Raw genomic sequence first — 57,671 nt, forward strand, 5'->3', positions numbered from 1 at the left:
AATACTATTAACACATAAGTATAAAAGATTGGGTACGCATATTGGATAAGGGTGAAGTAAAAATCACTTCACCCCAACATTTGACGTAGAACCAATATTTAAAGCAATAATCTTTACTTAATGAGTAAAATAAAAAACAGCCCTCTTCTAACATCAAAGTTAGAAAAGGGCTGTCCTGCTTTTTATTTATTATAGTACGCTTGCGTGTCCAGTGTAGATTGTTCCTCTAGAGGAATCCACTGTGATTTCCTGGCCATCTTTCAGAATGGAGGTTGCACCGTCCACCCCAACAATGACAGGGATGCCAAGGCTTAATCCTACCACTGCTGCATGGCTTGTCAATCCGCCTTCTTCTGTGATGAGGGCAGATGCTTTTTCAAGTGCTGGCATCATGTCTTTATCCGTACCATTTGTAACAAAGATTGCACCATGGGTCATTTTGGATTGAGCTTCTTCCGCTGTTTTCGCAACAACCACTTTACCGTAAGCAGACTTTCTTCCGATTCCTTGTCCACTCGCAAGAACGTCGCCAACCACATGGATTTTCATCAGGTTTGTTGTTCCTTTTTCGCCAACCGGTACACCTGCAGTGATTACAATCAAATCACCATGAGAAACAATACCTGTGTTGATGGATTCTTCCACCGCTATATCCAGCATTTCATCCGTTGTCGTAGCTTGACGGCCGATTCGAGGGTAAACGCCCCATACTAAAGCAAGCTTGCGGGACACAGCTTCACAAGAAGTTACAGCAACGATTGGCGCTTTAGGACGGTATTTGGAAATCATGCGTGCAGTATGCCCGCTTTCCGTCGGAGTTACAATCGCGGACACATCCAGGTTGATCGCTGTGTAAGCGACAGATTGTCCAATAGAATCCGTTACAGATGCTCGTGATTGCTTGCTCCTCTTGCTTAATAGCTCTTCATAGGATAAAGCCATTTCAGCACGGGATGCGATATTGTGCATCGTTTGCACCGCTTCGGCTGGATAGCTTCCTGCAGCTGTTTCACCGGAAAGCATGATAGCGTCCGTACCATCAAAGATAGCATTCGCTACGTCACTTGCCTCCGCACGTGTCGGACGAGGATTACGTTGCATGGAATCCAGCATTTGTGTTGCCGTGATGACCGGTTTTCCAACCAGGTTGCATTTCTTGATCAGTTCCTTTTGAACAAGAGGCACTTCTTCAGCAGGAATTTCCACACCAAGGTCTCCACGTGCAACCATCAAGCCATCAGATACCTCAAGGATTTCATCGATGTTATCAACACCCTCTTGATTCTCTATTTTTGGAATGATTTGGATATCTCCTGCATGATGGGCTTCCAATAACTCACGAATCTCCAATACATCAGATGCACGGCGAACGAAAGAAGCTGCAATAAAGTCCACGCCCTGTTCGATACCAAAACGGATGTCGTTTGCATCCTTTTCTGTCATACCAGGAAGCTTCACTTTCACCCCAGGAACGTTAACACCTTTTTTGTTCTTCAATGTACCGCTGTTCAGGATTTTTGTATGGATTTCATTGGTACCGAAACCGATAACCTCAAGGCCGATTAAGCCATCATCCAAAAGGATTCTAGATCCTACTTCCACATCATCCATAAGTCCTGGATATGAAATAGAGAACTTTTCCGTCGTTCCGATTACTTCTTCCATACTGAGTGTGATTTCATTCCCTTGCACAAGCTCAATAGCTCCGTCCTGCATCGTATGTGTACGAATTTCCGGACCTTTTGTATCCAATAGGATTGCCACATATTTACCTGTACGCTCCGAAGCTTCACGGATATTGCGGATTCGTGCACCATGTTCCTCGAAATCTCCATGGGAGAAGTTAAGTCTTGAAACATTCATTCCTGCATCAATAAGCTGGATTAACTTTTCGACACTTTCACTTGCCGGTCCTATCGTACAAACAATCTTGGTTTTTCTCATGTAAAATTTCCTCCTATAAATTACCCGTTCTATTTTACGTATACCTTATTATAAGCCAACCCTGCCAAAATTAACATTCTCAGGGTATAACCTAGTTATGAAAACGATTCCAAAAACTCCACATCATTAAATGGAAAGTTCTTTTGAAAGGTCATACATTTTGCGATCAAGGGTATGAGTTCTGGATAAAGCTTCAATAATATCATGGTCCACTAATTCATTACTTTGAATACCAACACATCTACCGCCCTTGCCATCAAGTAAAAGTTCTACTGCACGAGCACCGAGACGACTTGCAAGTACACGATCATGGGCTGTCGGCGAACCGCCACGCTGAATATGACCCAATACGCTGACACGAGTTTCAAATTTTGTTTCTTCCTGGATTTTCTTACCGAATTCCACACCGCTGCCTACGCCTTCAGCAACAATAATAATACTGTGCTTTTTACCGCGATCTGATCCACGTTTTAGCCTTGCAATAACCTCATCCATATCATCTTCCGCTTCGGGAATAAGAATGGTCTCCGCTCCTCCAGCAAGTCCTGCCCATAATGCAATATCACCAGCATGTCTACCCATTACTTCAATTACATATGTACGTTCATGGGAAGTTGCCGTATCGCGTATTTTATCTATTGCATCAATAACAGTATTCAAAGCTGTATCGAACCCAATGGTAAAGTCCGTACCTGGAATGTCATTATCAATGGTTCCCGGAACACCGATACATGGGAAACCGTGCTCTGTCAATTTCTTCGCACCCTGGTAGGAACCGTCTCCACCAATAACAACCAATGCTTCAATTCCATGTTTTTTCAGGTTTTCAATTCCTTTAAGCTGGCCTTCCAATGTTTTGAATTCCTCACAACGTGCAGAGTAAAGCATAGTACCGCCACGATGAATAATATCTCCAACTGACCCTACTTCCAGCCTCTTAATATCCCCATCTATCAATCCAGCGTATCCGCGATAAATCCCGTATACCTCCATATTGTGAAAAATAGCTTTCCTAACAACCGCTCGTACCGCAGCATTCATACCTGGTGCATCTCCACCACTCGTCAGTACGCCAATTCGTTTCATATCTCAATCACCTCTTAGGCATTTTTGCTTATTAACTTTCATCCAAACATATATTTTATTAGAAATCTGCTTAGATTGCAAAGCTGTTTTATTAAAAATTAACACGAAGGTATGTCGAAAACAATAGAAAACAGTCGAATAATTGTTGCAAAACCAGAAACTTTCCCTATCATATACAAATATAAATATCCGCAATTTACCATTATTTTCTGCCTGTAAAATTAAAAAAGAGGAAGAGTTGTATCTAACTCAGCCTCTTTTTGAGTTGCTATTGTTTGATTTTCTCCAGGTTTTCCTTAAAAGAAAATTCCCCAATACGCTTATATTTCGCATAGCGATGCTCGATAAGCTCCTCAGGTGTCAATGGCATTAAATCCTGAAGAGATTCCTTGATGATCTCCCTGATTCCTTTTGCCTGGAAATCCACATTCTTGTGGGCTCCACCCTTGGCTTCCGGAATGATTTTATCAATGATGCCAAGTTCAAATAGATCCGGAGCTGTGATCCTCATGGATTCAGCCGCTTTTTTGGCAAGTGATGCATCCTTCCAAAGAATAGCAGCCGCCCCTTCTGGTGAGATAACAGAGTACGTGGAATTCTCAAGCATATGCAAGTGATTCCCCACTCCTAATGCCAGAGCTCCCCCGCTGCCGCCTTCCCCGATTACAATACAGATGACCGGAACCTTTAAGCCAGCCATTTCAAAAAGGTTCTTTGCGATTGCTTCACTCTGGCCACGCTCTTCGGCAGCCTTACCAGGGTAGGCACCCTTCGTATCGATGAAGCAGATGATCGGACGATTAAATTTCTCGGCCTGATACATGAGACGCAGGGCTTTTCTATATCCCTCAGGATGGGGCATTCCGAAGTTGCGGCGGATATTCTCTTTCGTATCCTTCCCGCGCTGATGTCCAATGACTGTTACCGGTATCCCTTCAAACTTGCCGATTCCACCAACAATCGCCTCATCATCACCAAAGTATCTGTCACCATGGCATTCCAAAAAGTTAGTGATGACTCTTTCTATATAATCCAACGTGGTAGGCCTTTCCGGGTGTCTGGCAATCTGCACACGATCCCACGGATTCAGGTTACCATATATATCGCTTTCCAGCTTTTCCAATCTTACCTCAAGCTTTTCAATCTCGTTGGAAAGATCCATATCACTGTTTTTCGTAAATTCTCTCAGTTCACCGATTTTTTTTCGCAATTCCACAACCGGTTTTTCAAATTCCAGTTCCCCTACCATTTGGTATCACCTCCAGGAGCGTGAATATCTAATACGTTGGATAAGGTTTCCTTTAAGTCCAGGCGGGAGATTACTGCGTCCAACTGACCGCACTTCAGTAGAAACTCTGCTGTCTGGAAATCATCCGGAAGCTCTTCCCTGATCGTCTGCTCGATGATTCTTCGGCCAGCAAATCCGATAAGTGCTTTAGGTTCAGCAAAATTATAGTCTCCTAGAGAAGCAAAGCTAGCTGAAACCCCACCAGTAGTAGGATGGGTCATAATGGAAACAATTAAACCTCCGCTTTCGCTATGGAGTTTTAGCGCACTGCTCGTTTTTGCCATTTGCATCAGACTTAGAACACCCTCCTGCATTCTCGCACCGCCTGATGCGGTGAAAATGATGAATGGCACTCCTTTTTCCTTTGCTTTTTCAATGGCTCTGGTAATTTTTTCCCCAACTACAGATCCCATGCTTCCCATACGGAATGTGGAATCCATGACTGCAATGACGAGAGGGAAATTGTTCAATGTCCCTTCCCCGGTAACAACCGCTTCATTGATGCCTGTTTTCTTTCTGTCGCCTTCCAATTTCTCCAGATAGTTTGGAAACTGTAGGGGATTTTCAGAAATCATGTCTGCATCATAAGCAACAAAGCTCCCTTTATCGAGCAGACTGTGAATTCTTTCCTTTGCATTCATTGGATGATGATGGTTACAATGCAGGCAAACTTTCAGGTTTTTCATCAATTCTTTTGTATACATGATCTTTTTACAGCTTGGACATTTCGTCATGATCCCTTCTGGAACATCTTGATTCGCTACTTCAGATGGTATAGAAGCGTATTTCTTCTTTTTCGTAAATAAATCCTTTAACAAAACAACAGAACCTCCCTTATCTACTTGCATTCTTATCTCCCCATACCTCACTCGGAGCCAGAAGCTGAAAAATAACATTTCTACTAGTTTACGTACACTTTTATAAGTGTCCCAATCCTTTATCATCTGCCATTGGGATTTGGTCCTAATAATAGGTGTAAATATAGGCAAGCAAGGCTGTTAAAGTTATAGTAATAAACAAAATCCTTTACTTACCAATATTCTTGTACTATTAATGTAACGGAAATGCGTTGAATGATGTTGTAGAAATTTGTCTACTTGCTCGCGACAATTTGTGCAAAATGTTTTTCATATAGTAATATTGCCTCATTGGAATTTTTCGCTTCTAGCATTTGTATAAGAGATTTGAACAAGTCACTCTCTATTCTATTATCTTTGGTGATAATTAGTGCATAACTATTGACAATATTCCATATTCTCAGCATAAGACTATTATCTATAAGTGTAACCATCTGTTTAAAAAAATTGGTTCTTGAAAATTCGGAGGACTCTATCAACTCTTTTAAAAGAGTAAATTCCTTCGCACCTGCTTTTTTAGCAAAAAGTTGGATACAGGTTTTTTCGATTTCCATTTTTGTTTCAAGAAGATCTGTCTTCGTCTTATCCTGCTCGAGTATAAACGTTCCAAGTAGCTCAACAAGATGATGTTCCTTGAAATCCTTGATGAATGTCCCTTCTCCGCGTCTCGTTTCAATGAGACCAAGAAGCTCCAATGCACGGAGCGCTTCACGAACAGAAGATCGCCCGACATTCAGCCTGTCGGACAGCTCCCGTTCTGAAGGGATTTTATCCCCGCTGCTTAATCCATCCTCAACGATAATGGAACGGATTTTTTTGACGATTTCCAAATACATTTTTGTAGGTGTTGTTGTCATGAACTATTCACTTTTTCCGATAATCGCAGCTTTTCTGGTTTTTTCAGCTACTTCTTCGGGGTCCACCTGAATCCTCGCAACTCCCGTTTCCATTGCAGCTTTGGCAACGGCTGCTGCCACCGCTGGCGCTACTCTTGGATCGAAAGGAGCAGGAATGACATAATCTGCACTTAATTCGTCTGTATCCACAAGACTGGCAATCGCTTCAACAGCCGCTATCTTCATCTGCTCATTGATATGTGTCGCCCTGACATCCAATGCCCCGCGGAAGATCCCTGGAAATGCAAGGACATTATTGACCTGGTTAGGAAAGTCGGAGCGTCCTGTTCCAATGACACTCGCACCGGCCATCTTCGCCTCTGCAGGCATGATTTCCGGATTCGGGTTTGCCATTGCAAAGATGATGGACTTTTCGTTCATGCTTTCTACCATTGCCTGTGTAAGGGCGCCTTCAACGGAAACCCCGATAAAGACATCTGCACCCTGCATCACATCAGCAAGCGTACCTTCCACCCTATTACGGTTGGTGTATTTTGCCACTTCCGCCTTCACACTGTTCATTCCAAAAGGACGCCCTTCATAGATGGCACCCTTGGAATCACACATGGTGATATCACGTACACCATAGCGGTATAAAAGCTTGATGATGGCAATCCCTGCAGCACCTGCACCATTGGCAACCACTTTGATTTCCCCGATATTTTTCCCTACAAGCTTCAATGCATTGACAAGTCCAGCGACTGTTACAATTGCCGTTCCATGTTGGTCGTCATGGAAAATAGGGATATTCGTTTCCTTTTTCAAGCGCTCTTCAATCACAAAACAGTTAGGTGCTGCGATGTCCTCAAGGTTCACTCCACCGAATGTCGGCTCCAACAGCTTGACCGTTTCCACGATTTTATCAACATCCGTCGTGTTCAAGCAGATCGGGAACGCATCCACCCCTGCAAAGCTCTTGAATAATACAGCTTTCCCTTCCATAACCGGCAGTGCCGCTTCCGGTCCGATGTTTCCAAGCCCCAATACCGCTGTACCATCTGATACGACCGCTACCATATTGCCCTTCATTGTATAGTCATACACTTTATTTTTATCATCATAAATCGCTTTACAAGGCTCAGCTACACCAGGTGAATATGCCAGACTCAGATCTTTCGCATTTCTGACAGGTACTTTTGACTTTGACTCCAACTTCCCTTGGTGAATCTTGTGCATATGTAACGCTTCTTCTTTTAGTGACACTTTTTGGTCCCCCTTGATTGAATGGCTTGCGCACCATGATAAGTGCTATTACTAGAAAATATTATAATGATAGTCCGTCTATACTCGATAGGAGATATCATTCTCATATGCTTTTATTTTACTAGGAGTAGAAGAAAAGCGGAAGTATTAAACTGAATCAGGAAAGTGGTCAGACCACCTTCCTGTTAACTATAGCATAATATTAATTATTGTAAAGATTTTTTGAAGACCACATTCGCCTCACCCAGCAATTCCTTCAGTGCATCCAAACAGGGATCTGTTGGCATTACATGATAAGAAGGCTGAAGTCTGATCGTTTTTTTCTCTTTGATATAGTGAAGGTATACAGGCGATGGGCCGTGATGCTGTTTTAGCACCTGCTGTACCTTTTGCAGGACATCTCCCCCATGCAGATGCTCTTCAATCTGCAAATAGATGTTTCCGACCAAATGATCATAAGTTTCTTTTAAGGTATCTATGCTCATCACGTTTTTCAGAATCAGCTGCTCCTTGCCGTCCCTGAGCTCCAGGTTCCCTTCAGCAAGAACCGTTTGACCGGTTTTCAGGACCGGGGAGAACTTTCTATATAAATCCGGGAAGGCAACCGCCTCTAGATCTCCCGTCTGGTCGGACAAAGTCAGAAAGGCCATCAGATCACCTTTCTTTGTACGAATAACACGCTCGGCTGTTACGAATACCCCAACCTTGGCCCTTTTCGCATCTCCCCCAAGGATATCCTGGATAAAGGACGCCCCTCCAAGTTGGAAATAGGCTGCAAAAGGTTCTGTAGGATGCTTGGATAAATAGAATCCCAGCGCTTCTTTTTCAAGTTGAAGCTGTTCTGTCATTTGAAGAGGCTCCACCTTCACATATTTAGGTTTCAGGGAAAATTCCTCTTCTATGAAAAAGTCGATTTGATCATCGTTTCCAGGCATCATCAATTCTGCATGCTGAAGCGCTACATCCAGGGTGGCGAGCAGGGTGGCCCGATCTTCCTTGAATTCGTCAAGTGCTCCGCCATAGATAAGGGTTTCCATTGCTTTTCTGCTAACCTTATTGGAAAGCCGTGTGCAAAAATCAAAGAGGTCCTCAAATTCTTTTTTCCTTCTCTCTTCCACGATGGCTTTGATGATTTGACCGCCCACACCTTTCAAACTGAGCAGGCTGAACCTGATCTTATTATTCTCCACCTGGAAGTAATAGCCGCTCTTGTTGACCGAAGGAGGCAATACGGTGATCCCCTTCCTTTTTGCCTCACTGATGTATTGGGCCACCTTCTGTTCACTGCCTACCGCACCACTCATCAAAGTTGCCATGAAAATGGTAGGATGATTTGCTTTAAGGTAAGCCAATTCATAGGAAATCATACTGTATGCCACGGCATGGCTTCTGTTGAATCCGTAATCAGCAAAGCGCACGATCAAATCATACACCTGATTGGCGGTAGTCTCGTCATAGCCCTTTTTCAAGCAGCCGCTTACGAAATGGTTACGCTCTTCTGCCAGCACTTCTTTCTTCTTCTTCCCCACTGCTCGTCTTAGTAGATCCGCTTCTCCAAGCGAAAAGCCAGCCATAACAGCCGCTATCTGCATGATCTGTTCCTGATATACGATGACACCATACGTATTTTTCAGAATCGGCTCCAGGACAGGATGAAGGTATTCCACTTTCTTCTTCCCGTGCTTTCTGTCAATAAAGAGTGGAATCTGTTCCATTGGGCCAGGACGATAGAGGGCATTGACAGCAACAATGTCTTCGAGGGACGTCGGCTTCAGTCTTGTTAACACCTTTTTCATTCCTGGAGACTCCAATTGGAAGATGCCTGATGTGTCCCCATCACTAAGCAGTTTAAAGGTGGAAATATCGTCAGCTGGCATTTCTTCCATGCTTTTGTAGGACTGCATTGTCTTTTTTAATTGATTTTGTATGTTCTGGATCATGGTCAAGTTGCGCAGACCGAGAAAATCCATCTTTAAAAGTCCTAGTTCCTCGAGCGTCTCCATTGTAAACTGGGTAAGGTAGATATCCTCGTGACCTGACTGGATTGGAATGATTTCCGTTAAAGGCTTGTGGCTGATGATCACGCCTGCAGCATGAGTAGAGCTGTGTCTTGGAAGACCTTCTATTTTCTTCGCAGCGGCAAATGCCCGTTTCCGCTCTTCTGATTCATTGATTGCTCTTCTTAACTGCTCATTTTCCTGATAAGCCGCATCAAGGGTGATGCCTGGTCTCGATGGGATCATTTTGGATATCAACTCAATCTCTTTACCTGACAGGTTCAGCACCTTGCTGACGTCCCTCCAGGCAGCCTTGGCAGCAAGGGTCCCAAAGGTGATGATCTGGGCAACATGCAGTTCCCCGTACTTCTGTGCTACATAATGAATGACCTCGTCACGCCTATTGTCCTGAAAATCGATATCTATATCAGGCATCGTTATCCTCTCGGGGTTCAGGAATCGCTCAAATAGAAGCTGATGCTCGATCGGATCGACATTCGTAATATAAAGACTGTAGGCTACAAGTGAACCGGCAGCTGAACCACGCCCCGGTCCGGTGAGAATGCCTTCTTTTCTGGCAAAATACATAAAGTCCCAAACGATCAGGAAATAATCGCTGAACTTCATGCCCTTTATCACTTTCAATTCATAACGAAGCCGTTCTTTATAGGTTTCGTCCACTTCACCCAAGCGTTCATTGAGCCCGATCCAGCACCGTTCTTCAAGATACTCATCAGCGGAAAGACCATCTTCAACAGGATAGCTCGGCAATGCATTCTGATTAAACTGTATGTCTACTTGGCATCTTTGGCTGATGAGATAGGTATTTTCCAGCGCTTCCGGGATATCCTGAAACAGCTCCACCATCTCGTTGACATTTCGCAAATAGTGGGGAGCGGTTTTCGGGAGGGATTCAAGCTTCACTCCCTCTTTGATCGAACGGAGGCATTCATAGACAAAAGCATCCTCCTGCACCATGTAGTGGACTTTACTTAATGCTACGATAGGCAATGTCAGGGTTTTACGGAGAGCTTCCGATTGTTCATAAGCTTCTTTGGTGTTTCGATCGATACCGAGAAATACATGCTGCTTGCCATACATTCCTGTATACTGCTTGACGATGCCCTCGAGTGCTTCCGATTCTTCCATCCAAGCCAATTCCGATTCTGTTGCAGAGAGTATCGCAGTCAAACCCGCAGCATAGTGCTTGAGCCATTTTTTCGGGACACCTTGAAGTGACTTTGTTTGAACAATGCTCGAGAGCTTCATCAGATTTGTGTAGCCTTGCATGTTTTCTGCAAGCAATACAATCGAACTGCTTTTTGCATCCTCCTCGGCATTCAAAACAGATAGTTTCAGTCCGATAATCGGCTTGATATCCGCTTTTTTGCATGCTTTATAAAAATCAACCGCCCCATACATCACATTTTCATCCGTTAATGCAAGAGAGGTTAATCCAAGTTGTTTTGCTCTGTCAATCAGCTGGCTGAACCGTACCGAACTGTTCAACAAACTGAATGAGCTCATTATATGTAAATGTACGACACTCATTATCATCACACCTTACTGACTAATCCTGAATTTATTATAAATTTTCCTTTTATGAAAAAACAATCCTGATAACCTAAGTCTAACACATCATACTTCCTACTCCCTGTCCATATATATAAATAATGACAGAAAGGATGATGGGTATGGATGTAAAGGATCCATTTGTAGCAACGATGCTATTCAGCTTCTTTATAGCGATCGGAGTCATTATTGGCGGGGCCATCATAGGTGGTATTGCCGCCTTTTTAGTGGGGGATGCACCATTGACAAGGATTTTCCGGCTTGCAAACAGTTTGAAGATATGGGCCATTGTGGCGGCCATCGGTGGAACATTTGATACTTTTTACAATCTTGAAAAAGGACTGTTTAACGGGGAGACTAAATTCCTTGTCAAACAGCTCCTCCTGATCATTTCCGCAACAGGCGGCGCTCAGACAGGTGCTTTGATCATCAGCTGGCTGACACAGGAAGACCTTTGAGATGCGGGTGCCCCCTTATCATAAAGAGCCAAGCTGGCAGCTGTTTTTTTCAGGAGTCGTGCTTGGTGCAGTCATTGGTTGGGTAGTGTTCTTGATATTGTATGGTGCGATGCAGGAAAGGCAGGTAGGAGAACTAGTAAAATACAAAAAACAGTTGGAGCTGTATGAAGATAGGTATCATATCTTAACTGAAGACAATGAAAAGCTGAAAGAGGAAAAAGAAACGCTGAAGGTACAGGATATTGAAATTACCATTATCAATCATGATAAATATGAGTTGAGCTCCCTGACTCGCTTCTCCATTATAGACGGCATCAAAAAGGATTTGAATCATCTCATTGCCAAGGAAGTCAAAGGAATCAAGGACAATAAGGAGCTCTTGAAAAAAACGATAGAAAACAAAAGCTACGAATTGGATGAAACGAAGTACTATTTTCATGTGGAAGACCTTTATATTGATACGACCATTGAAATCGGTCTTATGATCGTAAAGGTGGAGTGATGGGAGGCTGGAGTCGGTTGACGTCAGCCTCTATCTTTTATTCTCCCTGCAATTGCGCTCTGCACGTTTCAATCAAATCACTCAGCACATTCTCCGCATCGTCCCACTGGTAGATGGAAGCTCCGGATGCCAGAGGATGCCCCCCGCCGTTATAGCGCTTTGCCACCTGGTTTACTATCGGACCTTTGGAACGGAGTCTTACTCTGATCTGATCAGTTTCTTCGATAAAGAATACCCACGCCTTTATTCCTTCAAGATTGCCGAGCATTCCAACCAGTTGAGACGCTTCAGAAGGCAATGCGTTATAACGCTGAAGAATCTCTTTTGTGATCCTCATGGAAGCGACCCCCTCTTCATGCAGGTTGAAGTTTTCCAGCACATAGCCACTCAGCTTTGCAACATGAAGCTTCATTTTATAAAGCTCATTATAAAGGTCGGTCATGGAGAAACCATAGCTTAATAGCTCGCCTGCATACTGAAAGGTTTTGGTGTTGGTGCTTTGGAAAAGGAATCGTCCTGTATCCCCGATAATCCCTGCATAGATCAGTCTTGCCGCTTCTTTTGTCATTCGGTATCCCTGATGCTCCCCAGCAAGATAAAGTTCATAGATCATCTCGCTTGTCGAGCTTGCATCCGTATCCACCCAGATCAGGTCTCCATATTTGTCATCGTTCGGATGATGGTCGATTTTTATCAGCTTGCTTGCCAGCTTATAGCGCTCATCACAGATTCGTTCCGCATTGGCCGTATCACAGACAATGACGAGTGCCCCTTCATAGCTTGAGTCAGGTATTTCATCCAATCTGCTTAGAAACCGCAATGATTCCTCTTCCAATCCGACTCTGTATACCATTTTCTCAGGGTAAGACTCTTTGATAATTTCAGCCAGTCCACATTGGGATCCATATGCATCTGGGTCCGGGCGAACATGGCGGTGAACAATAATCGTGTCATGGGCTTTGATTTCATCTATTATTTGCTGCTTCATACTATCCCTCATTTATCTGTTTCATTACTTTCATTTAATCATAGTTTCTCTCATTATCAAAGTAATATAGAGGGTTCCGCTGCATTCATCTTGGAGCAAAAGTAGAATTTCTGTCACGAACACGTTACAATAAGGAGGCAATCTTTTGTTAAAATGAAACTAGTTCACATATAAGGAGTGTTCCTGCGTGCCTATTTTTGTATTTTTGATCATTTTCTCGTTCATTTTCTATTTGTTCTATAAAGTAAAATATTTCCGTACCCAACTGCCTGCAGAAAAGAAATGGCTAAGCGCAAAATCCAGTATGGCTCTTGGCAGCTTCGTCTTATTCTTTGGTTTGAATACAATTATCAATCCGTTGTCGACTGTGGCAATCGTGGTCGGAGTCGTACTGATCCTGGTGGGTGCAGCCAGCTTTTGGGCCGGACTTAAGTCATACCGTTTCTACCTTCCATATGCAATCAAGGAAGCGGAATACGTAAAAGAACAGGAAATGAAAGAAAAGACGGTTACGAATTGATAGATAACGGAAGTTAGAAGGCAGCCTTTTGTGAGGTTGCTTTTTTTGGTTGATACGAACTGATTGTCTCAGCTTATAGCTGATGGGTGCAGGGTGAATTTTACCATAGAGAGGGTTTTGTGCATAAATCTTATTTTTTGTGCAAATGCCCTAGATTTTTGTGCACAAATTAAATTTTTTACGCATAAACGTTTTGTTTTTGAGCGCAAATCTATTTTTTGTGCATAAACGGTATTTCACTTCCCTCCTAAAGCCAAAAGAACCGGGTTCCCACTAGCAGGGAACCCGGTTCTTATTTATTATTGCATCAACTGCACCATCATCATCGCTTTACCGACAACGGCGCCGTCATGGTAGACTTCTACGTCCACTTTTCCGAACTTACGCCCGACCTCGAGTATCTTCGGTTTAATCTCGATCATGCTATCAATTTGGACAGGCTTGATAAAGTAGATGGTGATATTCTCCACAACCATATCACCCTTTTTCAGGTTGCGGATTGCCCGCTTTGCCGCTTCCGTGACGATTGTTGTAAATACTCCATAGGAAATGGTCCCAACAGAGTTCGTCATCTGAGGAGTCACTTCGCTTTGGTAGTGTTCCTCCCCTTTTGTCTCTGTTACATCCACAAATTGATTGGTCACAATATCGTCCAGCGTTTCCCCGACCTGTGGCTGCCTTTGGATCATCTGCAGCGCCTTCAGCACATCCTGACGGCTGATAATGCCAAGCAGACGATGGTTTGGATCGACGACCGGCAGCATCTCAATGCCTTCCCACACCATGATATGTGCTGCGGATGCAACAGACGTTTTTCCGTTAACAGTAATCGGATTTTTCGTCATCACTTTTTCAATCAGAAGACCATTATCTTTTCCGAGTACGTCTTTGGAGGTGACAACACCCTGGACTTTCAGGTTCTTATCTATAATCGGAAAACGGCTATGCTTGATTTCCTCGTTATATTTATACCAGTCCTTGATTGTATCCTCTGTTGTCAGATAGGTCGTCGCTTCAATAGGAGTCAAAATGTCCTCTACCAGTACAATTTCTTTTTTGATGAGCTGGTCATAGATGGCTCGGTTTATCAGCGTTGCCACTGTAAATGTATCATAGCTGCTGGAAATGATCGGAAGCTTCATTTCGTCCGCGAGCTTTTTTACATGCTCATCTGTATCAAATCCTCCTGTGATAAGCACAGCGGCACCTGCTTCAATTGCAAGCTGATGGGCATTCGTCCGGTTACCGACAATCAATAGGTTGCCCGCTTCCGTATAACGCATCATCGCTTCAAGCTTCATGGCGCCGATGACGAATTTATTCAAGGTTTTATGTAACCCTTCTTTTCCGCCCAACACTTGTCCATCCACGATATTGACAACCTCGGCAAAGGTCAGCTTTTCGATGTTCTCTTTCTTTTTTCGTTCGATACGGATCGTACCTACACGTTCAATGGTACTGACGTAGCCTTTGTTTTCCGCATCCTTGATCGCCCGATATGCTGTCCCTTCACTCACAGTCAGCTCTTTCGCGATCTGACGAACAGAAATCTTCTCCCCGATTGGCAGTTCTTCAATAAAATGGATAATTTGTTCATGCTTTGTCACACTCTTCACCCGTCCAACTAATTATTTATCCCTTTATTATACGGTGGAAAGGTGGTGGATTCAATGAGTTTACTAATATTGGCGCAAACGCACCCTTTTTTCCTGCTCGAATTTCACTTTACTTGTGATCCGCTTTCTTTTTGGAAGATACATAAGTGCTGCAATATTCCCCCCGACGGCCATCAAACAAACCACAAGCCACGCAAGCGCAAACCAACCGGCAAGCCCATCTTCTCCCATCGGAAGCCTTGGCACTGCCACATACAACAATGCCCCTATACAAAGCAAACTTAGCAGAATTCTATTCTTCATCAACAGTCCCTCCCACTCTATAAACAGCTTGTTTAATATATATTCAACAGGCAAAAAAAAAGAAGCAGGGAATTCTGCTTCTCATTACCTTACAAATCTATTGTGTCCCCAACCATCATCACAAGCCCGGTCCTCTTCGGCAGTCTTGCAACAAATTCGTCCGGATTCTGTTCGATTACCGGGAAAGTATTGTAATGGATAGGAACCACCCGCTTGGCATCCAGCCATTTTGCAGCCTTCAAGGCATCCTCAGGTCCCATTGTATAATTGTCCCCAATCGGCAGGAAGGCCAGCTCAATATCGTTGTGTTCCCCGATCATTTTCATGTCCGAGAATAGACCCGTATCACCAGCGTGATAAATCGTTTTGTCCTCTATCGTCAGCAAGATTCCGCTTGGCATACCAGTATAGACGATTGTTTTTGTTTCATAATCTGTATAGCTTGAGCTGTGAAAAGCCTGGGTCAGCTTCACCGTACCAAATTCAAAAGTATAAGAACCGCCGATGCTCATCCCGTGTGTTCGCAAGCCTTGCCATTCCAGGTATTCTGCAAGCTCAAATGGCGCAATGACCAGTGCATCATTTTTCAGTGCAAGATCTACCGTATCTCCTACATGGTCATTGTGCCCATGTGTGAGGAGGATAACGTCCACTTTTACATCCTCCACCTTTAGATCTGTACTGCCGTTTCCTGTAATGAATGGGTCAAACAAAATCGTTTTCCCCTTCGCTTCCACTTTCACAACAGAGTGACCATGAAATGAAACCTTCATAACTATCCTCTCCTATCGATAGATTTCTACCATAGCTTCTCTTTCAAAAGGGAGAAATCCTCCTTTTAATTTTACAGATGTATGATTCCCTGCTAATCTAAATGTAAAACACACCTACTTTGTAAGTGGAATGATCTAGAAGGAGTGATAGAAATGAAAGAACAACGACTCGAACAGCTCGTAAATTGGGTAAAAGAAGAAAACCTTTCCGCATGTTTTTTAACTTCCACACCGAACGTTTTTTACCTCACAGGATTCTACACAGATCCACATGAGCGTTTATTGGGCCTTCTCGTTTTTCCTGACAGCGAGCCTGCAATCGTCTGCCCGAATATGGAAAGGGAGCAGGTGAAGAATAGCGGATGGACATATGGAATCATTGGCTATGACGACACGGACGATCCATGGGAAAAAGTGAAGGAAGATGTAGAAAAGCGTAACGTTACAATCGAAAAGCTTGCGATTGAACAGGAGCATATGACGGTTTCACGTTTCCAAAAGCTTCAGGAGATTTTCCCTCAAGCTGCATTTACTTCTGCGGAAGTGAAGATGTATGAGCTTCGTTTGACCAAGGACGAGGATGAGATTTCCATTTTGCGTGAGGCGGCAAAGCTTGCTGACTTCGGAGTGGAAGTAGGCGTACATAACATTAAAAAAGGGCGTACCGAGCAGGAGCTTGTGGCCATTATTGAATACGAGTTAAAGAAAAAGGGAATCAGCCAGATGTCCTTCTCCACGATGGCACTTGCCGGGGAAAAGACAGCGTCACCACACGGTAAACCTGGCCTCGAGACTATTCAGCATGGAGACCTTGTATTATTCGACCTCGGTGTTGTGCTGAACGGATATTGCTCGGACATCACCAGAACGGTCGCATTCGGGGATGTAGGCGAAAAGCAGCAGGATATTTACGAAACAGTTCTGAAAGCCCAAACCTCGACACTTGAGATTTGTAAGCCTGGCGTTGAGATTGGACTGATTGACCGTACTGCCCGCTCCATCATCACTGAAAAAGGATATGGCGAGTATTTCACGCATCGCATCGGTCATGGTCTCGGCATCGAGGTTCATGAATATCCGTCCATGAATGCAACAAACACAATGAAGCTTCAAAAAGGGATGGCCTTCACGGTCGAGCCTGGCATCTACAAGCCGTCAGTTGGTGGCGTAAGAATCGAGGATGACATCCTGGTGACCGAAAGCGGAATTGAGATCCTGACAAGCTATCCGAAAGACTTGCAGATTATCAAAGCATAATAGATAAAATGGTCAGAGTTTTTTGTTTAAACTCTGACCATTTTTAATATCTATTTATATCTTTTCCTTCTCATCCACTGTGTTGCTGCCCACTTTTCACCTTTGATAATTGGAGAACCACCATGCAAAGTCAGCTCGTTCAAATCATGATTATCATAGAAATATTCGAAATACACTGCCATCCCCTTTTTGGGAGCAACTGAAAAATTCAGTTTAGGAAAATACGTTTCCCCACCCTCCTCCACGTCATTCAAGTACATGACCAGAGTGCTTACCCTCGGATTGTTTACCGGTCTACTTGCTGATGAGAAAAAATCGAAATGAGCTTTATACTCTTGTCCCTTTTTATAGTTAAGAACTTGAAGGCCTTCTCCATGTTCAACGGGAATGTTCATAATCTGTGAGGTTCTTTTTTCAATTCTGGCAATAATGTCATTCTCACCTTCTTGAAAAAACATACTGCTGCTTGTTCTGAGTTCATCGACTTCACGCGCATTACCGATTTTCGAACGCTGCATCCTATCTCTTGACTGTTTAATCAGTTCGTCGCATTCATCATCACTTAATACATTACCCAAGACTACTATTAATGGTTCTTCGTATCTAGCAATTATGTTGATTTCTCGATCTTCTGTAATTATTTTATTTCCCGTGTGATGAAAAATTGTTTGTTCTTTAATAGTTATATCTTGTGTCAAATTCATCGACCTCTTTAACAGTTTTAATATTCTGATTTTTTATACAACAGGAGTAATGAACTATTCGGCTCCTTTAAAGACCGCAGTTGATTTCCGCAATAGGCGCAGCGACCCAAGGGGCGGTGCTGGAGCCTCCTCGGGCTTTGACCTGCGGGTTCTCCAGCCTACCGCTATCTCCCGCAGTAGTCTTCGCCTATTGCTCCAATCATCTGCTAGTATACTTTGAAAATTTGTTATTTTTAATAATATTACACCTTGATTTGTGGAATATCTATCATTTTTTTTCTCAAAAAAGGAAGCACCCTAATTGGAGTGCTTCCGTGTTTTTAATTATACTTTAAATCTCGAAATTGATTGTTGCAGGCTTACTGTAAGTTCTTTCAGTTCAAGGACCTTTTCACTTAGGTTGGTGAATGCGTGGACTTGTTCTGTGGTGGCGGCGCTGATTTCTTCGCTGCCTGCTGCCGTTTCTTCTACCACTGCGCTGATATTATCGACGTTCGAGAGGACGTGTTCGCCGAGTTCCTTTGACTTGGAAACACCTTGGACAAGGTTGGAGATTTGCGCGTCCATCAACTCCATGCTCTCCTGTATCACATGAAAAGACTTGGAAGTGAGCGTCATGGTCTCTTTTTGTTCTAGGGACATCGTCACACCATGCCCAACAGAAACCACTACTTCCTCAAGCCCCAATTTCAATTCTCCTATAACCGAGAACACTTCTGTCATCAGGTTCTTGGATTCATCAGCAAGCTTTCTCACCTCTGTTGCTACAACCGCAAAGCCTTTTCCAGCTTCACCTGCTCTTGCCGCTTCTATCGCGGCATTTAATGCCAACAGGTTGGTATGCTCTGAAATGGACGATACAGCTGCTGCAACATCTTCAATTTTCTCGGCGTAAGTTTGGAACTGTTTGGTAGCCCGTTCAATGGATTGTGTCGCAAGCTGTGTTTCCTCCACATTTTTTTCTTGGGACTGAAGCGTCTCCAAGCCGGTATCCACCGCAGCCTTTGCCTTTTGGGCAAGCTCCTTGCTCTCTTTCGTAATCACAACATTGGAGGAGAAATGCTCATCCATATCAGAAATCATATGCACAGAGTCCTGGAGCTCGCTTGAAATGGACTGGGCTCCTGCAGACAGTTCATCTGTAGAGACCGCAATCTGCTTTGTAATTTCACTCAATGTGGCATTTTCCGCTTCCACCTGTGATGCGAAGCTGTTAACCTGATCACTTGCCACTTGAACTTCTTTTATCAAGTGATGCAGCTGTTCGGTCATTTGCTGGAATGAATGATTCAATTGGCCAAGCTCATCTTTTTTATTATAGACAAACGGCTCCACCTGAAGGTTTCCGTCAGCAATTTCCCTTGCCTGCTCGGCAATGCGATCCAACGGTCGGGTAATGGCATATGTCACCCTTAAGGAAGAAGCGATGGAAAAGATGATGAGTATTACTGCTCCGATAATGGCAGATACGACTATGGACTTTACCTGTTTTTCCAGATTGGTCTGCACTTGATCGTAATATTCTGTTACATACATATTGAGCATGTAGATATCATTGGAAATACCATCTACACGGACAGACTGGCGTTTAAGCTCCGCGTTGTCATTGGCATTCAATGCCGAAACGGTCGAATTGTTCAACAGTTCCAGCTTCATTGCAGCGTTTTCCAAGTATCCTCTGCTCTCTTTGTCGAATAACGTTTCCTCCAGCTTCTTGAACCAGGAGAGTGTGTGATCCCTCGCAACCTTGACCTCATGCTTACTTGCGTCATTGTTTAAAATCGATGCATTATTCAGGCTCTGTTTCAATGTCAGCGTACTTGATTCCAGTTTTTGAACATTCACAAGAACATCTACAACATCGCGGTTACTAGTCTGCATGGAAATCATCTGAAAAATAATAGTCGCGACCATGATGAGCGCAACGATAAGAACCGCAGTGGAATTGAGTATTAGTTTTCTTTTGATCGTCATCTTATTCTCCTCACTTTACGGTAACCGTTCCGTCCATGATATTTTCTTTCCATTCCTCCAACTCTTCCTGATCGATAGTGGAGTATGGGATGACCCTGATCGGCGCAAGACCTACTCCACCTTCCACCAAGCCTAATTCAATGGTTCCTGAAGGTATCTCCGAGCTTTTCGTATATTCTTCTATGACATTGTATAATGCGATGTCCACATTCTTCATCATGGAGGATATAACGGCCTTTTCAGCAAAAAAGAACTGATCGCTGTCCACTCCAATAGCAAGCTTACCTTGGCTTTGGGCTTCTTGTAGGACACCTACACCGGTTAAGCCAGCAGCTGCATAGAGAACGTCCACATTTTCATCCATTAACTTTTTTGCAAGCTGTGACCCTAATTCGCTATTACCGAAATCATTGGCAAAATGGGCTACTACTTCAATACTAGGGTCGATTGCTTTCGCCCCTTGCTCGAATCCGGAAAGGAATTTTCGGATTAGCGGTACATCTGCTCCCCCAACGAAGCCCAATCTCTTGGAGGAGGTAGTTTGGGCAGCCAAAACACCAGCCAGAAAGCTTCCTTCATTTTCTTTGAATGTTATGGATGTGATATTTGGTAGCTCGGAAACTGAATCAACCAATAGAAATTTCTGTTTTGGATAATCAGAGGCGACCTTTTCCAGATCTTCCTGTACCATGAACCCTAAACCAACAATCAGGTCATGATCTTCTTCCACCAATTCCCGAAGTCCTTTTTCATATGAGCCTGTTTCCGAAAGCTCCTTATAGGAAAAAACAATCCCCAATTCATCCCTGGAACGGACTAGTCCCGTAAACGCTGCATCACTGAAGGACTGATCTCCCAATCCCACATCTGACAGCATGATTCCGACACTGACCGTATCCTTCATATCAACAGTAATCTCAGGCTTGGAGCATCCTCCCAATAATAGTAATATAGTAATCAAAAGAATAAAAAAACGGCTATTTTTCATAAAAAAACTCCTTCAACTAGTGTACCTAACTTATATCGGTCACTTAATGAAGGAGGTTAATATATTTTATAATGATCCACTATTATAACTATTCTAACTATTTTAGAAAAACAGTCCATCTGGAAGATAACGGTATTTTTTCAAATCGATTCTGTTATTTTCATCAATCACGACTTTCTCCATTTCCAATCTTCTTTTCTGTTCAAACAGCTGTCCCTCATCCTTGAATCCAATCTCACCCTTTGCATTGATGACACGATGCCAAGGAATATCATATTTCCTGCTCATGGAGTGAAGAATCCGCACAATCTGGCGAGCGCCTCTTGGGCTTCCCGCCAAAGCCGCAACCTGCCCATAGCTCATCACCTTACCAGCAGGAATCTGTTTCATAATCATAATAGCTCGTTCCGTAAAAAGGTTCATTTTTTTCATCCTTGCTTTATAAAATAGGCTCTTTTCGCATTTATAGTTGCTATTTAGATAAAATGTAAGCATCAAATGTAGCCCGTTGATTGCAGCGAGGTACACAAGATTCCCCGGTGACGGATGGGAGCCTTAGGATAAGCGAACGCCTGGAACGGAGACCAACAGGGAGTTTAATGTTGACACCTTATCTTTAGCCCAGCCCTATACTTAAAACAACAATCTTTACGAAAAGAGCCATAAAATAAGACCGAACAAGTGGGGTTCCACCGTGTCCGGTCTTCCTTATCAAGCTTTTGATAATAATGTGCTTGCGCTCTCGTAAGCTAAACCATGAGAATCGGCAACAGCGGCATAGGTTACAAAACCATTCAAGGTATTGATACCTTTTAATAGCGCCTCGTTGTCCAAGCATGCCTGCTTGTAGCCTTTGTTGGCGATTTGCACGGCATACGGCACTGTTACGTTGGTCAATGCAATAGTCGACGTACGTGGAACTGCTCCAGGCATGTTCGCTACTGCATAATGCACAACATCATGCTTCACATAAGTTGGATCATCATGCGTTGTAATGCGATCCGTTGTCTCAAAGATCCCGCCCTGGTCGATAGCGATATCGACTACAACGGAACCGGCACCCATAGATTGAATCATTTCTTCTGATACAAGCTTTGGTGCTTTAGCTCCTGGAATAAGAACGGCACCGATAACTAGATCGGATTCCTTTACTGCTATTTCCAGGTTCAAAGGGTTACTCATTAAAGTCTGAATGTCTTTTCCAAAGATATCATCCAACTGACGAAGACGGTCCGGGTTCAAATCAAGGATCGTGACATCCGCTCCAAGACCGATAGCCATTTTTGCAGCATTTGTACCGGCAACTCCACCACCGATGATGGTTACTTTACCGCGGCGCACACCTGGAACACCTCCAAGAAGGATTCCTTTACCGCCTTTGATTTTCTCAAGGAACTGTGCTCCGATCTGCGTTGCCATGCGTCCTGCAACCTCACTCATTGGAGTCAATAGCGGCAGGGAACCGTTTGGAAGCTGAACCGTTTCATACGCAATCCCGACCACTTTGTTGTCGATAAGCGCTTTTGTCAATTCAGGTTCTGGAGCCAGATGCAGATAAGTGAAAAGAATCAATCCTTCACGGAAATAACCGTATTCGGAAGGAAGCGGCTCCTTTACTTTCATGACCATATCCATGGACCACGCTTCTTCAGCTGTATCAACTATTTTAGCTCCAGCCTGCACGTACTGCTCGTCCATAAAACCCGAGCCCATACCTGCTTCTTTTTCTATGTATACTTCGTGTCCAAATCCAACAAGGTTCACAACACCTGCTGGAGTCATGGCTACACGGTTTTCATTATTCTTTATTTCTCTAGGCACTCCAATACGCATGAATCAAATACCTCCTTCATATAATCACAAAGACGTAATTAATATAACATTAAAAAAGAAAATGTAAAACCATTTTCTGCAACTTCATGTAAGCGCTTTACTAATCTCCGAATTATTCTAATTGACAAATAATTCGGACAAGCGAGTGGTGTAATCGGAGGCACTCTAGCGGTACCGATTGATGACATCCACTCCCCCTGTAACTTCCATTACTGCCCCTGTGATCATATCTGAATCATCGTCACATAAGAAAAGAATGGCCCGTGCAATATCTTCCCCGGTTCCCGAACGTCCCACTGGGGTTTGGTCATCTGCAATGCCTCGTGAATACGCGATATCCGCCTCTTTCATTTCCCCTACAATATTTCCTGGACATATCATATTAGCGGTTATTCCATTCTCTGCCTCTTCAATGGCGATGGATTTTGTCAGGGACACCAATCCCACCTTCGAAGCTGCAAAAGCGGAACGATAGATCCAACCTGGTGAGGATTCCGCTCCTTGAAACCCGTAAGTAACAATTCTCCCAAACTTCTGCTCTCTCATGATCGGAATGGCATGGCGAAATAAATGAAATACCGAACTCAAGTTGCCTTCTAGCATCTCATACCATTCATCTTCGGTATAATCTGCGAGCTTTTTCCGTTCAAAAATATAAGGTCCTGCATTATTTATCAAGTAATCGATGCGACCGAATCTATGGACAGCTTCTGTAACAAATCGTTCCATGTCCTTTTTTTTCGTCACATCCCCTTGAAAGAAATGAAGTCGGTCTTCTCCATAATGAGCCCATTTCTCTTTTAGTTTTTCAACCGCGTCCATGTCACTTCGGAAATTGATGGAAACAGTACAGCCTTTTTCTAAAAGCATTTCAGATACTTTCTTTCCTAGTCCTTTGGAACCAGCTGTTATCAAAGCATGACGCAAAACAGGATTCCCCCTTAAACTGAAGTCTCTCTCTATTTTCATGCAGAATAAAAAAATTTACAACATTTAAGCTGTCAACATGCGATAAAATGAAACTAACATCATTTAAGCGGGAAGAAGGGAACACCGTCGTGGCAAATTTAGAAAACACCGTACCTCTTCGTCACACAAGAGTTGAAAAATTCGGACTGGAAGCAGTGCCCCAGGATCTAAGAAAAACCAAATGGTATGAGTATATGATCATTCAAATAGCATTTTCCGTTAATGCAGGAAACTTTCTCGTCCCGGCATTGGCGGTCATTGAGGGCGGCTTGAGCTTTAAGGCTGCATTTCTGTCCACGATTGTCGGGGCCGCACTTGCTTTCCTATTTGTGTCCTTCCTATCATTGCCTGGAGCGGAACGTGGCATACCTTCACAGTTTGCGATCAGATCGATTATCGGCGTAAAAGGTGCACGATTTGTCTCTTCCCCATTAAGAACGATCACATCGCTTTACTGGTTTTCGGTACAAACCATTGGAGGCGCATTGGTGGTGCAATTCCTATTGGAACGGTTCCTTAAGGCTTCCATTCCCTTTGCTGTCATTGCCATGTTCCTCGCATCCATTATGACGCTGTTGGCACTTGTCGGGTTCGAAGCAGTGAAGAAAGCGACGAAATACTTCATGCCATTATTGCTGACAGGACAGATTCTAATGTTCTTTCTATTAATAAGAGAACTGTCTGACAAACCTATTCTGGCTGCCAGTGAGGGGTCATGGGATCTGTCGATGATGGTTTTCTTTGCAAGCCTTGCTTTTGTACAGTACGTTTCTGGTGTATCTGCCTCTTCGGATATGACCAGATATGCCATCACTGCTAAACAAGGTTTCTGGGGACTCTATGCCGGTAATGTTTCAGGATTTATCCTCACGGCGTTTTTCGGGGCATTTACAGCGAGTCTGAACGGCTCTTTGAACCCCTTTATCGCTACAAGCGAAATGACCGGTTCTGCTGTATATGGCTCAATTATCCTTGGCGCAGCGATGGTCTCGATGATTTCCATCAACCTAAGCAACGCCTATACGGGAGGCTTCAGCCTGCTTAATTCTCTTCCGGAACTAGGAAGATTAAAGAGTTCGCTGATCTTCGGGGTGGCAGGCATTCTACTTTCCCTGACACCTGAACTCGTGGAACAGGCAAAAGACTATATATCCCTGATAGGTGCCTTTGTTATTCCTTTATCCGCTGTGATTGTAACAGATTTTCTGTTCATCAAAAAATTAAAAATAAACGCGGAGCATACATTACCCACCTACAACAAAGCCGCATTTTATTGTATTGTTGCAGGTATCCTACTCTATTTTCTGCTGCCTGAACCCTTCTCTCCAGGATTTTTATCATTTCTGTTTACAGGCTGCTTATATGTATTGATCAAGAAACTACTCAAAAAGGTGCCGGCATAGTTGCCTGCACCTTTTTTATAGAAAAATTATTGTCCCTCTTGCTTGTTCGGCTCTTCTTCTGTCGGCTGATAGGCATTCTGGCTGTACTGGTCCCCTACCACTCCACTTGAGTAGGCATCCGTAATTTGATTATGCACTTGATTTACCGCTTCATCGTCATAAGAAAATATCTCTTTTGGATCTTTATCTTTCATACTTTTTCATCCACCTTTCTCATCTCTTTTTACCATGATAGCTTTCCTCGTTTATCATTCTTTTAAATGTGGTAAAAAATAGTATAAAAGAGAATGGAGTTGATCAAGATGGATGAATCATATAGAAATATTCTTGTTGCAATCGACGGTTCCGAAGAAGGAAAATCGGCTTTTCATAAAGCTATTCATCTCTGTTTACAAAATAATGCAGCACTTTTCATTGCACATGTCATTGATATCAGGTCCATTGCAACGTTGGAGGCATATGATGTGACAATGACTGAAGAGGCGGAAGCACATGCAAGAGAGCTATTGCGTGATTACGGGGAAGAGGCAAAAGAGAAAGGCGTCCACACCGTGAAAACCATCATGGAGTTTGGCTCTCCCAAACAGACGCTGCCCAATGAAATTGCAGAAGATCATCAAATAGATCTTATGGTTTGTGGTTCCTCGGATATGAATTTTGCTGAAAGGCTCGTTAGTGGCAGTGTCTCTGAAAAGATTGTACGCCATGCAAATTGCGATGTACTTGTCGTACGGCGATAAAAGCGGGAAGCAGATATTTCCTTTTCATAGATTGTTGAACTCGCTTGTTATACAATAAAGAAAACGAGGAGAAAAAGGATGTTGTCGTCATGTTTTCTTTTAGACAAAATGAACGATTAGGGATTCCCTTGCCGGAATTGGAGATGGATTGGAATCAATACAGCAAAGAAATCCAGCAGAATATTCTATTGGAATGGGAAAAAATCAGAGGGAAGATCCCGGACAGAATCAAGGAATTGGAAAATGAGATCAACGAAAAGCAGGAAAGGTTGAATAACGAATCCAATTTTGAACGGTCCTGCCAATTGAATTCAGATATTGCGGAACTAGCAAGTGTGATCAATGATCTGTGGCTTTGGTATCGCATGAATCAGCATGTATCACAAGATCGTCTGCACGCCTGAAAATAAAAGGACCGGCACTCAAACTAGGTTTGAATGCCGGTCTTTTTTGAATTATTTGTTCACAGAAAGATGGCGCATCACATAGTAATGATGGGCAAATTGAGAGACTTCTTTTGTCCAATAATAATTGGTGCCCGCACCTGCCACCATGCCTATAATAGGAATGCCATTCACTTTCCTACGGCCAAGCAACACGACAAATAATAGTTTTACAAGGTGAAACAAAGGCTGTTGGAGCCAAACGGTGGGATGGTCCTTTTCCGAAATAGTGTCAAAATAGAGATCCTCTTCCTGTCCAAGATCTTTTGTCAGTGACTGCCACCGCTCAAATTGATATTTTTTCGGAATGGTAGCACAGTAGAACAGCTGCAGCGCCTTCACCATTTCATAAGGTGTGCTGGCACGGTAACCGAATGATAACGCAATCAGCTGGGTTGTGCGAATATTCAATGCTGCAAAAGCTGGAATATCCACTGCAAGTGTAGAAAGCTTGCCAGTACCGGTCATCCCTCCCTGGATAACGGAGTACAGCTTTTGCTTGGCAATCTGCTGTTCTGCAATAAAAGCTTTTTGGCTTAGAGTCAAAGTCTGGATGTCTTCAATCGTTTCCACATCCTCTTTATAGCTTTGGGCCATTTTCAAGATCCGTTCTTCGGCCTGCTGCTGAAAGGAAGATTGCTGGATAAAACCGTGTAAGTGGAATAGCCAGGTGTCAATTTGAGAAAAGAACATATCTTTGGTGTCCTCCGGCAGGTATTCAAATGCCAGGTCCAACCAATAATCCACTGTGGTGCTGAACTGTGATGGTTCATATGAATAAAGGGTATGCTCCCAATTTGCTATTCTTTGTTTCCATTGTTCTTCGCTGGATATGACAGACACTGTCTTCCCCTCACTCTCATTTATGATTAGTACCATTATAGCATAGAAGCAGACTGTAAAAAAAAGCCCAAGTCGGGAGAAATATCCAGACTCAGGCTTTCATTTTTATAGTGCTATTTTTACAACATCTCTTGCGATCATTACTTCTTCATTTGTAGGGATGACCATTACTTTTACCGGTGAATGAGGGTAGTTGATGAATGCTTCTTTACCACGTACCTTATTCAATGCCGGATCCCAGTATACGCCCATGAATTCAAGGCCCTGGAGTACACGAGCACGGATTACATCACTGTTCTCCCCGATACCAGCTGTGAAGATGATGGCGTCCACACCGAACATTCTTGCAGCATAAGAACCGATGTATTTATGGATACGGCTTGCAAACACTTCAAGAGCAAGTTCCGCACGTTCATTACCTTCCTTTGCAGAAGACTCGATATCACGCAAGTCACTGGAGAAACCGGATACCCCTAAGATACCACTGCGTTTATTTAATACATCCAAGACTTCGTCAGCCGTTTTTCCTGTCTTCTCCATAATGAATGGAATTAAAGCCGGGTCGATATTACCGGAACGAGTTCCCATCGCTACACCAGCCAATGGTGTGAAGCCCATGGAAGTATCGATTGATTTACCGCCCTCGATAGCAGCGATACTCGCACCATTACCTAAATGGCAGGAGATCAGACGAAGCTGTTCAACCGGTCTGCCAAGAAGCTCCGCTGCACGCTCTGATACATACTTATGGGAAGTTCCGTGGAAACCATATTTACGTACACCATAATCCTCATAGTACTCGTATGGCAAGCTGTACAAGAAAGACTTTTCAGGCATCGTCTGATGGAATGCCGTATCAAAAACAGCAACTGCCGGAACGTTCGGCAGGATTTCCTTGAAGGCTTTTATTCCAACGATGTTTGCAGGGTTATGAAGAGGGGCCAATTCGGAAAGCTCTTCAAGCTGACCTAGCACTTCATCCGTAATCAGGACGGAATCATTGAATTTCTCTCCACCATGCACGACGCGGTGGCCGATTCCTGTAATTTCGTCAAAGCTTTGTATGATACCCAAATCTATCAGTTTGCTCAATAGTATTTTAACCGCTACTCCATGTTCCGGAATGTCTGTGATTTCTGTTACTTTTTCACCGTTCACGGAAATAGTGAATACTGCATCATTTAAACCGATACGTTCCACTAGCCCTTTTGTAATAACATTCTCACTTGGCATTTCGAAAAGTTGGAACTTAAGAGAAGAACTACCTGCATTTATCGCAATAACTTTTGACATGACGTTACGTACAACTCCTTTTATATTGTCACTCTTCGTTTGAAATTAGGGTGACCATACTCTATCCTAGCTTGTGCAATGCACGTTCATTATATATACCTTTTTCATTTAAACACCGTCATAATTCAATTGCAAGAGCCTTCCCTTAATGGTAACGCTTACCTTATATATTCGTTATTTTCTGAATAGAGTCACCTTTATTTGGAGGTGTTTTTTTCCGTAAACCACTGATTGATCTGCCCCATCATCCGCTCCATCGCCTGAACGTTGGAGAAGCTTGGAAGACTGGCAAGCAGTGCCTCTTTCGGCTTTTCCACTCCTATGCCTTTTTTCTGGAGGATCAGGATGCTTTTTCCGTGCTTAATGTTCTGGAACATGGATTCGGGCAGCTGCAGCATCCCTTGGATATACGCTTCTTCCTTGATAAGAGAATTCAATCTTGGTGCATCCTCGTCCTCGAACATGGAGTTGGGAATAAGGAAGAAGAGGTATCCACCTGATTTGGTATACTTCAAGCTCTGTTCAATAAATAGATAGTGCGCATAGGAATGGCCTTCCGAGGCTTTCAGCTGGAAGTTGGCAGCATTCACCGCGTTCGGATAGTAGCCAACTGGCAGGTCACTAACCACGACATCCACAGGCTCCAGATATAAATTACCCAAGCTATCCTGGTTGAATAGATTGATGGACTGCTCCTGCAGATTGGCATTATTATAAGCAAGCTTTACTAGAAGATCGTCTACATCAATTCCGAAACCTTCAAGTTTCTTCCCTTGCAGATGGTTAAGCACAGCAGTCAACAGGTTTCCTGTACCAACAGCAGGATCGAGAAGTGTCAGCTGCTGCTCTTGGGAAGTGAATTTCCCTACAAGATAACCCATAAATATGGCAATGGCATCGGGAGTCATCTGATGATGAACCTGAGCCGCATCCTTCATGCCTTTTAGAATGGCAAGCTGGAATCCTTTACGGATTTCTTCCTTACTTAGTGACTGCAGCTTCAACTTGTCATACTCCTTTGTGAGGCGGCGCTTTGTCACTTCCGATACTTCTTCCTGGATTACGTCCCCGTGAAACATATTCTCGGCCGTTTCCGCAAGTGCCTCCAAGTACGTGCACCCCAATTCCTCCTGCAAAATCTGCGCGGTTGTATCAAATAAACTAAATGTGTTTTCCAATTTGGTAATGGACATTCTGACACTCCTATTCTTCTTTCCTTAATGAGTATACTTATTTTAACTAGCGTTGCCCTAAAAGTGCAAGCGGCTTGACCAGCTCCGACAAGCAAAAAAATAAAGCAGACTGCATATTCCACAGTCTGCTCCTATCGATGCCAAATAAGACAATAAATTATTCAGCAGCTTTTAAAGCTTCGATAGCTGCATCATAGTCAGGGTGATCTGTTCCTTCACCAACATATTCCACATAAGTTACAGTATCATTTGAATCGACTACGAAAGTAGAACGAGCCAATAAACGAAGTTCTTGCATTAACACGCCATACGCTTCACCAAATGATGCATCACGGTGATCGGAAACAACTTGTACGTTATCAAGTCCGCTGGCAGCACACCAACGCTTTTGAGCGAAAGGCAGATCCATACTGACAGTGATTACTTTTACGTTATCCAATTTAGAAGCTTCTTCATTGAAACGGCGGGTCTGTGCATCACATACACCTGTGTCGATAGATGGAACTACACTGATTAATCGCTTGAAACCTTTGGAATCTTCAAGAGTCACTGGGGATAGATCGTTTGCAAGTACGGAAAAATTAGGCGCCTTATCCCCAACTTTAACTTCGCTTCCGACTAAAGTCATTTTGTTCCCTTTGAATGTAACGTTTGCCATGAAATGTTCACTCCTTATAAGTTATGTACAATGTTAATAATAGCCCTGTTGGGGGTGTTTTGCAATTAATCACCCTCCATAATCACTTTTTAAAAGGGGCTCTGTTACTTTCTAGTGTTGATTTAACAAGAATCTAGCTGTTGATTGGAGCAAAAGGCGGAGACTCCTGCGGGAGATGGCGTTTAGTGAGAGACCCCACAGGCGAAGCCGAGGAGGCTCTCGTCAGCCCCGCGGAAAGCGCAGCCTTTTGCGGAAATCAACAGCGGTGTTTAACAGAGCCATAAAAAAAGAAGTCAACTGCTAAGCAGCCAACTTCTTAAAAGTCCAGATCCTGTTTGTGATCTGAATAGGAGTTGTGATTGGAATGCTGGTTTTGATTCTTTTTATTGCTGTTCATCATCTGCTGCACTTTTTCCACCGCTTGTGGAGCAAGATCCAGAATGCGCTCGTAGAGATGTGTGCTTTCATCAAGATGGAGCATTTTCACACCTGAAGAGCTGACAATCAAGAAGGCGATAGGCGTAATGGAAACTCCACCACCGCTACCTCCACCAAAAGGAAGCTTAGACTGCTGTTGCTGGCCATTGCCGCCGTCATGCTTTTCCTGACCTGAAGAAGAAGTGCCTTGAAATTCACTTCCCCCTGCTGCGAATCCAAATCCCACCTTCGACACGGTAAGGATGACACTTCCATCAGGTGTCTCAACAGGATCACCTATGATGGTATTCACATCAATCATATCTTTCAAGTTTTCCATTGCGGTCGTCATCAGACTTTTAATAGGATGTTCGGACATATAGATCCTCCTTCTTTACACTTACATAGATTCTTGTCTATCTTCTTCTTTAGAGAGCATGGATAAAGGACGAGTCTTGAATTTTGGCCTCCCGCCCTTCCAATATTTAACGGTTCTTATTCCTGCTAGAATAGCATACCCGATTTGAAAACGAATCATACACTTAATCAGAGTTTGAGAGACCATCATTTGAAAGTAGGGGGTAATAGTGAGAACCGGCTGTGTCTGCAATTTGGTATAATGGCTCATAAAGCCGACTAACCCACCCTTTAGCGTCCACCCCGCACCAACAACCATTCCGGTATGTGCAGCATCCCCAAGGCCGATATTACTGTGCCATTCGAATTCCTTGATTTCCATTTTTGATAAAAACCTTCTTACTATTTTATGGATTCCCACCACATGTCTCACCAGTTCATAGGTGTCACGAAAGCTGTTGAGTATTTCCTCCGGGGAATACTTTTTATCCTTCTCCTTCGTCTCCCCATCCTTCCCCATATGAGTCTCTTCCTTCACTTCAATGGAGGCCGTCTCCTTGTCCACTTTTATTAATGGGACATCTATCGTATAACGAATAAGCCCAAACCAGGCGCTTAAGCGGATTATCATTTCGTCATCATCCTGCTGGTGATGATAATAAAAATGGACCGTGATTTTAGTGAAAAATATCAATAAAAATAGTAGAAGGACGATTCCAGCTAAAATACCAATCCAAATCAATATACTCACGCCCTTTCCGTCAACAATCATTATCTCCTTGGGCAAAAAAAATAAACCTGCAAGCTTCAAGCCTGCAGGTTTATCATCAATTTTCATGAACAACACTAGTATCAGCAAAGAGGTCATGCACTCCTTGCTTCTTTTTCGTGAAAGCGGCAACCAGATAGACTACAAAGGTGATAGGCGCAAAAACACCGGCAATATATCGCCCGATCCCTTCACGGAACAAGACCGTCTTCCAGGATAGCTTTTCCTCCGCAAGATCGACTACTCTCAGTCCAAATACCATTTTACCCAGCGTCTGCTTAAAGTATTTGGTCATCAGGATAAAGTAGGCATAAAAGACAATGGTCGTCGCAATAGCGGCCGGCGAAAACATGGAGCTCTCTCCCGTAGAAAGTCCAAGCACCCTAAATAGCGGAACAATCAATATGGAGCCAATACTCCAAATAATGATTCCGTCCAAGAGAAATGCCCACAGTCTCATCCAGAAGCCCGCAAACCGATATACAGGTCTTTCAGGCGGAGACTTAAAAATGGTGTTATTTACTACGCCTGCACTAGGATAGGAATCGTGCACAAGCTCCTCTTCGACGTTCTCCACATGAATCTCTTCTACATTCTCATTCTTATTTTCAGATACCGTATTCATTTCCGGTTCTGTTCTATTTGATTCTTCTCTCATTCTTCCACCCTCCTAGTCCGCATACAAGTACATCAGTCTTGGGGAGTTAGGCTGGTTGATGAGCTTCGCAAGCATCTGCATCTCAGAATCCGGTTTAAGTAGGGAGCTGGCATTCATACTGAAGAGGGAGCCCAGCCCTACATTTTCTTCATACTGGATCACTTGGACGCTTCCTAATTTATGATCCTTTTTGATAGCGTCCACGACATCCTCGAAATAACCTATTTCATCAACAATATTGATGTCTTTGGCCTGCTGGCCGTCGTAGATGCGGCCATCTGCAATGTTGCGCACCTCTGCCTCACTCATTTCTCTACCCTCGACAATAACGTTGACAAAGCGGTCGTACATATTGTCAACCATCGTTTGCAGAATTTGGCGCTCTTCATCCGTCATATCCTTTGTTGGGGACATGATATCCTTATAAGGCCCACTTTTAAAGGTCTCGAATTTCACACCATACTTTTCTGCAAGCTCCTTGTAGTTCACACCTTGCATAATGACACCGATGGAGCCGGTAATCGTTTCATTGGTTGCAAAAATTTTATCAGCAGGAGCCGCGATGTAATAACCACCGGAAGCGGCCATCGCTCCCATGGAAACATAAATCGGCTTTTTCGTCTCTTCTTTGATTTCCATCAATCTTTTATGTATTTCCGCACTTTCCGACACCCCGCCACCTGGCGTGTTCACCCTAAGCACAATTCCTTTGATTGAATCATCTTCCTTTGCCTGTTCAAGCATTCTCAAGAATTGGCGATGATTATAGCCTGCGGTTTGAAAAATGGATGTCACATCTTCCCCCAGGTCTTGAATGGCGCCATTCACTTCCAATACTAAAAGCTTGCGGTCCGGGTTGCCCTCTTCCACCACTTTTTCAACAAATCCTGTGTCTGTTCCAAAAAAATCTGACAGTGACTCACTGCTTTCCGTTGCGCTAGCAGTCATATTCGTCACGATTGATACCAAAAATAGCAATGAGGCTATACCTAATGCTGCCCACCGTTTTCCGCTCATGCTAAAACCTCCTAAAGTGTGTGTACAGTACTACTACGTTAAATTCTTTCAAAAAGTTTCATGAAAATGATAAACTATTCACAATATAGAATTGTACTAAAAACAAAACGAAAAGGATAATGATTATTGGTTATCCTTTGATTTTCCACCATTAATTATTAATCAGAGGAGGAAAAAAGATGACAGAGCGCCGTAAAATGTATTTTTTTTACAAAAAAGAGCAGGACCTTGAAACAAAGGTGAACAACTTGCAGCTGTTAGCGGAAGCCAATAACTTTGAGGTGGTAAAAGATTACCGGACAGCCAACATCATTGTTGCCGTCGGAGGAGATGGGACGTTCCTGCAGGCTGTCCAAAAAACTGGCTTCAAGGAGGATTGCCTGTACGCAGGTATTACTACGGAATATTCGTCAAGCTTCTATTGCGATTTTCATATAGACGAAACCGATAAAATGGTGGAAGCTATGACAAATGAACAGATTGAAGTTAGAAAATACCCTACTATTCAAGTGACAGTGGATGATTTGTCCAAGTTTTATTGCCTGAATGAATGTTCGATTAGATCAGCCATCATCAAAACCTTTGCAATCGATGTTTACATAGACGACCTCCATTTCGAAACATTCCGTGGAGATGGCATGATTGTTTCCACACCGACCGGAAGCACCGCGTACAATAAATCCGTACATGGAGCGGTTGTGGACCCGATGCTGCCATGCTTCCAGGTAAGCGAGCTTGCTTCGATCAACAATAACAGCTATCGTACACTTGGCTCGCCATTCATTATGGCTGGCGCAAGAAAGCTGACTCTAAAAGTGGTCCAGGACGGCAATGACTACCCGACTATCGGTATCGACAACGAAGCCTTGAGTATCCGTCATGTCGAAAAACTCGATATCCAATTGACCGACCAGAAAATCAAAACGGTAAAACTGAAGGACAATTCATTCTGGGAAAAAGTGAAACGTACTTTCCTATAAGGAAAACAGCCCACTCCATCATATCTGGAGTGGGGTGTTTTAGCGGCATGTCACTTTTGATACATAACAGTTCCGTCCACGACCGTCATCCTTACATTGGTCTCCAGTATTTCATCAGCCGAAATCTGAAACAGATCTTTATCCAGTATCGTGAAATCCGCATAGTACCCTTCCTTGATCAGACCTTGCTTATCTTCCTCGCCAATGGCCTGGGCACTTCCTTTCGTGAATAATTGGATGGCTTCATACATCGATAAGCACTGCTCCGGTAGATACACCGTTTGTTCCGGGTCGGATGGCACCTGCCTTGTGACAGCGGCATGTATCCCGAGCAACGGATCTACCGGCTCTATTGGAGCATCAGATCCACCTGCGCATATCAACCCTTCATCAAGCAGCGTTTTCCACGCATAGCTGTATTTCAGGCGCTCTTCTCCAAGCCGTTCAATAATCCAAGGAAAATCCGTTGCGACAAACCGGGGCTGAATATCCAGGATGATAGGGAGCTTTTTCGCACGCTCAATCAAACTCTCTGTTAAAATCTGTGCATGGATGAGACGGTCCCTTTCCCCTGCTGGTGCAGGATAAAGCTCGATTACATCCAAAATATATTCAAAAGCCAGATCTCCGATCGTGTGTACCGCAACTGGCATCCCGTAATCCCTCGCTTTTTTGACAAGCCTCTCCAGCTGTTCTTTCGAATGGATCTCCACCCCAGAGGTTTCAGGTGCATCATTATAAGGCCTGCTTAAAAGTGCTGTTCTTCCCCCAAGCGCACCATCGGCAAAAATCTTCATCGCACCAAGCGTGATAAATTCTGTGGAATCTTTATAGCGGTGGCCGAATTCATGCATATCATCTACAACCTCATGATGCACAAGAAGATGTGCCCTGTATTTGCATTTGTCACGTTCAATCAGATTGACAAATGCACCGTACGTTTTGTGGAAACTGCCGTAATAGCTTAGATCCTCACTGTGGCTCCCTACCAGGCCAAGTCTCAGGCAATCCTGAACCGACTTTTTCAGTGCGGTATACAAATATTCTTCTGTCGCTTTCGGAATGACCGCTTTGACCAGCTCCTGTGCTTGATCCAATAGATATCCTGTGGGCTCACCTTGCTCGTCCTTCACAATAACGCCTCCAGGAGGATTTTCGGTATCCTTCGTGATTCCTGCGAGCTCTAATGCCTTGGAATTTACGAGTACCGCATGACGGCATACTCTCGATAGGATCATCGGATGGCTGGATGTGATTTCATCCAGTTCTGCACGATGAAAGATTTTTCGATCGATAAAATTGTTTTCATTCCATCCCTCTCCAAAAATCCATTCTCCAACGGGGGTGTCAGCAACTTTTTCGAACAGCTCCTTTTTCATTTCCTGTGCGGATGTCATTTCGGATAAATCCAAGCGGAGCAGTTTTTCCCCGTGTCCGATCAGATGCATATGACTGTCGGTAAATCCAGGGTACATCACCGCTCCTTGAAGATCCCTTTTCGCAGCAGCAGCAGCATATTTCTGGGTCAGCTCTTTTGCAGCCCCAATTTCTTTAATTACTCCATTCTCCGTGTAGACCGCTTCCACCGTTTGGCCTTCTTCCACAAGGGTATAAATCTTGCCCCCAAACCATATTTCTCCCATATACTTTCTTGCCCCTTTTCCTATGTAAGTTTTTAAGGTTATAGTTTCAGATTATCATTTGTAAGGGTCCTATACAAAAGAACTGCATGCAGAACAAAGGCGGGTAATGGTTCCATTACCCGCCAACCTTATTTACTTTGCTTTTGATGCCGATTCCTTTTGTCTCAATTCGATTCTTCTTATTTTACCTGATGTCGTTTTCGGCAATTCCGCCACATACTCTATCTTTCGAGGATATTTATATGGTGCTGTAAGCTCTTTGACGTGCTCCTGCAAAAGCTTGGTCAATTTAGCCTCTTCTTTTTCTGCACCATCCTGCAGAACGACAAAAGCCTTGACAACACTTCCTCTGATTTCATCCGGGCTTGCAACCACCGCACATTCACGGACAAATGGATGCTTCACGAGTGCATCCTCCACTTCAAATGGTCCAATCGTATAGCCTGAACTGATGATGATATCGTCACTGCGCCCTTCAAACCAGAAGTAGCCCTCTTCGTCCTTTTTCGCCCGATCACCTGTAATGTAATATTCCCCTCTAAATTGTCCTGACGTACGTTCCGGATCTTTGTAGTAATGCTTGAACAGTGCAGGAGTCTCGATATGCACCGCGATATCCCCTACTTCACCTACCTCACATTCCTCGGCATTATCATTGATGATGGTAACTCTGTTTCCTGGAGTCGGTTTCCCCATGGAGCCCGATTTGATTTCCATCCCCTTCAGAACACCAATCAAAAGAGTATTCTCCGTTTGCCCATAACCGTCCCTTACATCAATTTCAAAATGCCTTCTGAACGTGTCGATAACCTCTCTATTAAGCGGTTCCCCTGCGGATACAGCACTATGGAGATGCGGCAGCGAATAGGCATCCAGATTATCCACCTTCGCCATGATCCGGTACTCTGTCGGTGTGCAGCAGAGGACATTCACTTCGTACTTTTCCAGGAGCTTCAAATAAGTGTTAGGATCAAATTTCCCATGATAAACGAACCCTGTAGCACCTGAACCAAGTGTAGAAAGGAATGGACTCCAGATCCATTTTTGCCAACCTGGGCTCGCCGTTGCCCAAACCACGTCATTCTCCTCGATTCCCAGCCAATGTTTGGATGTTGTGCGAAGGTGCGCATAGGCCCAGCCATGTGTATGGACAACACCTTTCGGGTTCCCTGTAGTTCCTGATGTATAGGAAAGGAAAGCCACGTCGTCTTTGGAAGTTTCAGCGAAAGGCATGGTGTCGGATTGTTTCTCCATCTCGTCTTGGAGATCCTTCCAGCCTGCATCATTGAATCCTCCTACACTGAAGCGGATCAAGCTGCCCACTTCCTCTAGTTTATTAGCCTGTTCCACATAAGGATGGTACGTAATGATCCCTTTCACATCCCCATGCTCAATTCGATAGGATAAGTCCTTTTCCCTCAGCATTTCAGAGCATGGAATCACAACCAGGCCGGCTTTCAATGCACCAAGGTAGATTCTATAGGAATCAATCAGTCTAGGCATCATCAGAAGGACAACATCCCCTTTTTTCAGTCCCTCGGCAAGTAAAGCGTTTCCAATTTTATTTGCAGCTTTCATTAATTCCTGATATGTAACCTGATCTTTTTCCCCTTGCTCGCTTTCCCAGATCAGTGCAAGCTTTTCACCAGCTTGTGCAAACTTTTCCACTTCCTGAACAAGGTTGTACTTTTCTGGTGCCAATAATTCCTCTCTCAACATATGAAGTCATCCCCTTTGTATTAGTACTACCTCTATCTTACAAAATTTTTTAAATAATTTGAATTATTTTGTTGGAATTTTATCATGTTAATTTAAATGTTGAGCAATGGATAGGAGTCAATGAATAATTGTTTAGGATTAAATATCGGATATCCTGGATCGGAAAAAGAGTCTGTTGGATTAAAAATGTAGTTTACTGGATTAAATATGAAGTTATCTGGATTAAAAAATGGGTACAAAGGATTAAATACAGTTTTAGTCCAGAAAAGGCACTAAATAAATATGTGTCGATTCCAACTCTCACTTCTTATACATAAAAATAGCGCCCTCCAAAGGAGGCGCCACCATTCAATTACTGTTCATTTGATTTTTTTGCGTGTTTTGGCTCACTCCGACGTTTGCGGCCTTGCTTTTTTTGCTGCTTTTCCACCTGGTTCTGCTCTTTCATAAACAAACACCTCCAGAGAATATAAGAAAGGTGGGGTCGCCCCCACCTCGTAGCCATTTATATTTATTATTTTTGGTAACCGCCACCAAAGCTTTGCTCAGCCATTTGAACTAAGCGCTTAGTGATTTCTCCACCAACGGAACCGTTAGCGCGAGCAGTTGCATCAGGACCAAGTTGAACTCCGAATTCAGAAGCGATTTCGTATTTCATTTGGTCAAGAGCTTGTTGTACACCAGGTACAACTAGTTGGTTTGAACTGTTGTTTGCCATGTGTTTTCACCTCCTTGTGAATATAGAATGTGTAAAAACACATGGCATCATTCATGTTTTAAAAATGGTAATTGTTCACAGGTTTTCAGCCTTTAAAATAGTTCCTTGAAAAGACTGTCTTCTTTATCTGATTTTCCCGTTATTTTAAGCTTTTCAGTGTTTTCAACCGCATCTTTTACCATCTGTTCCACGTCAAAAAAGCTTTCATAGAAGTTGATTTTTTCTGCTTTCGGCTTCGTTTTCGGTGAAGCGGGAGTGAAAATGGTACAACAGTCTTCATATGGGCGATTGGAAATTTCCAATGTATCTATTTTATCCGCAATCTCCATGATTTCCGTTTTATCCATCGTAATCAATGGACGGATAATCGGTGTACTTGTGACTTCATTGATGGCTACCATGCTCTGCAGGGTCTGGCTTGCAACCTGACCAAGGCTTTCACCTGTTATGATTGCAAGTCCTTTTTCTTGCTCACGCAGCTTATCTGCTATCAACAGCATGAATCTTCTCGTGGAGGTCATGGTGTAGTTTTCAGGAATCTGCTTTTGGATGGCAACCTGGATGTCAGTGAATGGAACGATATGCAGATTGATGGAAGGACCGAATTCTGTCAGTTTTTCAGCCAGATCGATCACCTTTTGCTTTGCGCGTTCACTTGTGTAGGGAGGGCTGAAAAAGTGTACTATTTGCAGCTCGATTCCCCTCTTCATCGCGAGATATCCCGCAACCGGACTATCAATCCCACCTGAGAGCATCAATACGCCTTTTCCACTCGAACCAACCGGCAGGCCACCTGCTCCTAAAATGTCCTTACAGGTAATATAAGTGGCATCCTCGCGTACCTCCACCCTGACATTTATATCTGGTTCTTTGACATTCACCTTCAGATTTTCTGTGTTTATCAATAGATGAGATCCAATCGCATGGTTCAACCCGTTTGTATCGAGTTCAAACTTTTTGTACGCTCTTTTTGCCGTTACTTTAAAAGTCTTACCCTCATAAGGCAATGCTTTTAAGGCATAGAGCGCTCCTTTTTTCATATCTTCAAGCTCCGTTGCTGTTTTTACTGCAAGACTGAATGAGTAGATTCCGAATACACGTTGAAGCTTTTCAATGATTGGCTCCGGCGGTTCCCCGTTCAGCTTGATAAACATTCTATCTCTGCTTTTTTCGATTCCAACTTTAGGGAAGTCTTTTACTTTATCCAGGATGTTCGAACTGAGCTTTTGAACAAACTGTTTTCTGTTTCTACCTTTAGTGGACATTTCCCCATACCTGATCAAAATGTGGTCATAATTCATCATTTTCTACCTCGTTACCTGTTTTATTGTGTCGATTGCTTTAGCTACTTCTTTTAAAAATATATCAAGCTCTTCTTTCGTTGATTCGAAGGTCATACTGATACGGATTGCCGTCTCGGAGCGGTCCTTCGAGAGCCCCATTGCAGAAAGTGTTTTACTTGGTGCCTTTCGCTTGGAGGAACAGGCGGAAGTTGTTGATACGAAAATCCCCTTTTCACCAAGTGCATGCACCAACACTTCCGATTTCACTTTCGGAACGGAAAAATTGACGATATGCGGGGCTGAGTCATGGGAAGGTGTATTGACTGCAAGCTCTTTCCTCTCAGTCAGTTCGTTCATCAAATACTCTTTCAGGCTTTGAATGGAATCCAAACGCTTTTCACTGAGTTCCATGGTCATTCTTAATGCCTTGGTCATCGCCACAATCCCGGCAACATTTTCTGTACCCGAACGGAGCGTCCATTCCTGATTTCCTCCACTAAAGAGGGGATGCAACTTTACCCCCTGCTTGACAACCAATACCCCGTTCCCTTTTAGTCCATGAAATTTATGGGAGGAGATGGAACATAAATCGATTCCCTCCATATTCAGTTGAACTTTTCCTATCCCCTGCACATGGTCCACATGAAGACTTGCGTGAGGAAACTGTTTAACCACTTTTTTTATTTCCTCAATAGGCTGGATGACTCCCGTTTCATTATTTACATGGATGATGGAAACAAGAATCGTTTCCTTCTTCATCGCTTTTTCCACTTGTTCCGGGGAAACTCTTCCTTCCCCATTTACCGGTAGAATCGTTACCTCAAATCCTTCTTTCCTTAGGTCCTCCACCGCATTGGTGACAGATGGATGTTCGACTGAGGTTGTGATGATATGGTTACCGAGATGTTTTTTGCTGAGGGCAGACCCTTTTATTGCCAGGTTATTACTCTCAGTTCCACCGGATGTGAAGATGATTTCCCTATGCTCCACCTTCAGTAGGGATGCTATCACCTCACGGGAATGATGAAGCAGCTTTTCCGCTTCTCCCCCTAGGGAATGAAGAGAGGAAGGGTTGCCAAAATAATTGGTGGATACAGCTATATAGGAATCTAACACTTCTTTATAAGGTTTTGTTGTCGCACTATTATCCAAATAGATCATCATAAATCCTCCAGCTTGGGATGCAAGTATTTCACTGATAATTATTTCATCTAAGCAAATATTAATGTTAGCACACTTTACAAATAGGGAAAAGATTAGGTCATATCCATTCGTGAAAACAGACATTTTCTACTGGAAACTGTTCTCACTTTTTATTCATCCTTTTCTGTGTTACGATTAGTAAATGTTTTTCTAATATATCGAATTGTCTAACTTTTAAGTTATTCGACAAATTTCAGCAAAACTATGATAGTATGTAAACGTATTCATTATTTCTTGTCATCAGGAGGTTCACTTATGCAACATAAACTATATTCCAATAAGGATATTCTCATATTAGGCTTAATGCTTTTTGCACTATTCCTGGGAGCCGGAAACATGATTTTCCCGCCGTTAATGGGGCAGGCAGCCGGGACTAGTGTAGGTATGGCCGTTATAGGATTTTTAATTACCGGAGTCGGATTGCCGCTACTCGGTGTCATGGCGATAGCATATACCGGTGGAGACCTGCAGACACTTGCTAATCGTGTAAACCCAATTTTCGGAATTATTTTTACTATCATTATGTACTTGGCAATTGGACCATTCTTCGGAATTCCACGAACTGGTACGGTAGCTTTTGAAATTGGTGCTACTCCATTTTTACCGGAATCCGTTAATCCGGTGGGCTGGCCTTTATTCTTCTATACAATTGGATTTTTTGCTATAACGTATTTTCTAGCACTGAACCCAACCAAGCTTGTTGATCGAATCGGTAAAATACTGACACCCCTTCTATTAGGGGTAATTGGAATATTGGTTATTAAAAGCATCGTGACCCCTATGGGAGAGCTTCAGAAACCTTCTGAAGCATATGCGAATTCTCCATTTTTCAAAGGATTTTTGGAAGGGTATCTTACAATGGATACCATTGCAGCATTAGTTTTCGGAATTGTCGTGATTTCTGCCATCAAGGACAAAGGGGTTACAGATAAAAAAACCATTACCTCCCTTTGCATGAAAGCTGGGTTCATTGCAGCAATCGGATTGACCTTGGTATATGGCGGACTTTCCTATCTGGGAGCCACAAGTACGAATGTTGTTGGTGCTGCGGATAATGGGGGACAAATTTTATCAGGCTCTGCAAGCTATCTGTTCGGTTCATTAGGTACTGTTATTCTTGCACTTGCCATTACCTTTGCTTGCCTGACCACATCTGTTGGATTAGTATCCGCGACAAGCCAGTTTTTTGTAAAAGTGTTTCCTTCCATCTCCTATAAAACATTCGTTGCGATATTAAGCATTTTCAGTTTGATTGTGGCGAATTTCGGATTAAATCAGCTTATCGCATTCTCACTGCCTGTGCTGATCATGATTTATCCACTGGCGATTGTATTGATTCTCTTATCCTTCTATCGCTGGAAAAATGAATCGTATGTATATAGCTTTGCATTACTGTTTACGGGATTCATAAGCTTCGTCGATGGATTGGCCATTGCGAATATCAATATTACATTCCTACAAGATATTTTTAGTGTTCTTCCATTTTACAGTGTTGGCGTAGGCTGGTTAGTTCCTGCCATCATCGGTGCTTTGATTGGAATGGCAATTGGAAACCTGATGCCGAGAAGCAAAAGATCGGAAAGTATTGCATAAAAAAGAAAAACTCCACTTGGGCTGCCAAGCGGAGTTTTTTTATCTTTCATTCTTTTTTCTTTCTACATAGGTAAGCAGCTCATCTATGGATACACGCTGATTTTCTGCGTGAAGTTCATAGACGTCTTGATAGGTTAAACCATAGTCGCCGGAATGAAACGCAGGAATATCTTTGGAGTCCTGAATAATAAGGGAAAGTGGTTCTTCTTCCACATTCTTTTTCAATGAATGCGTCTGCACTGTCAAAGGCTGATTTTTAATGGTTGCCAAAGAATCGTATACCATAAACCATGTCGCCGCTCCACTTACAACCAGTAGCCCGATAAGCAAGAACCTTAAGGTCGTCACTTTCTTAGCTCTCCTTTTCCAAAATTTGCTCTATTTTCTTCAGTACGCCTGGCTCCACTTTCTCAAGCGCAGTAGCTGCTTCTTCCAATGCGTTTTTGTATTCATAGTTTCTGAACAGCTGTTCCGCTTCTATCAAGCTTTCATGGACGAAAGCATGCTTGCTTCTATATCTGTTGCCATATTGTATGATATTCTCAGCAAGGTAAGCGTGGTCCAATATGTCCGTACAATCCGCATAGCATTTTTCCACAGAAGTGACAGCCTGATGCAAGATGGCATTCACTTCAATAATGTTCAGCGGCTTTTCCTCGAGCTTTTCCTTGACTGCCTTCAACTGCTCACTGGCTGTTGTCAGCTCCTGATAAACGGCTTCCGGAAGTCCCGGCATGTTGCTCTTTTCGATTTCCCTTTTCACTTCCAATAGCATTTTGCGCAAGGTTGCCAATTGGTCCCTTGCGGCCATTTCATCTTTTCTCAAAGCCTGCAGGATCTCTGTGTACTGTTGATGTATTTCTTGCAGGGAGTTGATCTGTTCCCAAATATCCTCCAGCTCTTCTTTGAGGATGGAGAATGCTATCGTCTGATTTTCCAGATGGGAACTGAGTTTTTCATAACGATCGACAAGAGCCAGCATGGAATGTTCTATTTTACGTTGGGTTTGGATGTCTTCTTCCTGCAGGTGATAGCTCTCCTGTACAACATAGGTTTCTTCCTTGGATTTTGCGCTTGCCTCCGAAAGGGTATGCAGTACCGTTTCGACAACAGGCAATTCCTTCACAATATAGTGTTTGGCAATCACTTCATTTTCAATGTTGTCATAGAGCTTATCCATTTCCTCTTTCATAAGCTCTATGCCTTCTTTTGCTTCCGCCACTTTTGTTTCAAAAAGAAGATTGGTGATATGCTTTGTCTTTTCTTTCAGACTTTCTACATTTTCTTCCAATTTAACATGATCAAGTATGTATCCCTCTTGCAGCATTTCCTTATAGCCTGTTTCCACCTCGGCCAGCTGGCTTGGTAGGACGGACTGGCAATCAACCAATAGACTTGGGATATTTGCTATTTTAAATTCAAATGCCTCGATCTCCTGTTTCAGCTTTTGCACTAACTCTCTCGCTTCCAAATAGTTCCCATTGTCCATGCTATCATGGAATTCAAGGAAGGTTTGCTGAAGGTGATCGACTTCCTTTTCCAAAAGGGCTGTCGTACTCCCGTATTGATGGCGCTGGTTTAACAGCTTCTTTTTTAATTCCGTATAAGTGACTTCCAACATGTCGATCTGTTCCACGCTTTTGGCTTGGCTGCCGATCAGCTCATCCAGTTCATCAAAGATGGACTTGATCTTATCCTCAATAGCTTCAAGCTTCTGATTTGCGACAGCAAGCACATCTTTCGCCTTTTTGAAACGATATTTATCGACATGGTCCTCTGCATCAAAGAGGTACTCTTCAATGCTCTGTAAGTCGGAGGACAGGATATCATCCCATTGATAGCGCCAGTTCTCGAAGAGCTCTTCTGTCTGCCCGGTCATGTTAAGATCTTTCACTTTTGACAGCTCTTCAGAAACGGGCTTATTCATAATCGATACCTTCCACGTTTCCAACCGATCAACTTCTGCATAAATCTTCTTTCTCCTTAGATAACTGAAACTGACAAATATTACTACTGCTACTAGTACTCCAATGATTATTTCCATACCTAATCCCCTTTTGCCTGGATGGTTGTAACGATTAACTGAACTTTTTATTATGTAAGATGATCAAAAAGACGTTCTTCCCTTTGAACACATGCTAATATATATATTATTCGAAGCTAAAACGGTCATTGTTTCCATTCATTTTTCAAAATTTTTGTTTTTGATGGTAAACAAGTATAAAACATGCCCATTTTATTTGTATTTCAATGTATTTATGATACCATGTAAACGACATTTTTTGACCAATATTTTAAAAATTTTTACATATTTCTTCAAGTATTGGAGGCAAGGATGATGATTATCGATAAACACGTTCATACCCCCTTTTGTCCCCATGGTAGCACAGATTCACTTGAGAGGTATATCGAACAGGCTATTGCCTTGAATTACCGGGAAATTTCCTTTACGGAACATGCTCCTTTACCCAAGAATTTTATTGATCCAACACCGGAAAAAGACAGTGCGATGTCACTTGACCAAATTCATGCGTATCTGGATGAGTTGGGTAGGTTGAAAACTTACTATTCTTCAGCACTAAAGGTTAATATCGGTTTGGAAGTGGACTTTATTGAGGGCTATGAAGAAGAAACGACCGATTTTCTCGATGAATATGGTCCATTATTGGATGACAGCATCCTATCTGTTCATTTTTTATGTAGTGGAAAAGCATATTACTGCATGGATTACAGTGAGGAAACCTTTGAGGAGATGGTTCGGGTATTTGGAGGATTAAGCAAGGTTTATGAAGCATATTTCTCCACTCTGAGAAAATCCATTGTTACAGATCTCGGAAAATATAAACCCGGTCGCATCGGTCATATCACGCTAGTTGAAAAGTTCAAGCGCAAATTCCCAAATGAACAGGATCTTTCTGGTTTTGTGCTGCCTCTATTGGACATCATTGCGGACAAAGGGTATGAACTTGACTATAATGGTGCAGGCTTCACTAAACCTCATTGTTTGGATTCCTATCCACCATCGTCAATCGCATTGGAGGCATATAAAAGAAAAATCCCTCTCGTCTATGGGTCGGACGCCCACAGCGCAAAGGGATTAATGCAGGGATATCAACAGTTGGAGCGGGCTCTTCTTGATTAGAGGGCAATCCTTTCCACAACCCGGCTTGAGAATACGGAATGCTCGAGCCATTCAATGATCTTCTCCTGGTAAAGATCGACAGTTTGTGTCTCATACGGCATCACATGCCACACCTCAGCCAAATACTGAGCATGTAAAAATGGCATACTGATCATACTTTTCAGCTGCATCACCGCAAGAGGAATGGAAATAGGCTGAAACTCTTTGTTCTTCTTGCCTTTTTCAAAAAACAATTGGAGATAATACTTTTCCTTCATCAAGTAAGTGGTCATCACTTCCCGGACAAGTGTGGTATCCAGTGTAATTTCCCTGTATACATATCTTGCCAGCTGGCGGTTTTCCCGATGAAAACTCATCACATTATTCACCGTGAGAATGACACATTCCTGCGCTGATAGGATGGTTATCTTCTTATAGATTTGCTCCAGGACGGACAGGTACTCTTCCAGAAAAACTGCAATGAGATACTCCTGAAGTCCTGCCTTATTTGTGAAATAGTAGGATATATGTGCAACATTGACCTTTGCCTTTTTAGCGATCTCTCGGATTGAAGTACCTGAAAAACCATTTGTATTAAATAGATGAACAGCGGCTTCTATTATTCTTTCTTTGGTCGATTCCATCCTTTTCACCCCTTTTGGTGATTCTCTTTTATTGATTTCTAGCCGTGGAGCGTTTATCCTTTTATTAAATGTCGACAAAGTACATAGGAATTCTACTTATAGTTTGGTAATTCCGCATTTTATCAGGAAAAAGTGAGGGGATTATGATGTTTCAAGTCGAAAACTACAAAGGAACTCGAGAAGAAAATTATGAACTGGTCATCAAACAGCTGCAGGCTTTGATTGCAGATGAGCCAAGTTTCATCGCCAACCTTTCCAACGCCTCCGCGCTGTTAAATGTTTTCCTTGATCAGATCAACTGGGTAGGCTTCTACCTGACTGAAGGCGAAAGCATGCTGGTGCTTGGTCCATTCCAAGGCCTCCCTGCATGTGTACGAATTCCTTTCGGCCGTGGAGTTTGCGGAACAGCAGCAGCGAATGCAAAAACGGAGCTTGTTGCAGACGTTCACGCTTTTCCGGGACATATTGCCTGTGACGCCGCGTCCCAATCGGAAATTGTAGTGCCGATGTTGAAAGATGGAAAAGTCATCGGGGTATTGGATATCGACAGCCCCATCAAAAACCGCTTTGATGAAGTGGACCGAACATACCTCGAGAAGTTCGTTGAGGTACTTCTGGCAAATTAAAAAGGCTCTTTTCGTAAAGTTTGTTGCTTTTGTTCGTAAAAAATCGGTTTTTGGATTTTTTACTGCATTAATTACTTAAAGTTTATTGGGGAACCAATATTCCAAACTGGAAAAGAGCACGATGAAGAGTAATATTACGGCCAATAATCGCATACGAAAAGCAACAAAATATGCGAAAAAACATTAAAAAAGTGCCAAGCCCCTGTTCGATTAACAGAGGACTTGGCACTTTTTTGTTTTATGCGATTTTATCCAACGCCTGCTTCAAATCATCCCAGATATCTTCCTTCGCTTCAAGACCCACGGATAGTCGGATCAGGTTATCTGTAATCCCCATCTGTTCCCTGTTTTCCTTTGGAACAACGGCATGTGTCATGGTAGCAGGATGCTGAATCAACGTTTCTGCATCCCCGAGGCTTACTGCAATCTTTATCAGATTCAATTCATTCAGCAGTTTCTGAGCCTCTGCTTTTCCACCTTTTATGGTAAAAGATATAAGTCCGCCGCCACGCTTCATCTGCTTTTTCATGATGGAGTAGGATGGATTGTTTTTATCACTTGGATAAAAGACGCTTTCAATAGCCTCATGCCCCCTCAATTGTTCAATCACGTACTCTGCATTGTCACAATGTCGGTCCATTCGCACGTGCAGAGTCTTTAATCCCCTGATCAACAGCCACGCATCAAAAGGTGACATGACACCGCCAATATCCTTCAGTGTGGTCATGGAAATCTCCTGAATCATTTCCTTGGAGCCTACAATCAAACCGGCGATGACATCTCCATGCCCGCCAATATATTTGGTGGCACTATGAATGATGATATCGCAGCCGATGTCCAAAGGCTGCTGCAAATATGGAGAACAGAATGTATTGTCCACCACCACCTTGATACCATATTCCTTCGCAATCGACACCACCAGTTCGATATCGATCAGTGCCATCGTAGGGTTTATCGGTGTTTCTATATAGATGCAGGTGGTTTCAGGACGAATGGCATCCTTGATTTCCGCTTCTGTTTGCATGCTGCAGAAACTGTGCTCCACCTCATATTTATTTTTAAGAAGCTGCAATAATCCAAATGTACAGCCATAAATCCCCTGAGAACACAAAATATGTCCATTGCTTCTCGTCAGGGCAATCAGCACTGCAGAAACTGCCGCCATTCCGGAACCAAAAGCCAATCCGGCTTCCCCATTTTCAAGCGCAGCAATTCTGTCCTCGAGCATCTTCACTGTCGGATTCCCGAGTCTTGAATAGATATATCCTTCCTCTTCGCCTGCAAACCGTTTTTCCCCTTGTTCTGCCGTTTGAAAGGAAAAAGTAGAAGTTTGAAAGATTGGTGGCGCCAAGCTTCCGTGATAAATGGAGCTGTCATATCCATGATGGACGACTTCTGTCTCAAACCTTGCATTTTTCTTTTCCATAAAAATTTCTCCCTTCAAATATCACATCCATAACTAGCATATGGCAAAACGCCGAAAAATGAAAGCGTTTTCTTTTTGCGGGGTGATTTCTTGAGGAAAACTGCAAATGATGGAATTCATTAATAAAAGCGGCCGATTCTGCCGGCCGCTAATGTTATCCACAATATTCCTCTGACTCGATGCATAGCTGGTTTTTACCTAAATCTTTTGCTTTCAAGAGGGCAAAATCAGCCCTGTGAAAGAGGTCGCGCGCGGAATCATTCAGACCTTTTTTCCAAAAGGATAGTCCGCAGGAAACCGTCACGGCAGGCGACGTCTGTTCTTCAATTTTCTTAATGATGCGCCCGGCAATCTGCTCACCTAGTGCCAAATCAATTTTCGGAAGGTAAATAGCCAATTCCTCCCCACCCCACCTGGCACCAATGTCCGTTTCTCGTATGCTTGCGTTGATGATCGCTGCGACCTGCATCAGGATGGTATCCCCTATCTGGTGGCCGAATGTATCATTGACCCTTTTGAAATCATCAATATCCAATAGAATAAAGGTTCCATAGGAATCGTGCTTCATCGATTTCTTTATTTTTTCGTCTAGATATTTTCTTGAATATAGCTTTGTCAAATAGTCCGTGATGACGTACTTTTCCAATTCCTCCCGCAGCATCGAATTGCTGAATGCAAGCGTCGAATGGTGAATAAGCGATTGAAGAAGCTTAAATTGCTCAAAACTGAAAAAGTAGGGCAGTGTGTGTGTAACGACACATGCTCCTTTAATGCCGTTGGAGGCATGCATAGGGATAATCATACAGGAACAAAACGGCAGATTGGAAAGCCGTTCATGTACACGTAGATCCCCGATAAAAAGCGGCTCTCCATCTGAATATACATAATCCTGCATATGGGATAGATAGACTCCGATATCCTCCTTGAGGAAAAATTCGGTGGACCCTGGCAGCACCTCTGCCACTCCAGCTTTATATAGGACAAATGCCGCTTCTTTTGCCTCGAAGAAATGCATGATCTTCTTGATCATATATGCCGTAACTTCCTGAAGCCTCAGATTGGAATTTAACTGATGGGAGGTCTCATTGATCAGCTGCAGATCGGAAATGACCTGCTTCGATTGCTCATACAGTTGTGCATTTTCAAGGGCAGTTCCGGTAGCGTTGGCAAGCAAAGTGATAAATTTCAGCTCTTTTTCAGGCAAGTAGAATGAATCCAGGGAGATAATCTGCAATACGCCATAGATCCCCTGCTCCCCTTTTATCGGAACATAAATATAAGTTCTTCTATCCCTGATACAGTTCTCGAGCTGAACTTCCCCAGTCACATAGGCATTCATCGCGCTCATGTTAGAGTCATCAAAATCCAATTTTTTTACCGGCAGATGCTGCAGATCATCATTATCCGATGTAAGCAGCAGCAAATAGGAAAAATCCTCATACGTATTTCGTAATATTTCGATAATTTCAGATAGTATACCCTCCACCCTCATGGAAGAATGGAATTTGGAAGTCACTTTATACAATTCTTCGTACTGCTTCTCTTCAAATCTGGTATGTATGTATTGGTTGTATTGTTGAAAGATTGTGGAAAGTTCTTTTGATAACTTGTCAAAGCTTTCTATTGAGAGAGGTAATGGAGAGGTAAATTGCAATTCTACTGCACCCAAAAAATCCTTGTCCCCATAGAGAGGCAGGTTGACATTTCCCCAGTCACTTTCCCCTGTTTCTAGAGTTTTATGGTAATCGGCCCCCATTTCCCTTACTCTTAGCTGATCGTAGATGGGTGAAAACTCTTCCATTGTAACGGTGACCGAATTCGCCTTCAACTCTTCTTTTAGGATGGATTGCAGCATGATGAGAAATGTAGCTTGTGTAAGATTAGAAGACGAGAGAAAAAAATCTAATATTCTGCTTTTTATTTCAAGAATTTTATTAGTCGATTCCATTTTTTTCACCTTTTACATTACTATTTACCTATATTATAACGGTAACAGGTTAAATTTTCCTAGTATTATTTTAAGGAATTAACAAAACAGTATCTTTTTCGAACAAGACAAGCCACAGATCCTGCTTATCCGAAAGCTTATGAACCGAGATCGGTTTTTCATCAAAGGATTTCTGAATGATAAAACCCGATTCATTCGAGAGTTTCACCACATACTGTTCCGTATCTGTTTCTTCTATTGAGAGCTTGTAATCTTTCTCTTCCTTATTCTTCTCTTTTTTCACACCTTCTTCCACTATTAAATCTTCATTATAGAATATCCATTCCTCATCGGTTTGCAGCCATACACCTTTGGAGTTTGGGTCCTTTTCCAGTTGAATCGGATGAGTCTCCAACTCGATCGCATTTATCGTGTCAAACTTGTAATTATCTTTTTCATCTATCTTATAGGTAACAAGAATTGGCTTCTCTTCATGTTCCTTTACAATTGCAATGACAGGAGTCTGATTCTGTTGATCTTTCTCCTGGACGACAACAGCCATCGGTTGGAAAGATTTTTGGGGATTCGCCTTTTCCTTCTCTTCATCGGTACCATATTGTATGGAAAACAAATACAAAGTTGTAATCCCGATAACTCCTATAATAAGAAAGCGAATAATTTTTTCTTTTTTCGATTCTTTGTACATATCTTTTTCTCCTCGACGCGTTTGTATAGAAAATTATACCATAGGAGCTAAACGTAAGGACACGCACGTTTAGCGAAAATATTGAGTTGTGGTATAATGAATGGAATGCAAACATCCTTTCCCCAAACTATTCGATTCTATCCTTGACTTCCTATACATTTTTCCGATATAATAGCCTTTGTGTAAAATATTGCAGCCTATGTGGTATGCTATGTTGATTCATTTTGTTCCCCGTTCCATAAAAACGGAGGTGTATCGTGTAACTCTTTGCTGCAGAGCGAGGATACATGAAAACAAAATGGTCGGGTAGATTAGTCGCATCTGTTATTATTTTACAACAAATAATAACACGAAGGAGGAGTCATTCATGGCTCGTTATACAGGTCCAAGTTGGAAACTTTCTCGCCGTCTAGGCATTTCATTAAGCGGAACAGGTAAGGAATTGGAAAAACGTCCTTACGCTCCTGGACAGCATGGTCCAAACCAACGCAGAAAGATTTCTGAGTACGGTTTACAATTACAAGAAAAACAAAAATTACGCCACATGTACGGTGTAAATGAGCGTCAATTCCGCAGCCTTTTCGATGCTGCTGGCAAGATGCAAGGTAAACACGGTGAAAACTTCATGGTTCTTTTAGAATCTCGTTTAGACAACGTAGTTTACCGTTTAGGTCTAGCTCGCACTCGTCGTGGAGCTCGCCAATTAGTTAACCACGGTCACATCACGGTTGATGGAGCTCGCGTAGACATTCCATCTTTCCGCGTGAAAGCTGGTCAAGTAATCGGTGTTCGTGAAAAATCACGTAACCTAAGCACTATCAAGGAATCTATCGAAGTAAACAACTTCGTTCCAGAATACCTTACTTTCAATGCTGACGCTTTAGAAGGAACTTTCACTCGTTTACCTGAGCGTTCCGAGTTAGCTGCTGAAATTAACGAAGCTCTAATCGTTGAGTTCTACTCTCGTTAATGATAAGAAACACCACCGGATTCCGGTGGTGTTTTTTTGTTCGATTATTTAGACTTTTGCCAGATTTGAAATCAATGGAAGTCAAGGAAGAGCGGAATTAGCTTTGAACAGCTTTGATCTGCTTGGTCAGCATAGTTATCTATCCATTTTCAATGATAATCTATCCGTTTCTGGTCATTATCGATCCACTTTCTTGAGTAATCTATCGACTTTTGGCATGTATTGATCCAAAACATTCGATAATCTATCATCATTACAAATAATGGTAAAATTAACCCTCAAAGTCACTGTCTTCACAAGAAAAGAGGCGACCATTTAAAGTCCACCTCTTCCTTTTACATTAATATTTAATTAGGAAGTACTTCTTTTTCCCTCTTCTGATTACGGTAAATTGGCCTTCGATACGGTCGGCTTCTCCTAGTACATGGGCGAGGTCCTGCACCTTCTCGCCATTGATGGAGACAGCACCGTTTGTGATGTCTTCACGGGCCTGGCGCTTGGATGGAGCAATCTTGCTTGCTACCAGCAATTCGACGAGTTGCAGCTGCTCTACATTTTCAATTGTAAAGGAAGGAACATCCGCAAATCCCTGCTTGATTTCTTCTGCGGTCAATTCGGAGATGCTTCCGCTGAACAATGCTCCGGAAATACGAATCGCCTGCTCAAGGGATGCCTCCCCGTGCACCAATTTCGTCACTTCTTCCGCCAGTCGTTTATGCGCAGAGCGTTTTTCTGGTGCTTCATGCAATTCCTTTTCCAGCCCTACGATTTCTTCGTGAGATAAGAATGTGAAGAACTTCAAGTATTTCACTACATCACGATCATCCGTGTTGATCCAGAACTGGTAGAACTCGTATGGAGAAGTCTTTTCACGATCCAACCAGATCGCGCCGCCTTCTGTTTTACCGAATTTCGTACCATCCGCTTTCGTTACAAGAGGAATCGTCAATCCGAACGCCTTTGCATTCTCTTCAGACTTACGAATCAGCTCAAGACCGGCAGTGATATTCCCCCATTGGTCACTTCCACCGATTTGAATCTTACAGCTTTCCTCTTTGTATAAATGTAAAAAGTCCAATGATTGAAGAATCATGTAGCTGAATTCCGTGTAGGAGATTCCTGACTCAATACGGGACTGCACGGAATCTTTTGCTAACATGTAATTCAGGCCGAAATTTTTCCCGATATCACGCAGGAAGGTAATGACATTCATTTCACCGATCCAGTCATGGTTGTTCGCGATTACAGCAGGGTTTTCAGCAGCCTGGAAATCCAGGAATTGCGAAAGCTGATTTTTGATACGGTTGGACCACTCCACCACGATATCGGACGTATTCAACGTTCGTTCCGCTTTCTTCCCGCTTGGATCCCCAATCAATCCAGTTGCTCCACCAACCAGTGCAATCGGATGGTGACCTGCCTGCTGGAATCTTTTTAACGTCAAAATGGGAAGCAAGTGGCCAATATGCAGGCTATCGCCAGTCGGATCGAAGCCGGAGTACAATTTCACCTTCTCCTCCGATAAAAGCTTCACCAATCCCTCTTCGTCTGTAACCTGATTCACTAAGCCCCTGAATTTTAAATCCTCTAATAAGTTCATGTTTTTTGCTCCTTTTGTTCAAAATAAACACAAAAAAACCCATCCCTCCATTACAGAAGGGACGAGTTTATACGCGGTACCACCCTAATTGAAAAGCAGTATGTGCTTTCCCACTCAAAAATGTAACGGTTCACACCGTCTTTTGCTACTAGGCCCATACTAGCCGTTCCCAAAAGATGCTCAAGGAGGTAATTCATCTATAAGGGTGTACTGATTCGCACCAACCATCAGCTCTCTTTAAGCAAGCCCATATACACTACTCTTTCCTGTCTACGCTCTTATGTTAAAAATAATATACAGTCTTTTTATCATAAGAGCAAGCCCAGTGTCAACAAAATCCTGGAAAAAGTAAAAAGTTTGTCGCTTGAAATCCGCTATATGCTATAATTAGTATGATTTGCCGGGGGGTAGATAAATGATGTCAAACTACGACAAGTTCAAAGAAAAAACGCAGTCCTTTTATCAAATTTTCGTCAATAAATACACGAAAAAGGGCGCAAACATTACATATTTAGTAGTGTGGAATCTAATCTTGATTTTCCTTGTCATCGGATTGATCGGTGCATCCTTTGCAGGTGGTGCAGGTGCAGGATACTTTGCAGCACTCGTTAAAGATGAAGAAGTCCGTTCCTATGAAGATATGAGGAAAAACATTTACAACTACGAAGAATCAACAGAGATGTTTTTTGCAAACGATGTGTACCTAGGAAAATACCGCGCGGATCTTCTCCGTGAGGAAGTGGACCTGGAGAACGTATCCGAGCATTTAATTAATGCCCTTGTGTCAACCGAGGATGAGTACTTTTTTGAACATGAAGGCGTCGTTCCAAAAGCGATAGTCCGGGCCATTGTCCAGGAAGTGACGAACTCCGCCAACCAGACAGGGGGAAGTACCTTAACACAACAGCTCATCAAGAACCAGGTGCTGAGCAACGAAGTTTCCTTCGATCGCAAAGCGAAGGAGATCCTTTTAGCCCTTCGTCTGGAAAACTACTTCAGCAAGGAAGAAATACTCGAAGCATACCTGAATGTTTCCCCATTTGGAAGAGATTCTTCCGGAAGAAACATCGCAGGAGCACAAACGGCGGCAGAAGGAATCTTCGGCGTCGATATCAGCGAGCTTTCCATTCCGCAAGCAGCCTTTATCGCCGGACTTCCGCAGAGCCCATTCGCCTACACGCCATTTACAAGATCTGCAGAAGTGAAGGATGTAGATGGATTGGCTCCTGGCCTTGAAAGAATGCGCTATGTGCTCCACCGGATGAATGCGATGGGCAAGATAACCGATGAGCAGTACGAGGAAGCTATTGCGTACGACATCACAAAGGATTTTACTGCACCGACGAATTCTGCGATTGAGGAATATCCGCATGTGACTTTTGAGTTGGAAAAGAGAGCAAGAAACATCATTTCGGAACAACTTGCCGTTGAGGATGGATATGAAGTATCTGACCTGGAAAACAATCCGGACTTGAAGGAACAATATCGAACGCTTGCTGATACTGCTTTAAGACAAAATGGATACCGTATCTATACCACGATTGATAAGGATATGTATGACAAGATGCAAGCGGTAAAAGATAATTTTGAGTATTTCGATGCAACCTATGATTATCAAGAGAAGACGGACCCTGAAACCGGGGAATTGTTGAAAAATAATGCAGAACAAGTGGCTGCTGTCATGATTGATAACAAGACCGGTGCCATTAAAAGCTTTGTTGGTGGCCGTGACTTTGACTTATCTTCCGTCAATTTTGCGACAAGCACCTATCGTCACAACGGATCTACGATGAAGCCTTTGCTTGGATATGCTCCAGCCTACGAATTGGGAACTTTGCAGCCTGGTAGTATTTTGGCTGATACACCGTTAAAGGTAACTGCAGGTGGAAAAGTTTGGGAACCTTTCAACTGGAACAACAAATTTAATGGATTAGTAACGGTACGAGATGCGGTCAGACTTTCCCATAACCTGGCAGCAATTCGTGGCTATATGGAAATTGTTCAGCAAAGACCGATGGATTACTTATTTAAACAAGGATTTACCGGTTTAACCGAAGGAGATGCTGAAAACTACTCAGCTGTCCTTGGGGGTCTAACTTACGGAGTAACTGTTGAAGAAAACACCGGTGGCTATGTGACATTCGCCAATGGCGGTAACTATGTGGAACCTTATTTGATTGAGAGAATTGAAACAAGTGATGGAGAAATTGTTTATGAACATAAAGTGGAACCTGTTCAAATCTATTCTCCACAAACTGCTTATCTGATGATAGATACAATGCGGGATGTATTTACAAGAGGTACTGCTAACGTCGCTCCAAAACATCTGCAATTCAGTGCTGATTGGGCTGGAAAAACTGGTACCACACAGGATACACAGGATATTTGGATGATGGGATCAAACCCTAATATAACCTTCGGATTATGGATGGGCTATGATGAAAGAAGAGTACTAAAGACGGTCAAAGGCTATACTCCAACTCAACGAAGCCAAGTTCTTTGGGCGCAGCTACTGAATGCAGCCCACGAAGTAAATCCGGAAAATCTTGCGCCAACACAACGATTCGAGATGCCAGGCGGAATTGTAAAACGTAGCTATTGTAAGTTGTCAGGTATGCTACCATCCGACCTTTGCCGTCAAGCCGGCCTTGTTGGGGAGGATCTCTTCAACGCAGCATTCGCACCGACCAAAGTGGATGACAGCTTGACAGTCGGAAAGTATGTGCAAATTGGAGATGTTGCCTATGCACCACTCGGGTCGACCCCTTCCGAATTTGTAAAACAAGGACCAATGCTAAAACCTGATTTCCTAAAGAAACTACAGATTAAAGATGTGGAGGAACTTGCAAAATATATGCCAAACAGTTCCATCTTTGAAGGTCTTACGGTTCTTTCTCCAGACCCGCTGCCGGTCAACAACCAGGCTCCAAAGCAAATAGGCGGAGTAAGCATCTCCGGCTCGACACTTTCCTGGTCTGCAAGTCCGGAAAAAGATGTAATTGGCTATTATGTGTATCATTCTGCAAACAGTTCAAGCACTGCTAAAAAAATAGCTTCTGTTCCTGCAGGCAAAGAAACAAGTACGAACTTATCACAAGGAACTGGATTCTATTATGTAGTAGCGATAAATGCCAGTGGAAAAACGTCCTCTCCATCTAGTTCAGCAAAACTTGGAGATCCAGATAAGAAAGAAGAACCGAAACCTGAACCTAAGCCACCAACCACCCCACCAGGTGGCGGCAATAATGGCGGTGGAAATGGGATCGGAAATGACGACGGAGACGACAACTCCACCGATCCGCCGCCTGATTCCAACGGTGATGATTAATGTTTGAAAAGAGCCCCTAGACCAAATTTGTCTAGGGGCTCTTTTTCCATTTCATGATGAACCGTCCCTTGCTACCTGAACCTGCCTTTTCTTTGAACCATGAAATAACGAAGTACCTATAGCAATCAGACAAGTTGTGATTAATGTTCCGTGCAGCATCCACACCATATGCGGCATGCTCATGTTGCTTATCAGCATAGTAGCTGCAAAGAATCCAAGAGCAAAGCCTAATGACTTGAGGAGCATCCCCACAGCGAACACCCTCCCCCGAATGTAATTGTCCGCTTTCTGCAGCAGGCTTGCATGCAGTGTGGTGAATCCTGCATCAAAGATACCTGTCAGGAAAGCAAAGGCTAGTACAATAGGAACCACCGTGCTGGACAGAAACGAGATAAATCCAAGTGACATGAACATGGCGCATACAAAAAACACCATATATATCTTGTCACTTCTGATGATGCTTAAACGAGGAATCGTATAGGTGGCAAGCACTGACCCAATTCCCCAAACACCCCAGATCAAACCGTAATAAAAGCTTTGGCGCTCTGGACTTATATCCTCCGCCAACAACGGGATCCCGAGATTATGGGAGCTTCCGGCAAAGGCGCCAACGAGAAAGACAACATTAATCTTCAGAAGCATCGGAGCCCTTTTCAGATAACCGA

Annotated in this window: 53 protein-coding genes and 1 other annotated feature (1 of these 54 running past the window's edge); of the genes, 14 read left to right on the top strand and 39 right to left on the bottom strand. The window is 43.1% G+C overall.

Annotated features, from left to right (window positions below):
• Nucleotides 1–189 precede the first annotated feature (189 nt).
• The 7 genes from pyk to dnaE all read right to left on the bottom strand — a co-directional run bounded on the left by pyk (nt 190) and on the right by dnaE (nt 10,822).
• The gene (gene pyk, locus ACFVAD_RS17325; protein ID WP_386642796.1) at nt 190–1,944 is read right to left on the bottom strand and encodes a pyruvate kinase; all 1,755 of its coding nucleotides are present in this window, start codon (nt 1,942–1,944) and stop codon (nt 190–192) included.
• A gap of 126 nt (nt 1,945–2,070) precedes the next feature.
• Nucleotides 2,071–3,030 (bottom strand): 6-phosphofructokinase, encoded by a 960-nt coding sequence (pfkA, locus tag ACFVAD_RS17330; RefSeq protein WP_386642799.1) that lies wholly within the window; start codon nt 3,028–3,030, stop codon nt 2,071–2,073.
• A 268-nt stretch (nt 3,031–3,298) separates the two neighbouring features.
• A complete protein-coding gene (gene accA / locus ACFVAD_RS17335) occupies nt 3,299–4,279 on the bottom strand; it encodes an acetyl-CoA carboxylase carboxyl transferase subunit alpha (protein WP_386642802.1) in 981 nt (326 codons plus the stop codon).
• Nucleotides 4,273–5,136 (bottom strand): acetyl-CoA carboxylase, carboxyltransferase subunit beta, encoded by an 864-nt coding sequence (accD, locus tag ACFVAD_RS17340; protein ID WP_386643127.1) that lies wholly within the window; start codon nt 5,134–5,136, stop codon nt 4,273–4,275. Before accD ends, accA begins: the two co-directional genes overlap by 7 nt.
• Before the next feature lie 275 nt (nt 5,137–5,411).
• A complete protein-coding gene (locus ACFVAD_RS17345) occupies nt 5,412–6,032 on the bottom strand; it encodes a FadR/GntR family transcriptional regulator (RefSeq protein ID WP_386642805.1) in 621 nt (206 codons plus the stop codon).
• Nucleotides 6,033–6,035: 3 nt separating this feature from the next.
• The gene (gene ystJ / locus ACFVAD_RS17350; RefSeq protein WP_386642808.1) at nt 6,036–7,274 is read right to left on the bottom strand and encodes an NADP-dependent malic enzyme; all 1,239 of its coding nucleotides are present in this window, start codon (nt 7,272–7,274) and stop codon (nt 6,036–6,038) included.
• A 206-nt stretch (nt 7,275–7,480) separates the two neighbouring features.
• The gene (gene dnaE, locus ACFVAD_RS17355) at nt 7,481–10,822 is read right to left on the bottom strand and encodes a DNA polymerase III subunit alpha (RefSeq protein ID WP_386642811.1); all 3,342 of its coding nucleotides are present in this window, start codon (nt 10,820–10,822) and stop codon (nt 7,481–7,483) included.
• Between the two features lie 143 nt (nt 10,823–10,965).
• On the opposite strand from dnaE, the gene ytrH reads away from it, so the two are divergent.
• Together ytrH and ytrI are read left to right on the top strand one after the other, a co-directional pair.
• Nucleotides 10,966–11,301 carry a sporulation membrane protein YtrH gene (gene ytrH / locus ACFVAD_RS17360; RefSeq protein WP_386642814.1) on the top strand — a complete coding sequence of 112 codons (336 nt, stop codon included), beginning with the start codon at nt 10,966–10,968 and terminating at the stop codon, nt 11,299–11,301.
• Nucleotide 11,302: 1 nt separating this feature from the next.
• On the top strand, nt 11,303–11,803 hold the full coding sequence (ytrI, locus tag ACFVAD_RS17365; RefSeq protein ID WP_386642817.1) for a sporulation membrane protein YtrI: 501 nt from the start codon (nt 11,303–11,305) through the stop codon (nt 11,801–11,803).
• A 37-nt stretch (nt 11,804–11,840) separates the two neighbouring features.
• On the opposite strand, the gene ACFVAD_RS17370 is transcribed toward ytrI, so the two are convergent.
• On the bottom strand, nt 11,841–12,791 hold the full coding sequence (locus ACFVAD_RS17370) for a DHH family phosphoesterase (RefSeq protein WP_386642820.1): 951 nt from the start codon (nt 12,789–12,791) through the stop codon (nt 11,841–11,843).
• Nucleotides 12,792–12,978: 187 nt separating this feature from the next.
• Between ACFVAD_RS17370 and ACFVAD_RS17375 the strand changes: the two genes are divergently transcribed.
• Nucleotides 12,979–13,311 (top strand): YtpI family protein, encoded by a 333-nt coding sequence (locus ACFVAD_RS17375; protein WP_386642823.1) that lies wholly within the window; start codon nt 12,979–12,981, stop codon nt 13,309–13,311.
• Nucleotides 13,312–13,610: 299 nt separating this feature from the next.
• Here ACFVAD_RS17375 and ACFVAD_RS17380 read toward each other — a convergent pair whose 3' ends face one another.
• The 3 genes from ACFVAD_RS17380 to ACFVAD_RS17390 form a co-directional block, all read right to left on the bottom strand.
• Nucleotides 13,611–14,918 carry a DRTGG domain-containing protein gene (locus ACFVAD_RS17380; protein WP_386642826.1) on the bottom strand — a complete coding sequence of 436 codons (1,308 nt, stop codon included), beginning with the start codon at nt 14,916–14,918 and terminating at the stop codon, nt 13,611–13,613.
• Nucleotides 14,919–14,990: 72 nt separating this feature from the next.
• Nucleotides 14,991–15,230, bottom strand: coding sequence for a hypothetical protein (locus ACFVAD_RS17385; RefSeq protein WP_386642829.1), 240 nt, complete (start codon nt 15,228–15,230; stop codon nt 14,991–14,993).
• 89 nt (nt 15,231–15,319) lie between these two features.
• Nucleotides 15,320–16,003 (bottom strand): metal-dependent hydrolase, encoded by a 684-nt coding sequence (locus ACFVAD_RS17390; RefSeq protein WP_386642832.1) that lies wholly within the window; start codon nt 16,001–16,003, stop codon nt 15,320–15,322.
• Between the two features lie 153 nt (nt 16,004–16,156).
• Between ACFVAD_RS17390 and ACFVAD_RS17395 the strand changes: the two genes are divergently transcribed.
• Nucleotides 16,157–17,260: a M24 family metallopeptidase gene (locus tag ACFVAD_RS17395; RefSeq protein WP_386642835.1), complete on the top strand. Its 1,104-nt coding sequence runs from the start codon at nt 16,157–16,159 to the stop codon at nt 17,258–17,260.
• Between the two features lie 50 nt (nt 17,261–17,310).
• Here ACFVAD_RS17395 and ACFVAD_RS17400 read toward each other — a convergent pair whose 3' ends face one another.
• The 6 genes from ACFVAD_RS17400 to ACFVAD_RS17425 all read right to left on the bottom strand — a co-directional run bounded on the left by ACFVAD_RS17400 (nt 17,311) and on the right by ACFVAD_RS17425 (nt 23,686).
• Nucleotides 17,311–17,964, bottom strand: a complete 654-nt coding sequence (locus ACFVAD_RS17400) for a 2OG-Fe(II) oxygenase (RefSeq protein WP_386642838.1) — start codon at nt 17,962–17,964, stop codon at nt 17,311–17,313.
• Between the two features lie 324 nt (nt 17,965–18,288).
• On the bottom strand, nt 18,289–19,938 hold the full coding sequence (locus ACFVAD_RS17405) for a methyl-accepting chemotaxis protein (protein ID WP_386642841.1): 1,650 nt from the start codon (nt 19,936–19,938) through the stop codon (nt 18,289–18,291).
• A gap of 10 nt (nt 19,939–19,948) precedes the next feature.
• Complete coding sequence (locus tag ACFVAD_RS17410; protein ID WP_386642844.1) at nt 19,949–20,926, bottom strand: BMP family lipoprotein; 978 nt, start codon at nt 20,924–20,926, stop codon at nt 19,949–19,951.
• A gap of 102 nt (nt 20,927–21,028) precedes the next feature.
• Entirely contained in the window at nt 21,029–21,349 is a 321-nt protein-coding gene (locus tag ACFVAD_RS17415; RefSeq protein ID WP_386642847.1) for an MGMT family protein, read from the bottom strand.
• A 288-nt stretch (nt 21,350–21,637) separates the two neighbouring features.
• Complete coding sequence (gene ald / locus ACFVAD_RS17420) at nt 21,638–22,759, bottom strand: alanine dehydrogenase (RefSeq protein ID WP_386642850.1); 1,122 nt, start codon at nt 22,757–22,759, stop codon at nt 21,638–21,640.
• A gap of 165 nt (nt 22,760–22,924) precedes the next feature.
• Nucleotides 22,925–23,686, bottom strand: coding sequence for an SDR family oxidoreductase (locus ACFVAD_RS17425; RefSeq protein ID WP_386642853.1), 762 nt, complete (start codon nt 23,684–23,686; stop codon nt 22,925–22,927).
• A gap of 131 nt (nt 23,687–23,817) precedes the next feature.
• Here ACFVAD_RS17425 and ACFVAD_RS17430 point away from each other — a divergent pair, with 131 nt between their 5' ends.
• Nucleotides 23,818–25,131 carry a purine-cytosine permease family protein gene (locus tag ACFVAD_RS17430; RefSeq protein ID WP_386642856.1) on the top strand — a complete coding sequence of 438 codons (1,314 nt, stop codon included), beginning with the start codon at nt 23,818–23,820 and terminating at the stop codon, nt 25,129–25,131.
• Between the two features lie 26 nt (nt 25,132–25,157).
• Here ACFVAD_RS17430 and ACFVAD_RS17435 read toward each other — a convergent pair whose 3' ends face one another.
• Nucleotides 25,158–25,325, bottom strand: coding sequence for a hypothetical protein (locus tag ACFVAD_RS17435; RefSeq protein WP_386642859.1), 168 nt, complete (start codon nt 25,323–25,325; stop codon nt 25,158–25,160).
• A gap of 108 nt (nt 25,326–25,433) precedes the next feature.
• On the opposite strand from ACFVAD_RS17435, the gene ACFVAD_RS17440 reads away from it, so the two are divergent.
• On the top strand, nt 25,434–25,871 hold the full coding sequence (locus ACFVAD_RS17440) for a universal stress protein (protein ID WP_386642862.1): 438 nt from the start codon (nt 25,434–25,436) through the stop codon (nt 25,869–25,871).
• A gap of 89 nt (nt 25,872–25,960) precedes the next feature.
• Complete coding sequence (locus tag ACFVAD_RS17445; RefSeq protein ID WP_386642865.1) at nt 25,961–26,275, top strand: hypothetical protein; 315 nt, start codon at nt 25,961–25,963, stop codon at nt 26,273–26,275.
• A 51-nt stretch (nt 26,276–26,326) separates the two neighbouring features.
• Here ACFVAD_RS17445 and ACFVAD_RS17450 read toward each other — a convergent pair whose 3' ends face one another.
• From ACFVAD_RS17450 to sppA, 8 genes are all read right to left on the bottom strand, one after another.
• Nucleotides 26,327–27,157, bottom strand: coding sequence for an EcsC family protein (locus ACFVAD_RS17450; RefSeq protein ID WP_386642868.1), 831 nt, complete (start codon nt 27,155–27,157; stop codon nt 26,327–26,329).
• A 105-nt stretch (nt 27,158–27,262) separates the two neighbouring features.
• A complete protein-coding gene (locus ACFVAD_RS17455; protein ID WP_386642871.1) occupies nt 27,263–28,450 on the bottom strand; it encodes an acetate kinase in 1,188 nt (395 codons plus the stop codon).
• A 197-nt stretch (nt 28,451–28,647) separates the two neighbouring features.
• Nucleotides 28,648–29,643, bottom strand: a complete 996-nt coding sequence (locus ACFVAD_RS17460; RefSeq protein WP_386642874.1) for a class I SAM-dependent methyltransferase — start codon at nt 29,641–29,643, stop codon at nt 28,648–28,650.
• Between the two features lie 157 nt (nt 29,644–29,800).
• Nucleotides 29,801–30,301 carry a thiol peroxidase gene (gene tpx / locus ACFVAD_RS17465; RefSeq protein WP_386642877.1) on the bottom strand — a complete coding sequence of 167 codons (501 nt, stop codon included), beginning with the start codon at nt 30,299–30,301 and terminating at the stop codon, nt 29,801–29,803.
• Nucleotides 30,302–30,617: 316 nt separating this feature from the next.
• Nucleotides 30,618–31,097 (bottom strand): GerW family sporulation protein, encoded by a 480-nt coding sequence (gene ytfJ, locus ACFVAD_RS17470; RefSeq protein WP_386642880.1) that lies wholly within the window; start codon nt 31,095–31,097, stop codon nt 30,618–30,620.
• A 21-nt stretch (nt 31,098–31,118) separates the two neighbouring features.
• Nucleotides 31,119–31,934, bottom strand: a complete 816-nt coding sequence (locus tag ACFVAD_RS17475) for a DUF2953 domain-containing protein (protein ID WP_386642883.1) — start codon at nt 31,932–31,934, stop codon at nt 31,119–31,121.
• A complete protein-coding gene (locus ACFVAD_RS17480; RefSeq protein ID WP_386642886.1) occupies nt 31,903–32,502 on the bottom strand; it encodes an RDD family protein in 600 nt (199 codons plus the stop codon). The genes ACFVAD_RS17475 and ACFVAD_RS17480 overlap by 32 nt, the downstream gene beginning before the upstream one ends.
• Nucleotides 32,503–32,514: 12 nt before the next feature.
• Nucleotides 32,515–33,519: a signal peptide peptidase SppA gene (gene sppA / locus ACFVAD_RS17485; protein ID WP_386642889.1), complete on the bottom strand. Its 1,005-nt coding sequence runs from the start codon at nt 33,517–33,519 to the stop codon at nt 32,515–32,517.
• Between the two features lie 179 nt (nt 33,520–33,698).
• Between sppA and ACFVAD_RS17490 the strand changes: the two genes are divergently transcribed.
• Nucleotides 33,699–34,499: an NAD kinase gene (locus ACFVAD_RS17490; protein ID WP_386642892.1), complete on the top strand. Its 801-nt coding sequence runs from the start codon at nt 33,699–33,701 to the stop codon at nt 34,497–34,499.
• A 50-nt stretch (nt 34,500–34,549) separates the two neighbouring features.
• On the opposite strand, the gene ACFVAD_RS17495 is transcribed toward ACFVAD_RS17490, so the two are convergent.
• From ACFVAD_RS17495 to ACFVAD_RS17515, 5 genes are all read right to left on the bottom strand, one after another.
• Nucleotides 34,550–36,142 carry an amidohydrolase gene (locus ACFVAD_RS17495; protein WP_386642895.1) on the bottom strand — a complete coding sequence of 531 codons (1,593 nt, stop codon included), beginning with the start codon at nt 36,140–36,142 and terminating at the stop codon, nt 34,550–34,552.
• Nucleotides 36,143–36,274: 132 nt separating this feature from the next.
• Nucleotides 36,275–37,861: an acyl-CoA synthetase MbcS gene (gene mbcS, locus ACFVAD_RS17500; protein ID WP_386642898.1), complete on the bottom strand. Its 1,587-nt coding sequence runs from the start codon at nt 37,859–37,861 to the stop codon at nt 36,275–36,277.
• 514 nt (nt 37,862–38,375) lie between these two features.
• Nucleotides 38,376–38,579, bottom strand: a complete 204-nt coding sequence (locus ACFVAD_RS17505; protein WP_047972144.1) for an alpha/beta-type small acid-soluble spore protein — start codon at nt 38,577–38,579, stop codon at nt 38,376–38,378.
• Nucleotides 38,580–38,671: 92 nt separating this feature from the next.
• Nucleotides 38,672–39,880 carry a tRNA uracil 4-sulfurtransferase ThiI gene (gene thiI / locus ACFVAD_RS17510; RefSeq protein ID WP_386643129.1) on the bottom strand — a complete coding sequence of 403 codons (1,209 nt, stop codon included), beginning with the start codon at nt 39,878–39,880 and terminating at the stop codon, nt 38,672–38,674.
• A gap of 6 nt (nt 39,881–39,886) precedes the next feature.
• On the bottom strand, nt 39,887–41,023 hold the full coding sequence (locus tag ACFVAD_RS17515; RefSeq protein WP_386643131.1) for a cysteine desulfurase family protein: 1,137 nt from the start codon (nt 41,021–41,023) through the stop codon (nt 39,887–39,889).
• Nucleotides 41,024–41,320: 297 nt separating this feature from the next.
• Between ACFVAD_RS17515 and brnQ the strand changes: the two genes are divergently transcribed.
• Nucleotides 41,321–42,658, top strand: coding sequence for a branched-chain amino acid transport system II carrier protein (gene brnQ / locus ACFVAD_RS17520; RefSeq protein ID WP_386642901.1), 1,338 nt, complete (start codon nt 41,321–41,323; stop codon nt 42,656–42,658).
• Between the two features lie 39 nt (nt 42,659–42,697).
• Here the strand turns inward: brnQ and ACFVAD_RS17525 are convergent, their stop codons facing one another.
• Nucleotides 42,698–43,006, bottom strand: a complete 309-nt coding sequence (locus ACFVAD_RS17525; protein WP_386642904.1) for a hypothetical protein — start codon at nt 43,004–43,006, stop codon at nt 42,698–42,700.
• A 4-nt stretch (nt 43,007–43,010) separates the two neighbouring features.
• Nucleotides 43,011–44,702 carry a septation ring formation regulator EzrA gene (ezrA, locus tag ACFVAD_RS17530; protein WP_386642907.1) on the bottom strand — a complete coding sequence of 564 codons (1,692 nt, stop codon included), beginning with the start codon at nt 44,700–44,702 and terminating at the stop codon, nt 43,011–43,013.
• A gap of 294 nt (nt 44,703–44,996) precedes the next feature.
• Here ezrA and hisJ point away from each other — a divergent pair, with 294 nt between their 5' ends.
• On the top strand, nt 44,997–45,800 hold the full coding sequence (gene hisJ / locus ACFVAD_RS17535) for a histidinol-phosphatase HisJ (RefSeq protein WP_386643133.1): 804 nt from the start codon (nt 44,997–44,999) through the stop codon (nt 45,798–45,800).
• Here hisJ and refZ read toward each other — a convergent pair.
• Nucleotides 45,797–46,423: a forespore capture DNA-binding protein RefZ gene (gene refZ, locus ACFVAD_RS17540; RefSeq protein ID WP_386642910.1), complete on the bottom strand. Its 627-nt coding sequence runs from the start codon at nt 46,421–46,423 to the stop codon at nt 45,797–45,799. The two genes, hisJ and refZ, sit on opposite strands and share 4 nt — an antisense overlap.
• 146 nt (nt 46,424–46,569) lie before the next feature.
• Between refZ and ACFVAD_RS17545 the strand changes: the two genes are divergently transcribed.
• Nucleotides 46,570–47,049 (top strand): GAF domain-containing protein, encoded by a 480-nt coding sequence (locus tag ACFVAD_RS17545; protein ID WP_386643136.1) that lies wholly within the window; start codon nt 46,570–46,572, stop codon nt 47,047–47,049.
• A gap of 238 nt (nt 47,050–47,287) precedes the next feature.
• Here the strand turns inward: ACFVAD_RS17545 and megL are convergent, their stop codons facing one another.
• From megL to ACFVAD_RS17560, 3 genes are all read right to left on the bottom strand, one after another.
• Nucleotides 47,288–48,475 carry a methionine gamma-lyase gene (megL, locus tag ACFVAD_RS17550; RefSeq protein WP_386642913.1) on the bottom strand — a complete coding sequence of 396 codons (1,188 nt, stop codon included), beginning with the start codon at nt 48,473–48,475 and terminating at the stop codon, nt 47,288–47,290.
• 154 nt (nt 48,476–48,629) lie between these two features.
• Complete coding sequence (locus ACFVAD_RS17555; RefSeq protein ID WP_386642917.1) at nt 48,630–50,423, bottom strand: sensor domain-containing diguanylate cyclase; 1,794 nt, start codon at nt 50,421–50,423, stop codon at nt 48,630–48,632.
• Nucleotides 50,424–50,493: 70 nt separating this feature from the next.
• Nucleotides 50,494–51,108 carry a hypothetical protein gene (locus ACFVAD_RS17560; RefSeq protein WP_386642920.1) on the bottom strand — a complete coding sequence of 205 codons (615 nt, stop codon included), beginning with the start codon at nt 51,106–51,108 and terminating at the stop codon, nt 50,494–50,496.
• Between the two features lie 367 nt (nt 51,109–51,475).
• Here ACFVAD_RS17560 and rpsD point away from each other — a divergent pair, with 367 nt between their 5' ends.
• Complete coding sequence (rpsD, locus tag ACFVAD_RS17565; protein ID WP_386642923.1) at nt 51,476–52,078, top strand: 30S ribosomal protein S4; 603 nt, start codon at nt 51,476–51,478, stop codon at nt 52,076–52,078.
• A gap of 103 nt (nt 52,079–52,181) precedes the next feature.
• Nucleotides 52,182–52,304 (top strand): hypothetical protein, encoded by a 123-nt coding sequence (locus ACFVAD_RS17570; protein ID WP_386642926.1) that lies wholly within the window; start codon nt 52,182–52,184, stop codon nt 52,302–52,304.
• A 114-nt stretch (nt 52,305–52,418) separates the two neighbouring features.
• Here ACFVAD_RS17570 and tyrS read toward each other — a convergent pair whose 3' ends face one another.
• Complete coding sequence (gene tyrS, locus ACFVAD_RS17575) at nt 52,419–53,678, bottom strand: tyrosine--tRNA ligase (protein WP_386642929.1); 1,260 nt, start codon at nt 53,676–53,678, stop codon at nt 52,419–52,421.
• 54 nt (nt 53,679–53,732) lie between these two features.
• Nucleotides 53,733–53,960 (bottom strand) — a binding site (T-box leader).
• 136 nt (nt 53,961–54,096) lie between these two features.
• Between tyrS and ACFVAD_RS17580 the strand changes: the two genes are divergently transcribed.
• Nucleotides 54,097–57,006, top strand: coding sequence for a transglycosylase domain-containing protein (locus ACFVAD_RS17580; RefSeq protein WP_483887613.1), 2,910 nt, complete (start codon nt 54,097–54,099; stop codon nt 57,004–57,006).
• 51 nt (nt 57,007–57,057) lie between these two features.
• Here ACFVAD_RS17580 and ACFVAD_RS17585 read toward each other — a convergent pair whose 3' ends face one another.
• Nucleotides 57,058–57,671, bottom strand: the end of a protein-coding gene (locus tag ACFVAD_RS17585; RefSeq protein ID WP_386642935.1) for an MFS transporter. It continues 619 nt past the right edge of the window; the window shows 614 of its 1,233 coding nt (coding positions 620–1,233); its start codon lies beyond the right edge, outside the window; the stop codon is at nt 57,058–57,060.

The organism is Sutcliffiella sp. NPDC057660 (assembly GCF_042800035.1).
In the GTDB taxonomy this organism is placed as follows: domain Bacteria; phylum Bacillota; class Bacilli; order Bacillales; family Bacillaceae_I; genus Sutcliffiella_A.

Coding starts and splice junctions, on each gene's coding strand:
- ACFVAD_RS17440 (WP_386642862.1), top strand. CDS start 25,434: ATGGATGAATCATATAGAAATATTCTTGTTGCAATCGACGGTTCCGAA.
- tyrS (WP_386642929.1), bottom strand. CDS start 53,678: ATGAACTTATTAGAGGATTTAAAATTCAGGGGCTTAGTGAATCAGGTT.
- thiI (WP_386643129.1), bottom strand. CDS start 39,880: ATGAATTATGACCACATTTTGATCAGGTATGGGGAAATGTCCACTAAA.
- pyk (WP_386642796.1), bottom strand. CDS start 1,944: ATGAGAAAAACCAAGATTGTTTGTACGATAGGACCGGCAAGTGAAAGT.
- dnaE (WP_386642811.1), bottom strand. CDS start 10,822: ATGAGTGTCGTACATTTACATATAATGAGCTCATTCAGTTTGTTGAAC.
- ACFVAD_RS17505 (WP_047972144.1), bottom strand. CDS start 38,579: ATGGCAAACAACAGTTCAAACCAACTAGTTGTACCTGGTGTACAACAA.
- ald (WP_386642850.1), bottom strand. CDS start 22,759: ATGCGTATTGGAGTGCCTAGAGAAATAAAGAATAATGAAAACCGTGTA.
- ACFVAD_RS17345 (WP_386642805.1), bottom strand. CDS start 6,032: ATGACAACAACACCTACAAAAATGTATTTGGAAATCGTCAAAAAAATC.
- hisJ (WP_386643133.1), top strand. CDS start 44,997: ATGATTATCGATAAACACGTTCATACCCCCTTTTGTCCCCATGGTAGC.
- rpsD (WP_386642923.1), top strand. CDS start 51,476: ATGGCTCGTTATACAGGTCCAAGTTGGAAACTTTCTCGCCGTCTAGGC.
- ACFVAD_RS17370 (WP_386642820.1), bottom strand. CDS start 12,791: ATGAAGCAGCAAATAATAGATGAAATCAAAGCCCATGACACGATTATT.
- sppA (WP_386642889.1), bottom strand. CDS start 33,519: ATGAGCGGAAAACGGTGGGCAGCATTAGGTATAGCCTCATTGCTATTT.
- ACFVAD_RS17445 (WP_386642865.1), top strand. CDS start 25,961: ATGTTTTCTTTTAGACAAAATGAACGATTAGGGATTCCCTTGCCGGAA.
- ACFVAD_RS17390 (WP_386642832.1), bottom strand. CDS start 16,003: ATGAAGGTTTCATTTCATGGTCACTCTGTTGTGAAAGTGGAAGCGAAG.
- ACFVAD_RS17545 (WP_386643136.1), top strand. CDS start 46,570: ATGTTTCAAGTCGAAAACTACAAAGGAACTCGAGAAGAAAATTATGAA.
- accA (WP_386642802.1), bottom strand. CDS start 4,279: ATGGTAGGGGAACTGGAATTTGAAAAACCGGTTGTGGAATTGCGAAAA.
- mbcS (WP_386642898.1), bottom strand. CDS start 37,861: ATGTTGAGAGAGGAATTATTGGCACCAGAAAAGTACAACCTTGTTCAG.
- ACFVAD_RS17490 (WP_386642892.1), top strand. CDS start 33,699: ATGACAGAGCGCCGTAAAATGTATTTTTTTTACAAAAAAGAGCAGGAC.
- ezrA (WP_386642907.1), bottom strand. CDS start 44,702: ATGGAAATAATCATTGGAGTACTAGTAGCAGTAGTAATATTTGTCAGT.
- ACFVAD_RS17415 (WP_386642847.1), bottom strand. CDS start 21,349: ATGAACCTTTTTACGGAACGAGCTATTATGATTATGAAACAGATTCCT.
- megL (WP_386642913.1), bottom strand. CDS start 48,475: ATGGAAAAGAAAAATGCAAGGTTTGAGACAGAAGTCGTCCATCATGGA.
- ACFVAD_RS17560 (WP_386642920.1), bottom strand. CDS start 51,108: ATGTACAAAGAATCGAAAAAAGAAAAAATTATTCGCTTTCTTATTATA.
- ACFVAD_RS17400 (WP_386642838.1), bottom strand. CDS start 17,964: ATGAATTTGACACAAGATATAACTATTAAAGAACAAACAATTTTTCAT.
- tpx (WP_386642877.1), bottom strand. CDS start 30,301: ATGGCAAACGTTACATTCAAAGGGAACAAAATGACTTTAGTCGGAAGC.
- ACFVAD_RS17435 (WP_386642859.1), bottom strand. CDS start 25,325: ATGAAAGATAAAGATCCAAAAGAGATATTTTCTTATGACGATGAAGCG.
- ACFVAD_RS17385 (WP_386642829.1), bottom strand. CDS start 15,230: ATGAAGAATAGAATTCTGCTAAGTTTGCTTTGTATAGGGGCATTGTTG.
- ACFVAD_RS17495 (WP_386642895.1), bottom strand. CDS start 36,142: ATGGGAGAAATATGGTTTGGGGGCAAGATTTATACCCTTGTGGAAGAA.
- pfkA (WP_386642799.1), bottom strand. CDS start 3,030: ATGAAACGAATTGGCGTACTGACGAGTGGTGGAGATGCACCAGGTATG.
- ACFVAD_RS17395 (WP_386642835.1), top strand. CDS start 16,157: ATGAAAGAACAACGACTCGAACAGCTCGTAAATTGGGTAAAAGAAGAA.
- brnQ (WP_386642901.1), top strand. CDS start 41,321: ATGCAACATAAACTATATTCCAATAAGGATATTCTCATATTAGGCTTA.
- ytrH (WP_386642814.1), top strand. CDS start 10,966: ATGGATGTAAAGGATCCATTTGTAGCAACGATGCTATTCAGCTTCTTT.
- ACFVAD_RS17460 (WP_386642874.1), bottom strand. CDS start 29,643: ATGTCCATTACCAAATTGGAAAACACATTTAGTTTATTTGATACAACC.
- refZ (WP_386642910.1), bottom strand. CDS start 46,423: ATGGAATCGACCAAAGAAAGAATAATAGAAGCCGCTGTTCATCTATTT.
- ytrI (WP_386642817.1), top strand. CDS start 11,303: ATGCGGGTGCCCCCTTATCATAAAGAGCCAAGCTGGCAGCTGTTTTTT.
- ACFVAD_RS17410 (WP_386642844.1), bottom strand. CDS start 20,926: ATGAAAAATAGCCGTTTTTTTATTCTTTTGATTACTATATTACTATTA.
- ACFVAD_RS17405 (WP_386642841.1), bottom strand. CDS start 19,938: ATGACGATCAAAAGAAAACTAATACTCAATTCCACTGCGGTTCTTATC.
- ACFVAD_RS17480 (WP_386642886.1), bottom strand. CDS start 32,502: ATGAGAGAAGAATCAAATAGAACAGAACCGGAAATGAATACGGTATCT.
- ACFVAD_RS17455 (WP_386642871.1), bottom strand. CDS start 28,450: ATGTCAAAAGTTATTGCGATAAATGCAGGTAGTTCTTCTCTTAAGTTC.
- ACFVAD_RS17555 (WP_386642917.1), bottom strand. CDS start 50,423: ATGGAATCGACTAATAAAATTCTTGAAATAAAAAGCAGAATATTAGAT.
- ytfJ (WP_386642880.1), bottom strand. CDS start 31,097: ATGTCCGAACATCCTATTAAAAGTCTGATGACGACCGCAATGGAAAAC.
- ACFVAD_RS17580 (WP_483887613.1), top strand. CDS start 54,097: ATGTCAAACTACGACAAGTTCAAAGAAAAAACGCAGTCCTTTTATCAA.
- ACFVAD_RS17515 (WP_386643131.1), bottom strand. CDS start 41,023: ATGATCTATTTGGATAATAGTGCGACAACAAAACCTTATAAAGAAGTG.